Source organism: Sphingomonas sp. S2M10 (assembly GCF_012650175.1).
Taxonomy (GTDB): domain Bacteria; phylum Pseudomonadota; class Alphaproteobacteria; order Sphingomonadales; family Sphingomonadaceae; genus Sphingomonas.
Genome location: NZ_JAAILI010000055.1, coordinates 57,061 through 113,631 on the forward strand (window position 1 = coordinate 57,061; position 56,571 = coordinate 113,631).

54 protein-coding genes and 2 tRNA genes (2 of these 56 cut by a window edge) are annotated in these 56,571 nt (G+C 67.3%); 15 read left to right on the top strand and 41 right to left on the bottom strand.

Annotated elements, in window-relative coordinates:
• From metH to S2M10_RS13025, 4 genes are all read right to left on the bottom strand, one after another.
• Window positions 1–2,024 carry the 5' portion of a methionine synthase gene (gene metH, locus S2M10_RS13010; RefSeq protein WP_168846429.1) on the bottom strand. The gene continues 574 nt to the left of window position 1, outside the view, so 2,024 of the gene's 2,598 nt are visible here — the first part of the coding sequence; it begins with the start codon at window positions 2,022–2,024; its stop codon lies off the left edge, out of view.
• 159 nt (window positions 2,025–2,183) lie between these two features.
• Entirely contained in the window at window positions 2,184–3,230 is a 1,047-nt protein-coding gene (locus tag S2M10_RS13015) for a homocysteine S-methyltransferase family protein (protein ID WP_168846430.1), read from the bottom strand.
• Window positions 3,231–3,365: 135 nt separating this feature from the next.
• On the bottom strand, window positions 3,366–4,265 hold the full coding sequence (gene metF / locus S2M10_RS13020; RefSeq protein ID WP_168846555.1) for a methylenetetrahydrofolate reductase: 900 nt from the start codon (window positions 4,263–4,265) through the stop codon (window positions 3,366–3,368).
• Between the two features lie 14 nt (window positions 4,266–4,279).
• Complete coding sequence (locus S2M10_RS13025; RefSeq protein WP_168846431.1) at window positions 4,280–5,230, bottom strand: metalloregulator ArsR/SmtB family transcription factor; 951 nt, start codon at window positions 5,228–5,230, stop codon at window positions 4,280–4,282.
• Between the two features lie 114 nt (window positions 5,231–5,344).
• Between S2M10_RS13025 and S2M10_RS13030 the strand changes: the two genes are divergently transcribed.
• The 3 genes from S2M10_RS13030 to S2M10_RS13040 are packed head-to-tail and all read left to right on the top strand — an operon-like array spanning window position 5,345 to window position 6,794.
• Window positions 5,345–5,578 carry a hypothetical protein gene (locus S2M10_RS13030; protein ID WP_168846432.1) on the top strand — a complete coding sequence of 78 codons (234 nt, stop codon included), beginning with the start codon at window positions 5,345–5,347 and terminating at the stop codon, window positions 5,576–5,578.
• Between the two features lie 38 nt (window positions 5,579–5,616).
• Window positions 5,617–6,567 carry an aldo/keto reductase gene (locus S2M10_RS13035; RefSeq protein WP_168846433.1) on the top strand — a complete coding sequence of 317 codons (951 nt, stop codon included), beginning with the start codon at window positions 5,617–5,619 and terminating at the stop codon, window positions 6,565–6,567.
• Window positions 6,567–6,794, top strand: a complete 228-nt coding sequence (locus S2M10_RS13040; RefSeq protein WP_168846434.1) for a hypothetical protein — start codon at window positions 6,567–6,569, stop codon at window positions 6,792–6,794. Before S2M10_RS13035 ends, S2M10_RS13040 begins: the two co-directional genes overlap by 1 nt.
• An 81-nt stretch (window positions 6,795–6,875) precedes the next feature.
• Here the strand turns inward: S2M10_RS13040 and S2M10_RS13045 are convergent, their stop codons facing one another.
• Entirely contained in the window at window positions 6,876–9,224 is a 2,349-nt protein-coding gene (locus S2M10_RS13045; protein WP_168846435.1) for a TonB-dependent receptor, read from the bottom strand.
• Window positions 9,225–9,489: 265 nt separating this feature from the next.
• Between S2M10_RS13045 and clpB the strand changes: the two genes are divergently transcribed.
• On the top strand, window positions 9,490–12,069 hold the full coding sequence (gene clpB, locus S2M10_RS13050; RefSeq protein ID WP_168846436.1) for an ATP-dependent chaperone ClpB: 2,580 nt from the start codon (window positions 9,490–9,492) through the stop codon (window positions 12,067–12,069).
• A gap of 76 nt (window positions 12,070–12,145) precedes the next feature.
• Here the strand turns inward: clpB and S2M10_RS13055 are convergent, their stop codons facing one another.
• The 4 genes from S2M10_RS13055 to xseA all read right to left on the bottom strand — a co-directional run bounded on the left by S2M10_RS13055 (window position 12,146) and on the right by xseA (window position 18,025).
• Window positions 12,146–15,130: a TonB-dependent receptor gene (locus S2M10_RS13055; protein WP_247650799.1), complete on the bottom strand. Its 2,985-nt coding sequence runs from the start codon at window positions 15,128–15,130 to the stop codon at window positions 12,146–12,148.
• A 315-nt stretch (window positions 15,131–15,445) separates the two neighbouring features.
• Complete coding sequence (locus tag S2M10_RS13060) at window positions 15,446–16,279, bottom strand: M23 family metallopeptidase (RefSeq protein WP_168846438.1); 834 nt, start codon at window positions 16,277–16,279, stop codon at window positions 15,446–15,448.
• A complete protein-coding gene (locus S2M10_RS13065; protein ID WP_168846439.1) occupies window positions 16,276–16,476 on the bottom strand; it encodes a DUF2093 domain-containing protein in 201 nt (66 codons plus the stop codon). Before S2M10_RS13065 ends, S2M10_RS13060 begins: the two co-directional genes overlap by 4 nt.
• Window positions 16,477–16,516: 40 nt before the next feature.
• The gene (xseA, locus tag S2M10_RS13070; protein WP_168846440.1) at window positions 16,517–18,025 is read right to left on the bottom strand and encodes an exodeoxyribonuclease VII large subunit; all 1,509 of its coding nucleotides are present in this window, start codon (window positions 18,023–18,025) and stop codon (window positions 16,517–16,519) included.
• Between xseA and purD the strand changes: the two genes are divergently transcribed.
• Window positions 18,024–19,289: a phosphoribosylamine--glycine ligase gene (purD, locus tag S2M10_RS13075; RefSeq protein ID WP_168846441.1), complete on the top strand. Its 1,266-nt coding sequence runs from the start codon at window positions 18,024–18,026 to the stop codon at window positions 19,287–19,289. The genes xseA and purD overlap by 2 nt on opposite strands.
• A gap of 104 nt (window positions 19,290–19,393) precedes the next feature.
• On the opposite strand, the gene S2M10_RS13080 is transcribed toward purD, so the two are convergent.
• The 8 genes from S2M10_RS13080 to rpmI form a co-directional block, all read right to left on the bottom strand.
• A tRNA-Arg gene (locus S2M10_RS13080) sits at window positions 19,394–19,470 on the bottom strand.
• A 63-nt stretch (window positions 19,471–19,533) separates the two neighbouring features.
• Window positions 19,534–19,950 carry a hypothetical protein gene (locus S2M10_RS13085; RefSeq protein ID WP_168846442.1) on the bottom strand — a complete coding sequence of 139 codons (417 nt, stop codon included), beginning with the start codon at window positions 19,948–19,950 and terminating at the stop codon, window positions 19,534–19,536.
• Between the two features lie 4 nt (window positions 19,951–19,954).
• A complete protein-coding gene (pheT, locus tag S2M10_RS13090) occupies window positions 19,955–22,378 on the bottom strand; it encodes a phenylalanine--tRNA ligase subunit beta (RefSeq protein WP_168846443.1) in 2,424 nt (807 codons plus the stop codon).
• Window positions 22,375–23,460: a phenylalanine--tRNA ligase subunit alpha gene (gene pheS, locus S2M10_RS13095; RefSeq protein WP_168846444.1), complete on the bottom strand. Its 1,086-nt coding sequence runs from the start codon at window positions 23,458–23,460 to the stop codon at window positions 22,375–22,377. The genes pheT and pheS overlap by 4 nt, the downstream gene beginning before the upstream one ends.
• A gap of 3 nt (window positions 23,461–23,463) precedes the next feature.
• Window positions 23,464–23,811: a GIY-YIG nuclease family protein gene (locus tag S2M10_RS13100; RefSeq protein ID WP_168846445.1), complete on the bottom strand. Its 348-nt coding sequence runs from the start codon at window positions 23,809–23,811 to the stop codon at window positions 23,464–23,466.
• Between the two features lie 135 nt (window positions 23,812–23,946).
• Entirely contained in the window at window positions 23,947–24,570 is a 624-nt protein-coding gene (locus S2M10_RS13105; RefSeq protein WP_348770598.1) for a LysE family translocator, read from the bottom strand.
• 85 nt (window positions 24,571–24,655) lie between these two features.
• A complete protein-coding gene (gene rplT, locus S2M10_RS13110; RefSeq protein WP_010543146.1) occupies window positions 24,656–25,021 on the bottom strand; it encodes a 50S ribosomal protein L20 in 366 nt (121 codons plus the stop codon).
• Window positions 25,022–25,035: 14 nt separating this feature from the next.
• Window positions 25,036–25,239: a 50S ribosomal protein L35 gene (gene rpmI, locus S2M10_RS13115; RefSeq protein WP_010543145.1), complete on the bottom strand. Its 204-nt coding sequence runs from the start codon at window positions 25,237–25,239 to the stop codon at window positions 25,036–25,038.
• Between the two features lie 152 nt (window positions 25,240–25,391).
• Here rpmI and S2M10_RS13120 point away from each other — a divergent pair, with 152 nt between their 5' ends.
• On the top strand, window positions 25,392–27,527 hold the full coding sequence (locus tag S2M10_RS13120; RefSeq protein ID WP_168846446.1) for an AsmA family protein: 2,136 nt from the start codon (window positions 25,392–25,394) through the stop codon (window positions 27,525–27,527).
• A 44-nt stretch (window positions 27,528–27,571) separates the two neighbouring features.
• Window positions 27,572–28,687, top strand: coding sequence for an acetylxylan esterase (locus S2M10_RS13125; protein ID WP_168846447.1), 1,116 nt, complete (start codon window positions 27,572–27,574; stop codon window positions 28,685–28,687).
• Between the two features lie 7 nt (window positions 28,688–28,694).
• Here the strand turns inward: S2M10_RS13125 and hisN are convergent, their stop codons facing one another.
• Window positions 28,695–29,477, bottom strand: a complete 783-nt coding sequence (gene hisN, locus S2M10_RS13130) for a histidinol-phosphatase (RefSeq protein ID WP_168846448.1) — start codon at window positions 29,475–29,477, stop codon at window positions 28,695–28,697.
• A gap of 64 nt (window positions 29,478–29,541) precedes the next feature.
• On the opposite strand from hisN, the gene S2M10_RS13135 reads away from it, so the two are divergent.
• From S2M10_RS13135 to S2M10_RS13150, 5 genes are all read left to right on the top strand, one after another.
• Window positions 29,542–30,609: a phospholipase A gene (locus tag S2M10_RS13135; RefSeq protein ID WP_247650800.1), complete on the top strand. Its 1,068-nt coding sequence runs from the start codon at window positions 29,542–29,544 to the stop codon at window positions 30,607–30,609.
• Between the two features lie 54 nt (window positions 30,610–30,663).
• On the top strand, window positions 30,664–31,215 hold the full coding sequence (locus tag S2M10_RS13140; protein WP_168846449.1) for a redoxin domain-containing protein: 552 nt from the start codon (window positions 30,664–30,666) through the stop codon (window positions 31,213–31,215).
• A 254-nt stretch (window positions 31,216–31,469) separates the two neighbouring features.
• Window positions 31,470–32,540 (top strand): GGDEF domain-containing protein, encoded by a 1,071-nt coding sequence (locus S2M10_RS13145; RefSeq protein ID WP_168846450.1) that lies wholly within the window; start codon window positions 31,470–31,472, stop codon window positions 32,538–32,540.
• Window positions 32,541–32,800: 260 nt separating this feature from the next.
• A complete protein-coding gene (locus S2M10_RS22965) occupies window positions 32,801–32,929 on the top strand; it encodes a hypothetical protein (protein WP_282098047.1) in 129 nt (42 codons plus the stop codon).
• 95 nt (window positions 32,930–33,024) lie between these two features.
• Window positions 33,025–33,882: a glucose 1-dehydrogenase gene (locus tag S2M10_RS13150; RefSeq protein WP_168846451.1), complete on the top strand. Its 858-nt coding sequence runs from the start codon at window positions 33,025–33,027 to the stop codon at window positions 33,880–33,882.
• A gap of 18 nt (window positions 33,883–33,900) precedes the next feature.
• Here S2M10_RS13150 and S2M10_RS13155 read toward each other — a convergent pair whose 3' ends face one another.
• A complete protein-coding gene (locus S2M10_RS13155; protein ID WP_168846452.1) occupies window positions 33,901–34,515 on the bottom strand; it encodes a YbhB/YbcL family Raf kinase inhibitor-like protein in 615 nt (204 codons plus the stop codon).
• A 55-nt stretch (window positions 34,516–34,570) separates the two neighbouring features.
• A complete protein-coding gene (locus S2M10_RS13160; RefSeq protein WP_093298336.1) occupies window positions 34,571–35,242 on the bottom strand; it encodes a glutathione S-transferase family protein in 672 nt (223 codons plus the stop codon).
• A 99-nt stretch (window positions 35,243–35,341) separates the two neighbouring features.
• On the opposite strand from S2M10_RS13160, the gene S2M10_RS13165 reads away from it, so the two are divergent.
• Together S2M10_RS13165 and S2M10_RS13170 are read left to right on the top strand one after the other, a co-directional pair.
• Entirely contained in the window at window positions 35,342–35,614 is a 273-nt protein-coding gene (locus S2M10_RS13165; RefSeq protein ID WP_064310729.1) for a type II toxin-antitoxin system VapB family antitoxin, read from the top strand.
• A complete protein-coding gene (locus S2M10_RS13170) occupies window positions 35,611–36,000 on the top strand; it encodes a type II toxin-antitoxin system VapC family toxin (RefSeq protein WP_168846453.1) in 390 nt (129 codons plus the stop codon). The genes S2M10_RS13165 and S2M10_RS13170 overlap by 4 nt, the downstream gene beginning before the upstream one ends.
• Before the next feature lie 3 nt (window positions 36,001–36,003).
• Here the strand turns inward: S2M10_RS13170 and gltB are convergent, their stop codons facing one another.
• The 5 genes from gltB to S2M10_RS13195 form a co-directional block, all read right to left on the bottom strand.
• Entirely contained in the window at window positions 36,004–40,524 is a 4,521-nt protein-coding gene (gltB, locus tag S2M10_RS13175) for a glutamate synthase large subunit (RefSeq protein ID WP_168846454.1), read from the bottom strand.
• A gap of 45 nt (window positions 40,525–40,569) precedes the next feature.
• The gene (locus S2M10_RS13180; protein WP_168846455.1) at window positions 40,570–41,295 is read right to left on the bottom strand and encodes a DUF2059 domain-containing protein; all 726 of its coding nucleotides are present in this window, start codon (window positions 41,293–41,295) and stop codon (window positions 40,570–40,572) included.
• Window positions 41,292–42,758: an NAD(P)-dependent oxidoreductase gene (locus S2M10_RS13185; protein ID WP_168846456.1), complete on the bottom strand. Its 1,467-nt coding sequence runs from the start codon at window positions 42,756–42,758 to the stop codon at window positions 41,292–41,294. The genes S2M10_RS13180 and S2M10_RS13185 overlap by 4 nt, the downstream gene beginning before the upstream one ends.
• A gap of 122 nt (window positions 42,759–42,880) precedes the next feature.
• On the bottom strand, window positions 42,881–43,687 hold the full coding sequence (locus S2M10_RS13190; RefSeq protein ID WP_168846457.1) for an undecaprenyl-diphosphate phosphatase: 807 nt from the start codon (window positions 43,685–43,687) through the stop codon (window positions 42,881–42,883).
• A gap of 68 nt (window positions 43,688–43,755) precedes the next feature.
• A complete protein-coding gene (locus S2M10_RS13195) occupies window positions 43,756–44,691 on the bottom strand; it encodes a complex I NDUFA9 subunit family protein (RefSeq protein ID WP_168846458.1) in 936 nt (311 codons plus the stop codon).
• Window positions 44,692–44,834: 143 nt separating this feature from the next.
• Between S2M10_RS13195 and S2M10_RS13200 the strand changes: the two genes are divergently transcribed.
• A tRNA-Leu gene (locus S2M10_RS13200) sits at window positions 44,835–44,921 on the top strand.
• Between the two features lie 100 nt (window positions 44,922–45,021).
• Here the strand turns inward: S2M10_RS13200 and S2M10_RS13205 are convergent.
• The 16 genes from S2M10_RS13205 to S2M10_RS13265 form a co-directional block, all read right to left on the bottom strand.
• Complete coding sequence (locus S2M10_RS13205; protein ID WP_168846459.1) at window positions 45,022–45,180, bottom strand: hypothetical protein; 159 nt, start codon at window positions 45,178–45,180, stop codon at window positions 45,022–45,024.
• A 4-nt stretch (window positions 45,181–45,184) separates the two neighbouring features.
• Window positions 45,185–45,334: a hypothetical protein gene (locus tag S2M10_RS13210; protein ID WP_168846460.1), complete on the bottom strand. Its 150-nt coding sequence runs from the start codon at window positions 45,332–45,334 to the stop codon at window positions 45,185–45,187.
• Between the two features lie 68 nt (window positions 45,335–45,402).
• Complete coding sequence (locus tag S2M10_RS13215) at window positions 45,403–46,584, bottom strand: ABC transporter permease (RefSeq protein WP_168846461.1); 1,182 nt, start codon at window positions 46,582–46,584, stop codon at window positions 45,403–45,405.
• A gap of 1 nt (window position 46,585) precedes the next feature.
• Window positions 46,586–47,746 (bottom strand): FtsX-like permease family protein, encoded by a 1,161-nt coding sequence (locus S2M10_RS13220; protein WP_168846462.1) that lies wholly within the window; start codon window positions 47,744–47,746, stop codon window positions 46,586–46,588.
• Window positions 47,743–48,459, bottom strand: coding sequence for an ABC transporter ATP-binding protein (locus S2M10_RS13225; RefSeq protein ID WP_247650801.1), 717 nt, complete (start codon window positions 48,457–48,459; stop codon window positions 47,743–47,745). The genes S2M10_RS13220 and S2M10_RS13225 overlap by 4 nt, the downstream gene beginning before the upstream one ends.
• A complete protein-coding gene (locus tag S2M10_RS13230) occupies window positions 48,456–49,487 on the bottom strand; it encodes an efflux RND transporter periplasmic adaptor subunit (RefSeq protein WP_168846463.1) in 1,032 nt (343 codons plus the stop codon). The genes S2M10_RS13225 and S2M10_RS13230 overlap by 4 nt, the downstream gene beginning before the upstream one ends.
• Window positions 49,484–49,966, bottom strand: coding sequence for a hypothetical protein (locus S2M10_RS13235; protein ID WP_168846464.1), 483 nt, complete (start codon window positions 49,964–49,966; stop codon window positions 49,484–49,486). Before S2M10_RS13235 ends, S2M10_RS13230 begins: the two co-directional genes overlap by 4 nt.
• Window positions 49,963–51,735, bottom strand: coding sequence for an ABC transporter ATP-binding protein (locus S2M10_RS13240; RefSeq protein WP_168846465.1), 1,773 nt, complete (start codon window positions 51,733–51,735; stop codon window positions 49,963–49,965). Before S2M10_RS13240 ends, S2M10_RS13235 begins: the two co-directional genes overlap by 4 nt.
• Complete coding sequence (locus S2M10_RS13245) at window positions 51,732–52,649, bottom strand: transposase (protein WP_168846466.1); 918 nt, start codon at window positions 52,647–52,649, stop codon at window positions 51,732–51,734. The genes S2M10_RS13240 and S2M10_RS13245 overlap by 4 nt, the downstream gene beginning before the upstream one ends.
• Before the next feature lie 28 nt (window positions 52,650–52,677).
• Entirely contained in the window at window positions 52,678–53,661 is a 984-nt protein-coding gene (locus tag S2M10_RS13250; RefSeq protein WP_168846467.1) for a HEAT repeat domain-containing protein, read from the bottom strand.
• A gap of 14 nt (window positions 53,662–53,675) precedes the next feature.
• Window positions 53,676–53,810: a hypothetical protein gene (locus S2M10_RS22970; protein ID WP_282098048.1), complete on the bottom strand. Its 135-nt coding sequence runs from the start codon at window positions 53,808–53,810 to the stop codon at window positions 53,676–53,678.
• Between the two features lie 56 nt (window positions 53,811–53,866).
• A complete protein-coding gene (locus tag S2M10_RS22975; RefSeq protein ID WP_282098049.1) occupies window positions 53,867–54,001 on the bottom strand; it encodes a hypothetical protein in 135 nt (44 codons plus the stop codon).
• Window positions 54,002–54,024: 23 nt separating this feature from the next.
• A complete protein-coding gene (locus S2M10_RS22980; protein ID WP_282098050.1) occupies window positions 54,025–54,156 on the bottom strand; it encodes a hypothetical protein in 132 nt (43 codons plus the stop codon).
• Window positions 54,157–54,251: 95 nt separating this feature from the next.
• Window positions 54,252–54,743 (bottom strand): helix-turn-helix domain-containing protein, encoded by a 492-nt coding sequence (locus S2M10_RS13255; RefSeq protein WP_168846468.1) that lies wholly within the window; start codon window positions 54,741–54,743, stop codon window positions 54,252–54,254.
• A gap of 12 nt (window positions 54,744–54,755) precedes the next feature.
• Window positions 54,756–55,682 (bottom strand): transposase, encoded by a 927-nt coding sequence (locus tag S2M10_RS13260; protein WP_168846469.1) that lies wholly within the window; start codon window positions 55,680–55,682, stop codon window positions 54,756–54,758.
• Window positions 55,670–56,571 carry the 3' portion of a hypothetical protein gene (locus tag S2M10_RS13265; protein WP_168846470.1) on the bottom strand. 67 nt of this gene lie beyond the right edge of the window, so the window shows 902 of its 969 coding nt (coding positions 68–969); the start codon falls outside the window, past its right edge; it ends in the stop codon at window positions 55,670–55,672. The genes S2M10_RS13260 and S2M10_RS13265 overlap by 13 nt, the downstream gene beginning before the upstream one ends.

A 56,571-nucleotide genomic window follows, 5' to 3' on the forward strand; every position in this document is an offset into this window, starting at 1 on the left:
AGGAACGGCAGGCGGACATGCTCGCGCTCCAGATGCACGATCACGTCGTCGCCCTCGCGACGGCACGGCCATAGCCCGGCGACGCCGCGCGCGGTGAGCCAGCGCTCGGCGATGATCTTGTCGAGCATCTTCTGCGCATCGGCGAACAGCGAGGTCGCGCTTTCGCCGACCACTTCGTCGGTCAGGATCGCGGGGTAATTGCCGGCCAGCTCCCAGGCGCGGAAGAAGGGCGTCCAGTCGATATAGTCGCGCAGGTCCTTCAGGTCCCAGTCCTCGAACGTATGCACGCCCGGCATGCGCGGCTTGCCGGGCTTGAGGGTCATGTCCGCCTCGAAGGCGTTGGCGCGGGCGTCTTCCAGCGGCAGCAGCTCGCTCTGGCCCTTGCCCGCGCGGGTGACGCGGACATGCTCATATTCGTCCGCGACCTTCGTCACGTAGGGATCGCGCTGGGTGTCCGAGACCAGCGCCGTCGCCACGCCCACCGCGCGGCTGGCGTCGAGCACATGCACCACCGGACCGGTATAGGCCGGGTCGATGCGTAGCGCGGTGTGGACCCGGCTGGTGGTCGCGCCGCCGATCAGCAGCGGCATCGTCATGTTCGCGCGCTGCATTTCCTCGGCGACGGTCACCATCTCATCGAGGCTCGGCGTGATCAGGCCGGACAGGCCGATCATGTCGGCATCGTGCTCGACCGCCGCCTGCAGGATGTTCGACCAGGGCACCATGACGCCGAGATCGACCACGTCGAAGCCGTTGCACTGGAGCACCACGCCGACGATATTCTTCCCGATATCGTGCACGTCGCCCTTCACCGTGGCGAGCACGATCTTGCCCTTGCCCTTGGCGCCTTCCTCCTTCTCCGCCTCGATATAGGGGAGCAGGTGGGCCACGGCCTTCTTCATCACGCGGGCGGACTTCACCACCTGGGGCAGAAACATCTTGCCCGATCCGAACAGGTCGCCGACGACGTTCATGCCGTCCATCAGCGGTCCTTCGATCACCTCGATCGGGCGCGCGAAGATCTGGCGGCATTCCTCGGTATCCTCGACGACATGCGCGTCGATGCCCTTGACCAGCGCATGCTCGAGCCGCTTGGCGACCGGCCAGCTGCGCCATTCGGCCGCCTGCTTCTCCGCCACCGCATCGGTGCCGCGATACTTCTCCGCGAGTGCGACCAGCCGCTCGCCGGCGTCCGGATCGCGGTTGAGCACCACGTCCTCGCAGGCCACGCGCAGCTCGGGATCGATCGCGTCATACACGTCGAGCTGGCCGGCATTGACGATCGCCATGTCCATGCCCGCGGGGATCGCATGGTAGAGGAACACGCTGTGCATCGCCCGGCGCACCGGCTCGTTGCCGCGGAAGCTGAACGACAGGTTCGACAGGCCGCCCGAGATATGGACGTGCGGGCAGCGCTGCTTGATCTCGCGGCACGCCTCGATGAAGTCGACGCCGTAATTGTTGTGCTCCTCGATGCCCGTCGCCACCGCGAACACGTTGGGATCGAAGATGATGTCCTCAGGGGGAAAGCCGATGCCGGTGAGCAGCTTGTAGGCGCGCTCGCAGATCTCGACCTTGCGCTGCTGGGTGTCCGCCTGACCGACCTCGTCGAACGCCATCACCACCACGGCCGCGCCGTACGCCATGCACTTGCGGGCGTGGACGAGGAACGCCTCCTCGCCTTCCTTCATGCTGATCGAATTGACGATCGGCTTGCCCGAGACGCACTTCAGCCCCGCCTCGATCACGTCCCATTTGGAGCTGTCGATCATCACCGGCACGCGCGCGATGTCGGGCTCGGCGGCGATCAGCTTGAGGAAGGTGGTCATCGCCTCGACGGCGTCGAGCAGGCCCTCGTCCATGTTGACGTCGATCACCTGCGCGCCGTTCTCGACCTGCTGGCGCGCGACTTCGACGGCGGCGGGATAGTCGCCGGCCATCACCAGCTTCTTGAAGCGGGCCGAGCCGGTGACGTTGGTGCGCTCGCCGATATTGACGAAGTTGGTGGAGGAAGGCGTGGTCATGATCTGGGTTCTTCTTCGATCCTCCCCGGCACGGGGAGGGGGACCATGCGAAGCATGGTGGAGGGGGGTTGCCGCAGGGGACTCGCTCGCGGAGAGCCCCCTCCACCACGCGGCTGCGCCGCGCGGTCCCCCTCCCCGTTCCGGGGAGGATTTAGATGGTCACGCCGCCATAGTGAACGGTTCGAGCCCGGCAAGCCGCGTCCGCACTTCCGGGGTCGGAATGCTGCGCGGGGTGAGCCCCTGCACCGCCTTGGCGATGGCGCCGATATGCGCGGGGGTCGAGCCGCAGCAGCCGCCGAGGATGTTCACCTGCCCCGCATCTGCCCACTCCTTGACCAGGCCCGCGGTGGTCGCCGGCATCTCGTCATAGGCGCCGAGTTCGTTGGGCAGCCCGGCATTCGGATAGACCATGATCAGCGTGTCGCAGAGCGCCGACAGCGTCTTCACGTGCGGGCGGAGCTGCTCGGCACCGAACGAGCAGTTGAGCCCGATCGTCACCGGCCTGGCGTGGCGCACCGCGTGCCAGAACGCCTCGACCGTGTGGCCCGAAAGGTTGCGGCCGGACAGGTCGGTGAGCGTCATCGACAGCATGATCGGCAGGTCGCGGCCGAGCGCCTCGCCCGCCTCGATCGCCGCCATGATGCCGGCCTTGGCGTTGAGCGTGTCGAACACCGTCTCGATCAGCACGAAGTCGATCCCGCCTTCGACCAGCGCGTCGATCTGCTCGCGGTACACGTCCTTCAGATAGTCGAAGTCGATCTCGCGATAGCCTGGATCGTTCACGTCCGGGCTCAGCGACAGCGTCTTGTTCGTGGGCCCGAGCGCGCCGGCGACGAAGCGCGGGCGGCCATCCTTCGCTTCGAACTCGTCGGCGATGCTGCGGGCGAGCTTGGCGCTCTCGATGTTGATTGCGCGGACCAGATGCTCGGCGCCGTAATCGGCCTGGCTGATCCGGTTGGCGGAGAAGGTGTTGGTCTCGGCGATGTCGGCACCCGCCTCGAAATAGGCGCGGTGGATCGAGCCGGGCACCTCGGGCTTGGTCAGCGCGAGGATGTCGTTGTTGCCCTTCTGATCGTGGGAAAGGCCAAGGGTGCCGGCATAGGCGGCCTCGTCGAGCTTCCAGTTCTGGATCTCGGTGCCGAACGCGCCGTCGGTGATCAAGATGCGCTTGGCGGCTTCGGCCAGCAGTTTCTCGCGTGCAGTCATGTCAAATTCCTCTCCCCCTCCCGCGAGCGGGAGGGGGTTGGGGGGTGGGCCCCCGCCATCCACGAGCGATGCATCAGGAGGAGAGCGTGGGCCCACCCCCTGCCCCCTCCCGCTCGCGGGAGGGGGTTCAGAAGATCAGGCCGCCGCTACCGCCGCCTGCTGCCGCGGGCGCAGGCCCAGCAGATGGCAGATCGCGTAGCTCAGCTCGGCGCGGTTGAGCGTGTAGAAGTGGAACTGCCGCACGCCGCCCGCATAGAGCTTGCGGCACAGTTCCGCCGCCAGCGTCGCCGAGACCAGCTGCCGCGCCGAGGGATGCTCGTCGAGCCCCTCGAACAGCTTCTCCATCCAGGCCGGCACGGCGGTGCCGCACATCGCGGACATCTTCACCACGCTGGCATAGTTCATCACCGGCATGATACCCGGCACGATCTCGGCATCGATCCCCGCCGCCGCCGCGCGGTCGCGGAAGCGCAGGAAGGTCTCGGCCTCGAAGAAGAACTGGGTGATCGCGCGGTTGGCGCCCGCGTCGATCTTGCGCTTGAGATTGTCGAGATCGGCCTCGGGGCTCGGCGAATCCGGGTGGCATTCGGGATAGGCGCTCACCGAAATCTCGAACGGGTGGAGCCGGCGCAGGCCCGCGACCAGATCGGCCGCATTTTCATAGCCGCCGGGATGGGTGCGATACTTCTCGCCGGCGCGGGGCGGATCGCCGCGCAGCGCCACGATATGCCGCACGCCCGCCGCCCAATATTCCTCGGCGATCTGGTCGATCTCCTCGCGCGTCGCCTCGACGCAGGTGAGGTGCGCGGCGGCCGCCAGCGGCGTCTCGCGCGCGATCTTCGAGACGGTGGCATGGGTGCGCTCGCGGGTGGTGCCGCCGGCGCCATAGGTGACGCTCACGAAGCGGGGGCCGAGCGGCGACAGCGTCTCGATCGACTGCCACAGCGTTTCTTCCATCTTCTCGGTTTTGGGCGGGAAGAATTCGAAGCTCACCGCCACATCGCCCGCCACATCGGCGAACAGGGGCGGTGCCATGGGGTCTACGATACTCATGCCGCCTTCACCTTTTCCACGCTCTCGCCGGTCTTGCGACCGAGCCATAATTTCACCGTCAGCGCGCCGCCTTCCAGCGTCTGCACCTGCACCGGGACAAGCCCGGCACGATCGAACCAGCCGAGCATCTGCTCGTCCGAGAAGCCCAGTCGCGCATGCGCATCGCGGGTGCGCAGTTCCTCGCGCTCGTGCGGGGCGAAATCGACGATCAGCAGCCGCCCGCCGGGGCCGAGCACGCGTGCCGCCTCGCCGATCGCCGCTGCCGGTTGCTGCGCGAAATGGAGCACATGATGCAATATAGCAGTATCCGCTACGCCGTCCTGCAGCGGCAGTGCGTAGAGATCAGCCTGGCGCAATTCGGCATGGCCGAGATCGGCCAGCTTGGCGCGCGCCAGCCGCAGCATTTCGGAGGAGCGATCGATCCCCACCGCCTGATGGGAGCGCGGGCCGAACAATTCGAGCATCCGTCCCGTGCCGGTGCCGATGTCGACCAACGTGCCGAGCGGCCCGTCGCCCAGCGCCGCGCCCATCGCAGCCTCGACTTCGCTTTCGGCGACATGGAGCGAGCGGATCGCATCCCACTGGCCGGCATTGGCCTCGAACCAGCTCTCGGCCGCGCTCGCCCGGTCGGCGCGAACAGCCGCGAGCCGCGCCTGGTCGGCGATCACCCAGGGGTCGCCCGCCAGTTCCCAGGCATCGAGCGCAGCGAGCACCGGCGCGGTCACCGCCCGCCGGCCGAGTGCCACGAACACCCAGCTGCCTTCCTTGCGCCGCTCGGCAACCCCAGCATCGCACAGGATCTTCACATGGCGGGAAACCCGGGGCTGGCTCTGCCCCAGCACCTGCGCCAGTTCGCCGACGCTCAGCTCCATCGCCCGCAGCAGCGCGACGATCCGCAACCGGGTCGAATCCGCGAGCGCGCGGAAGATGGCGAGAGGCTCTGTCATGGGCGGCTTAGAGATATAAAGATATCTTTATATCAGGTCAACGCATCGCTGCGCGGTTGCGTGCGTTTGCGGCTCTGGCTAGCCCGAGCCAAACTCGTGAAGGAACCCAGTCCCATGCGCAAGCTTCTCCTCCTCCCCCTCGCCGCACTGGCGCTCACTGGCCTGTCGGCCTGCGGCAACCAGGCGCAAAACGAAGCCGCCGAAGCGAACGAGGCGATGGCCGGCGACAGCAACACGATGGGCGACGCCGTTGCCGATGTGAACGCCGCCGAGGACGCCGCCTTCGCAAACGCCGAAAGCGCCTATGGCAATGACACCGGACCCGCCGGCAACGAGATCACCGACTGACGCGTTCGTAGCGCTCCCTTTCCCATCGGAGACCATCCATGCCGCATCTTCGCCACCTCGGCGCCTCGGGCCTCGAGATTTCGCCGCTCGTGCTGGGCGGCAACGTGTTCGGCTGGACCGCGGACAAGGCCGCCAGCTTCCGTATCCTCGATCGCTTCGCCGAGCGCGGCGGGGTGATGATCGACACGGCCGACGTCTACTCGGCCTGGGTCTCGGGCCACTCGGGCGGCGAATCGGAGAGTGTGATCGGCGAATGGCTGCGCAGCTCCGGCAAGCGCGATCAGGTGCTGATCTCCACCAAGGTCGGCATGCTGCCGGGCGAGGGCGGCGAAAAGCTGGCACCGGCGCGGATCGCGGCGGCGGCCGAGGCGTCGCTCCAGCGGCTCGGCATCGAGACGATCGACCTCTATTTCGCCCATCAGGACGATGAGGAGGTGCCGCAGGAAGAGGTTCTCGCGGCGTTCGGCACGCTGATCGATGCGGGCAAGATCCGCGCGCTGGGCGCCTCCAACTTCCACGCGATGCGGCTCAAGGCGGCGCTCGACCTCGCCGCGAAGGAAGGGCTGCCGCACTTCCACGTGCTCCAGCCCGAATATAATCTGGTCAGCCGCCGCAAGTTCGAGGGCGAGCTGCAGGACCTGTGCATCACCCATAATCTGGGCGTGATCCCCTATTACGGCCTCGCCTCGGGCTTCCTCACCGGCAAATATCGCAGCGAAGCCGATCTTGCGAAGAGCGTGCGCGGCGGCGGCATGGCCAAGCTGCTCGCCGGCAAGGGCGGCGCGGTGCTGGCGGCGATGGACGAGGTCGCGGCCGAGACCGGCGCCACCCTCGCCCAGATCGCGCTCGCCTGGCTGGCGGCGCAGGACGGCGTCACCGCGCCGATCGCCAGCGCGACCAGCGTGGAGCAGCTCGACGAACTGATCGGCGCCTGGGATGTCGAGCTCAGCCGCGACCAGCGCGACCGCCTGACCGCCGCCGGGGCCTGATGACCGCAGCCGACCTGATCGACCGCATCGTCGCCCAGCTCGTTCGCCGTCATGGCGGCACCGTGCGGCGGTGGAAGACGGTGCTGGGCAAGGTGCGCGTCTATGACGCGAAGACGCACCCGCACTGCAACTGGTCGCTCGCCCCCAGCGGCGCGGCGGGCGACGTGGCGGCGGTGGAGAAGCTGCTCGACGAGCTGCGGATCACCTACCCGATCGTGTCGGGCTGATCCCTTTCGCCGGGAGGACGAAAAGCACAAAGGGGCGGAGCACCGCAGTGCCCCGCCCCCTTTTTCCTCTACCGGCAGTCCTTAGATTCCGACCTTCAGCGTCAGGAAGAACTGCTGCGGCGCGCCGATCATCAGCGTCTGGTTGTCGCCGCTGTTGCCGAAGCCGTTAGTGCCGATCGTCGACACATAGCTCTTGTCGAACAGGTTGGTGACGTTGCCCTGCAGCTCCAGCTTCCGGCCACCCAGGTCGAACTTGTAGCCGAGGGTGGCATCCACCACCACGCGACCATCGACGAACTGGTCGTTGGTGTAGGTGAAGTAGCGCTTGCTCATGTAATTGGCGCCGACGCGGGCGTTGAAGCCCTGGCCGGTCCAGGTCACTTCACCCTTCACCATGTGCTTGGGCGAATCGACCACGGTCTTGCCCTTGGTGGCGATCACCGCCGTCGCGGTGCGGACGTCGTCGCGATAGGTCGAGTCGTTGTAGCTGTACGAGGCGAACAGCCCGAATCCCATCGGCAGGCGCACGTCGCCGGTCGCCTCGACACCGATCGAGCGCGCGTCGCCGACATTCTGCAGGATCGCCGGATTGCCCACGATGCCGGCGCTGGTCGTCACCGCGAGCAGGCGGTTGCGGAAGTTGACATAATAGCCCGCCAGCGAGCCGGTGAAGATGCCCGCATGATAGCGGCCGCCCACCTCATAGGTATCCGAAGCCTCGGGCTTCAGCTGGGTCGAGCCGCTGTTGAGCGCGTTGAAGCCCGCCTGGGTCGTCGCGAACGGACCGCTGGTCGCAGCCGAGACGAAGGCGCGGGTCACCTGGGTGAAGCCGGCGAACAGCTCGGCATCGTTGGTCACGCGGTAGTTCAGGCCGGCATGCGGCTGGAACCAGTCGGTCACCTTGATCTTGCCGCCGGCGAGACCGCCCGAGACGATCGGCGTCGCGCGATTGGTGACGGCGAAGCCCTTCCAGCCGAGATTGGCGGTCAGCTGGCCCAGCTCGATCTTGTCCTGAACATAATATTGCACCGTATCGGTCTGGTAGCGCCAGTACCACTGGGTGAAGAACGGGTTGCTCTGGAAGTCCAGGCTGTCCCGACCGGGCGCCGTGCGGCTGTCCAGTGCGTAGAACCGCCGCGCCTGGCGGAAGTTGTTGCGCTCGTACCAGCCGCCGACCGTGACGTCGTTGCTGCCGATCTTGGTACCGATATTGCCGAACACGCCGCCGCGACGAATGTCATATTCGGTGGTGCGCAGCGACATCGGCACGCCGTTCGGCGAATTGACATAGGGCGTGTACCACAGGCCCTGGCCGTGATTGTTGTGGAAATAGCCCTTGAGCAGGCCATGTACGTCGCCGCCCGTCGTTTCGATCCCGGCCGAGGCGAGATAGTCGCGGCGCAGGCCGGCGGCGTTGTAATAGGCATCGTCCAGCGAGGCGATCGGTGCGGGGAAGGTGGTGCCCGCCGCGGCGTTGCTGGGCGCGTTGCCGGTGATGTCCGACAGGCCGTCGGCCCCCGGCGCGCCGGTGGTGTTGTTCAGCGTGTCGATGTTGTTCGCGATGTCGGCGAGGCGGATCGCCTTGGCGTAATCGTTCGAGATGTTGTCCCAGTTATAGCCCAGGCGCCGGATCATCCCCAGCGACATGTCCTGATAGTCGTTCTCGCGACGATCCGAAAAGTCAAACGTCCCGACGGCGCGCAGATCCGAGCCGAGCGGCGTCACGATCTTGCCGTTGACCTGGTTGATGCGCTGCGATCCCCAGCCCTTCCACTTGTCGGTATCCGAATGGAGGTAGGAGAGATAGGCGCGGGTGCCGCCCGGGGTCAGCTCGCCGAAGTCGAGCCGGCCGAACACGCGCCAGAACTCGTTGCTGCCGCCGGTGCCGTTCAGCTCGATGCCCAGCGTGTCCTTGGGTTCGCTCGACCGGAAGTCGAGCGTGCCGCCCAGATTGTTGGTCGCCTGGGTGTCGATCGAGCCCGAGCCCTGCGAGACGCGCGTCTGGGCGATATTCTCGCTGATGATCGCGCGGCTGATGTGCAGCCCGTTGACGTTGCCATAGCTCGCGTCGCCGAGCGGGATGCCGTCCAGCGTGAAGCCCAGCTGGTTCTGGTTGAAACCGCGGATCGACACGCGCTGCGCCCATTCATAGGCGCCGAACGGATCGGCACCCTGGAAGTTGACGCCCGGCAGCTTCTCGATCGCCTTGAGCGGGCTGGTGCCCGGCGCCAGCAGGGCGATATCGGCCTGGGTCAGCGCCTGCACCTGGCGGGTTTCGCCCTGGCCGATCACGACAATCTCGTCGGCGCCGCTCTGCGACTGGGTATCGTCGACGATCGTGGCGGTGGGCGCCGTCTGCGCGAAGGCCGCGCCGGCAGTGAACAGCGACGTACCGGCGAGCAGGCCGGCAGCAAGCGTACGAATGCGCATGCGCATGATCCCCTTGGGAAAGCACCAGGCCCCTCGCCCGGCTCCGCGGCCGCTACGCTTGCCGCGTTGCAACATTCGATAGCTAACGCTTCACTATCGAGACTGGCTCGTGACAGCTGCGTGACAATCGAATGTACACTGCGGAAAAGTCCCGATTTCCCGTTGTCCCCCGCTACCGCAGTACAGTAGCCATGAAGCAACTCGCCCCTCTTGTGTTGCTCATTTGCAACACTATCTGCTGGTCAACTTCGCACAGGGATCAGGCATGAACCTCGAAAAATTCACCGACCGCGCCAAGGGCTTCCTGCAATCGGCGCAAACCGTGGCGATCCGCATGAACCACCAGCGGATCAGCCCCGAACATCTTCTCAAGGCGCTGCTCGAGGACGAGCAGGGCATGGCCAGCGGCCTGATCCAGGCGGCGGGCGGCGACGCCAAGCGGGCGCTGGGCGAGACCGATCTCGCGCTCTCGAAGATTCCCGCCGTCAGCGGCTCCGGCGCGCAGCACACGCCGGGGCTCGACAATGATCTCGTCCGCGTGCTCGACCAGGCCGAGACGATCGCGCAGAAGTCCGGCGACAGCTATGTCACGGTCGAACGGCTGCTCGTCGCACTGGCGCTAAGCCTGAACACCGCCGCCGGCAAGGCGCTGCAGGCCGCGAACGCCAAGCCGGAGGCGCTGAACACCGCGATCAACAGCATGCGCGGCGGCCGCACCGCCGACACGTCCTCGGCCGAGGACCGCTACGACGCGCTCAAGAAGTTCGCCCGCGACCTGACCGAGGCTGCGCGCGCTGGCAAGCTCGATCCGGTGATCGGCCGGGACGAGGAAATTCGCCGCACCATCCAGATCCTCGCCCGCCGCACCAAGAACAATCCGGTGCTGATCGGCGAGCCGGGGGTCGGCAAGACCGCGATCGCCGAGGGCCTGGCGCTGCGCATCGCCAATGGCGACGTGCCCGATACGCTCAAGGACCGCACGCTGATGGCGCTCGACATGGGCAGCTTGATCGCGGGTGCCAAATATCGCGGCGAGTTCGAGGAGCGCCTCAAGGGCGTGCTCGACGAGGTGAAGGGCGCGGAAGGCCAGATCGTGCTGTTCATCGACGAGATGCACACGCTGATCGGCGCCGGCAAGGCTGAGGGCGCGATGGACGCCGGCAACCTGCTCAAGCCCGCGCTCGCCCGCGGCGAGCTGCATTGCATCGGCGCGACCACGCTCGACGAATATCAGAAGCATGTCGAGAAGGACCCCGCGCTCCAGCGGCGGTTCCAGCCGGTGTTCGTCGGCGAGCCGACGGTGGAGGACACGATCTCGATCCTGCGCGGGCTCAAGGAGAAATATGAGCTGCACCACGGCGTGCGGATCACCGACGCGGCGATCGTCGCCGCGGCGACGCTCTCCAACCGCTACATCGCCGACCGCTTCCTGCCCGACAAGGCGATCGACCTGATGGACGAGGCCGCCAGCCGCATCCGCATGGAAGTGGAGTCCAAGCCCGAGGAAATCGAGACGCTCGACCGGCGGATCATCCAGCTCAAGATCGAACGCGAGGCGCTGAAGCGCGAGACCGACGACGCCTCGCGCGACCGTCTGGCCACGCTGGAGGCGGACCTTGCCAATTTCGAGCAGCAATCGGCCGAGCTGACCACCCGCTGGCAGGCGGAGAAGGACAAGATCAACGCCGAGGCGGTGCTCAAGGCGCAGCTCGACCAGGCCCGGATCGAGCTTGAGCAGGCGCAGCGCGCGGGCGACCTGGCGCGTGCCGGCGAGCTCTCCTACGGCGTGATCCCGCAACTCACCCGCCAGCTCGACGAGGCGCAGAGCGCCGCCAAGGGCGCGATGCTGCGCGAGGAAGTGACCGCCGACGACATCGCCGGGGTGGTCGCGCGATGGACCGGCATCCCGATGGAGCGGATGCTCGAAGGCGAGCGCGAGAAGCTGCTGCATATGGAGGAGCAGCTAGGCAAGCGGGTGATCGGCCAGGCCGATGCGGTGAAGGCCGTCTCCACCGCCGTACGCCGCAGTCGCGCGGGGCTGCAGGACCCGAACCGCCCCTTGGGCTCGTTCCTGTTCCTCGGGCCCACCGGCGTCGGCAAGACCGAACTGACCAAGGCGCTCGCCGAATTCCTGTTCGACGATCCCAATGCGATGGTGCGCATCGACATGAGCGAGTTCATGGAGAAGCACGCGGTCGCGCGGCTGATCGGCGCCCCGCCGGGCTATGTCGGCTATGAGGAAGGCGGCGTGCTGACCGAGGCTGTGCGGCGGCGCCCCTATCAGGTGGTGCTGTTCGACGAGGTGGAGAAGGCCCACAACGACGTGTTCAACATCCTCCTCCAGGTGCTCGACGACGGTCGCCTGACCGACGGCCAGGGCCGCACGGTGGATTTCTCGAACACGATCGTGATCCTCACCTCGAACCTGGGCAGCCAGTATCTCACCAACCTGGCCGACGGGCACCCGGTGGAAGAAGTCGAGCCGCAGGTGATGGAGGTGGTGCGCGCGCATTTCCGCCCCGAGTTCCTCAACCGGCTGGACGAGATCATCCTGTTCCACCGGCTGGGCGCGGACCATATGGCGCCGATCGTCGACATCCAGGTCGGCCGCGTGGCCAAGCTGCTCAAGGACCGCAAGGTGGGCATCGACCTGTCGCCCGCGGCGCGCGAGTGGCTGGGCCGGGTGGGCTATGATCCGGTGTACGGTGCGCGCCCGCTGAAGCGCGCGGTGCAGCGCTATCTGCAGGATCCGCTCGCCGACCTGATCCTGCGCGGCGCGGTGAAGGACGGATCCACCGTGCATGTCGACGAGGGCGACGGCGCGCTGACGCTGCAAGTGGCCTAGCCCGCGGGCGGACATGGCATGAAAAAAGGGGCGGCTCCGTTGGGAGCCGCCCCTCTGGCTAGAATGGTCGTGCGGCTTAGAAGTTGAACTTCGCGCCAGCACGGAACATGCGGCCGTAGATGCCTTCGCCGGCCTGGACCGGGTTGTAGAGATAGGCACCGTAGGTCACCGGATCTACGCCCGGCAGGCGGTCGAACAGGTTGATCGTGTTCACGTAGAAGGTGAGCTGGTCATTCGCCTTGATCGACGCGTTCAGGTCGAAGGTGATGTAGCTCTTCACGCGGCAGCCGGTGAAACCGGGGGAGAGGCCGCAATCGCGATAGTCGTTGCCCTGATCCTGGGCCGACAGGTCGTAGCCCGACGTGTAGTTGACCGTGCCCGAGAGCGCGAACTGCTTGAACTCGAACGTGTTCTGCCAGTTGCCCTTCCAGCGGAAGGTGCCCGAGCCGGCCGTCAGGTTGAAGTTGCCGAGCGTGTCGACATAGGTCTCCTTGGTGCCGTCCGGGAAGGTCGTGCTCAACTCCAGCGTCAGGCTGGCGTCGAGATTGCTCGTCCAGCGTACGCCGCCGAAGTCGAAGCGCGCATTGGCACCGAAGTCGATGCCTTCCGACTTGAGCGTATTGGCGTTGATCAGCTGCGATTCAACGAACGCGATACGCGGAAGCAGCGTCGGGTTGTTGACGTCCGGCGCGTCGGCGATGACGTTGTAGCCGGCAGGGATCGCCTGACCAGCATAGTAGGCGGCGATGGCCGGCGCCGTCGAAGGCGAGGTGATCGCCCCGGTCTTCTTGATATTGTAATAGTCGACCGTGAACGAGACGTTGCGGATCGGCTCGAACATGATGCCGGCGGTCCAGCTGCGCGACTTCTCGGGCTGCAGGTTCGGCGATGCCAGGGTGGTCGAGCCGATCGAGTAGCTGGTGAGATAGGTCGGGCAGGCGGTGGGTGCCGTGTCGTCGTTCGCGCAGGCGGCGCCACCGTACAGCCGGCGATAGGCTGCCGGGATGTTGGTGATCGACTGCGAGACATAGCCGGTCGTCGGCAGCGCGTTGGCTTCCGCGAACGAAGGAATGCGGAACCCCTTCGACCAGGTGGCGCGCAGCGCGATCTGACGGATCGGCGTGAACTTCACGCCCACCTTCGGCGAGAAATAGCTCTGGCCGGACGAGTAGTTGTCATAGCGGCCGGAGACGTTGACCAGCAGCGGATCGACGATCGGCGCGTTCAGCTCGAAGAAGCCTGCGGTCACCGTGCGATTGCCCTGGGTGCCGAACGCGTTGATCGTGAAATAGCGCTGCGTCGGACCATTGATGTCGGAATTGGCGCTGGGCGAATCCACGGATTCGTAGAACACCGTTCCGCCGACACCCAGCTGAAGCGGGCCGCCGGGAAGCTGGAACAGGTCCTTCGACACGCTCAGCTGCGCCTGGAACAGTTCCGACGACGCGTCGGCCTTGCGCTCCGGCGTGAGGCTTTCCATTGCGGTCTGGCTGTTCGCCGCGGGATTGACGAAGTTGAAGCTGCCGGTGTTCACCGCGTTCAGCAGGTTCTGGATATAGACATATCCGTTGAACGTGCGGCGCAGATCATTGTGCATCGCCGTCAGGTCGAGGTGATAGTCCCAGTCGCCGAAGATCGTGCCGTTGATGCCGGCAGCCGCACGATAGACGCGGCTGCGCACCTCGTTGCTGGTGACGGTGTTCGGCAGCGAGCCGAGGATCAGCGCGCGCTGGGGCGTGGTCGCACTCGCGAACGGGTTGTTCGGGTTGAGCCGGCGGTCGGTCGCCGTGTCGCAGTTCACGCCCGCGGCGCAGACCCAGTTCGGCAGCGACAGGACGAGCGAACCCGGCGCGTTGGGCAGCGCTGCCGACGACGTCGAGAAGCGCGGATAGTAGATGCCGGTCGGCGCGTTGCCACGCAGCGTCGGCGGGCCGCCGGTGTAGGAGCTGGTCGCCTGTTGGAAGTTCGCCTGGAAATAGGCCTCGCTCGAATTCCCGATGGACGCCGTCACGCGGGCCGACAGGCCGAAGCGCTCGATCTGCGGGGCGACGATGCCGTAGCGGTTGGTGCTGTCTTCCTGGCACACCGTGGTCGGCACCGCGGCGTTGCTGGCGATGACCTCACCCTCGTCGTTCCGAACGACCTGGCCGAGCTGCGCGGCCGTGGGGTTGTACGGGGTGCCGTTGAGACAGCCGCCGCTCAGCAGCTGATAGCGCGACCCCGGGACGGCCGTGCCGGTTTCGCTTGCCGGGCGCACATAGAAGTTCCCGAAATTGTAATCGCCCGCGGTCTGCAAGCCGGTCGGGAAAGCACCGTTGCCATCCAGACCATAGGTGACGTGGTTCGGCCCGCCGATGCCGCGCTGGTCCGACGAGTTGTACGGGTAGGGCAGGTCGCTGACGCGCACCATTTCCGACCGATAGAAGAAACCGCTCAGATACGTGTTGAAGCCCTGCTCGGCGAGGTCGCCGGTTCCCACGGTCAGCGTCAGTCGCTGGTTGGCGGCGACGCCATCCTGCGAGATGCCGGCTTCCGCTCGGCCGCCGATACCCTTGAACTCACGCTTGGTGATGATGTTCACCACGCCCGCGATCGCATCCGCGCCGTAGCTCGATGAAGCGCCGTCCCGCAGCACTTCGATGCGCTCGACGATGTCGTCGGGAATGGTGTTCAGGTCGACGAAGTTGCGTGTCGCGTCGTCCGCAAGCGGATAGTACGCCGCGCGAAGACCGTCGAAAAGCACCAGGGTCGAGCTGGTAGAAAGGCCACGCAGCGACACGGACGACGCGCCCCCTGCGAACGCGCCGTTGGCCGTGAAGGAATTGGTCAGCGCGGCGCCGTTGTTCGACGACAGTCTCTGGAGTGCGTCCTGAACGGTCGCGATGCCGCGCTGGTCGAGATTTTCGGCGGTGAGCGTGGTCACCGGCGAGGGCGTGGCACCCTGGGTGCGCAGGATCGAGCCGGTCACGACGATCTCCTGGCCTGCGGCCGGTTCGTCCTGTGCCGGCGTGCTGGATTGCGCCATTGCAGGCGATGCGACCAGTGCGCCCGCGAGAACCATTGCCGATACGGCAATCCCCCCACGCAGCTTCAGTTGCGTCTTTGTCATGCGTTTCCCTCGCTTGTCCCGGTCACGCCGTCAGCAACATTGTAACCAGGGTGTCTCCCCGCTCGTCCGTATGATCGCTTTGGCGTCACAGGATAAGCTTGTGTGAAGGGAAGCAGCTAACCCCTCGCACTGTAAAGCGGACATTCAGCTTTCATACGAGGCTTTCAAATTTGTGTAGCGAAAAAGCCACATGACGACAGCAAAGTTACGCAACAAGCGACACTCTTGATCGATTGTTTTCCTGCACCGGCCAACGCTGCCCTAAATTCAGGCAGCCATCGTTCCCGCCACGAGAAGCGGATCGATCCGCGCGCCGCGCCACATCAGTCCCCAGTGCAGATGCGGGCCCGTGGCGCGGCCGGTGGCGCCCACCGCACCCAGCAGCTGTTCCTGGCGAACCACCGCCCCTTCCGCGACATCGATCCGCGACAGATGCAGGAAGGCACTGGACAACCCCATGCCATGATCGAGCATCAGCAGATTGCCCTCCAGCGTGAACGGCGCCTCGGCGGCAAGGATCACCACCCCGTCGGCGGGCGCACGGACCGGCGAGCCGGTGGGCAGTGCGATGTCGATGCCCGAATGATAGGCACCGGGCTCGCCGGCATAGATCCGCTGCGAGCCGAACAAGGTGGAGATGCGCCCCGTCGCCGGCCAGGCAAAGCGCTGGCGCCAGCCTTGTGCCGCCGTCTGCAGGGCACGCGCCGCCTTGATCCGGGCAAGTTCGGCCGGGCGGCGCGCCTCGAATTCGGCGCTGGGCACTGGATATTTGGGGAGTTGGTCCAGCCGCGAGATGTTCCAGCCGCGTGGTGCGATCTGCAGATCCTCGCGCACCGTGCGGCCATCGTCGCCCATGGCCTCCAGCAGCGCCGTCGGCGCGGCATCGCGATCGAATGCGATCAGGAAGCGGCGATCGGCGGCAAAGGGGATCGGCTGCCCGTTGAACTGGAGCGCGGCGGTGCCGGGGGGAACCTGCCCGCGGGCGATGCCGCCCTGCTCGAAGCTGCCGTCGAGCGCGAAGGCATCCCCACCCGCCCGGGCGGTCCGCACCACCAGCGTCGTCGCCAGCATCGCCGCGGCGAAGCGCCGCCGGTCGATCATGCCTCGAGCAGCGCCTTGGTGGCCGCCTCGGGGGTGGCATAGGCCTCCTGCCGCGCGACGCTCCAGTAGCGGAGCGAATCGACGGGCACGCGCTCGCCGGTGACCGCGCACAGCACATGGTCGCCGGGCGAGAGGACGCGGAAGCCATTGGCCATATAGTGCAGCTTGGCGACGCGGGCGGTGTTGGACATCAGCATGGGCGGCGCCATTCCTGCTCTTGAAGGTGGTGGGTGCGCCCTAGAGCAGCGTGGGCTGTTCGGGCTTGGGCGGAACATAGGCCTTGCCCGCGCCGCGCTCAACCCGCGCGTCCACCGACCCGTCGGCGAAATGCAGCGTCACGGCCTGGGCCATGCGCGCATCCTCGGCCGAGGCGACTACCTTGCCGGTGCCGCGCCCCTCCACCCAGGCATAGCCCTTCTTGAGCGGCAGTTCGGGATCGAGCAGTTCGAGGTGGCGGCCCATCGCCGCCAGCCGTTCCGAGGCGGTGGCGAAGCGGCGCTCCAGTGTGGCGAGCTTGAGCGCTTCGGCCGGGCGGGCGAAGCGCTGGCGAAGCGCTGCCAGTTCGCGATCGGCGGCGCGGTCGAGCGCGATACCGCCCAACCGCTGCCGCGCGGTCGCCAGCCGTTGCTCCAGCGTCGCCGGGCGCAGCGCGGCGCCGGCGCGATCGAGCTGGCCGCGCGCCACGGTCACACGGCGCTCAAGTGCCAGCCCGAGCCGGGCGCCAACATCGTCGAGCCGCTGGCGCTGCGGCCCGAGCAGCGCATCGCGGCGGGGCAGCACGCGGACGAGCGCCGCCAGCCGCTCCCCGGCGCGCTCGTGATAGCGGCGGACGCAGCGTTCGGTGCGGTGCGCCAGCGTGGCGATGCCGTGACGGACTTCGGAGAGTACCGGCACCGCGATCTCGGCTGCCGCAGTGGGCGTGGGCGCGCGGAGATCGGCGGCGAAATCACACAAGGTCGTGTCCGTCTCGTGCCCCACCGCCGAAATGATCGGGATCGAACATTCCGCCACCGCGCGGACCACGACTTCCTCGTTGAAAGCCCAGAGATCCTCGATCGAGCCGCCGCCACGCGCGACGATCAGCAGGTCCGGGCGCGGCACCGCGCCGCCCGGCTGGATCGCATCGAAGCCGCGCACCGCCCGCGCGACCTCCTGCGCCGATCCCTCGCCCTGCACCTTTACCGGCCAGACCAGCACGTGGCTGGGGAAACGATCCTCCAGTCGGTGGAGGATGTCGCGGATCACCGCGCCGGTGGGCGAGGTCACCACGCCAATCACCTTGGGCATATAGGGCAGCGGCTTCTTCCGCTGCGCGTCGAACAGCCCCTCGCCTGCCAGCTTGGCCTTGAGCTTCTCCAGCAGCGCCATCAGCGCGCCCTCGCCGGCCAGCTCCATGCGCTCGATCACGATCTGGTATTTGGAGCGGCCCGGATAGATGGTCAGCTTGCCGGTGGCGATCACCTCCAGCCCGTCCTGCGGCTGGAAGGGCAGCGCGGACGCTGCGCCGCGCCAGATCACCCCGTCGATCACCGCGTCCATGTCCTTGAGCGCGAGATAGGCATGGCCCGAAGCGGCGCGCTTCCAGCCCGAAATCTCGCCGCGCAGGCGGACATGGCCGAACTCGCCCTCGACCATCCGCTTCAGCCGGCCGGAGAGTTCGCTGACGCTCATCGGCGCCGCGTTGTCCCCGGGCACCGCCTCGGCTACGAGCCGCGTCGATGAAGTCTCGAAAAGGGGGTCGGCCATGAACGTCCTGCTACTGGGGTCGGGGGGGCGCGAACATGCGCTCGCCTGGAAGCTCGCGCAATCGCCGCTGCTGACGCAGCTTTTCGCCGCACCGGGCAATCCGGGCATAGCGGCGCATGCCACGCTCGTCGACCTCGTGCCGACCGATCCTGCGGCGGTGCTTGCGTTTGCCCAGGCGAACGGCATCGGGCTGGTCGTGGTAGGGCCGGAGGCACCGCTGGTCGCAGGCGTCGGCGACCTACTGCGCGAGGCTGGTATCCCGGTATTCGGGCCCAACCGGCTGCCGGCGCAGCTGGAAGGATCGAAGGGCTTTACCAAGGATCTGTGCGCGCGTGCGGGCATCCCCACGGCGGGCTATGTCCGCGTGCATGGGCTGGACGCGGCGCTGGCGGCGCTGGAGCCGTTCGGGCTGCCGGTGGTGGTGAAGGCCGACGGCCTTGCCGCGGGCAAGGGCGTCACCGTCGCGATGAGCCGCGACGAGGCGGTGGCCGCGCTCACCGCGATTTTCGCCGATACGGGCGCCAGCGCGGTGATCGAGGAATTCCTCGACGGTGAGGAAGCCAGTCTGTTCGTCATTACCGATGGCACGACCGCAGTGCCGTTCGGATCGGCGCAGGATCACAAGCGTGTCGGCGAAGGCGATGTCGGCCCCAATACCGGTGGCATGGGCGCCTATAGCCCCGCCCCGGTGCTCACGCCCGCGCTGGAACGGGAAGCGATCGAGCGGATCGTCGAGCCGACCATCGCGGCGCTGGCGGCCGACGGCATCCCCTATTCGGGCGTGCTCTATGCCGGGCTGATGCTCACCAGGCACGGCCCGAAGCTGATCGAGTACAACGCGCGCTTCGGCGATCCCGAATGCCAGGTGCTGATGCTGCGGCTGGAGGACGATCTGCTCGACCTACTGCTGGCGACCGCCCGCGGCGAGCTGGCAGGACGCCCCGCCCCGCGCTTTAGCCCGAACACCGCGCTCACGGTGGTGATGGCGGCGCGCGGCTATCCCGGCACCCCGGAAACCGGCGGCATGATCGAAGGGATCGATGCGGCAGAGGCCGGCGGCGTGCAGGTGTTCCATGCGGGCACCAAGCGTCAGGGCGACACGCTGGTGGCGAGCGGCGGCCGGGTGCTCAACGTGACCGCGATCGGACCGGATATCGCGACGGCGCAGACCGCGGCCTATCGCGGCGTCGATGCGATCGACTTCCCCACGGGCTTCTGCCGGCGCGACATCGGCTGGCGCGAACTCGCCCGCACGCGCGGCTGACCGGGGCAGGTCGCGGCTGCACCCGCAGCCGCGACCTGCCGAATGCGCGCACGAACCATCCTCGCCCGAGGCGATGCGGATGGTATGACGATGTCGGAAGAAATTGGCGCGCCCGGAACGATTCGAACGTCCGACCCTCAGATTCGTAGTCTGATGCTCTATCCAGCTGAGCTACGGGCGCGCGGTGAGGTGCGGCGCCTAAACGAGGATCGGGGGTAGCGCAACCCCTTTTTGCATGCCCCCCTCAATTATCGCGATAGGGCAGCATGTCCTCGTCGAACGAGCGCGGCTCGCTGCAATGCCAGGTCGCGCCGTCCCAGCGGTCTTCGCGGTCGTCATACTGGATCAGCGTGCCCACCGGACAGCCCAGCGACGCCAACTCGTCACGGCAGAAGGCGCGGCCACGCTCGAGATCGGTTAGGTCGACGTCCAGGATCGCGCAAGCCGGCCGCCACTGGCCCGCATCGTCGAGCGTCTCGATCAGCGTGCCGCCGCCGCAGGTGCCGAGCCCGGCAATGCGCAGCTCGGCATCGAGGAACACGCCGTAGCGCCCCTCGCGCTCGTGCGGGTCCATGTCGCCGGGGAAGGCGACCGACACCGAATGCGTGTCGAGCGGCTCTGCCAGAAGGGCGTCGAGCCCGGGTAGGAACCGCTCGATCATCGCATCATCCTCGCAGGGTTGCCCCAAGCTTCGTCGCCGCCGCGACGACCTTGTCGGCCACCGCCTTCAGGTCCGCGTCGGTGAAGCTCTTTTCGCCCGGTTGGAGCGTGACTTCAATGGCCAACGACTTCTGCCCCTCGGGTACGCCCTGCCCCGTGAAGACATCGAACAGCCGCGCGTCGACGATGGTGGCCTTGTCCGCGCCCTTCACGGTGCGGACGAGGTCGCCGGCGGCAAGGGTGGTCGGCACCAGGAAGGCGAAGTCGCGGGTCACCGCCTGCAGCGCCGGGGGCGTGAAGGCGGGGCGGGTGAAGCCGGTCGCCTTCTTCGCGGGCAGCGCGTCGAGATGGAGTTCCACCGCCGCCACCGCGCCGTCGAGGTCGAACGCCTTGAGCACGCTCGGGTGGACCATGCCGAAGCTGGCGAGGACGTTCTTCGGCCCCAGCCGCAGCGTCGCCGACTGCCCGGGATGATAGGCGGCACCCGCCTCGCCCATCACCTGCAGGTTGGCGAGCGGCGCGCCGGCGGCTTCCAGCAGCGCCAGCGCCTCGGCCTTGGCATCGAAGGCGGTAAAGGGCTGCGCCTTGCCGGTCTGCCAGCCGCGCGAGGCCTTGGAGCCCGCCAGCACGACACCCAGCGTCAGCCGCTCCTTGTCCGCCAGATAGCGGCGGCCGACCTCGAACAGGCGGACGCTGGTCGCGCCGCGCTTGAGGTTGCGCTCCGCCGCCGCCAGCAGGCCGGGCAACAGCGAGGGGCGCATGACCTTCATGTCCTCGCTGATCGGGTTGGCGAGCGTCCAGGCCCCGCCGCCGAACACCGCAGCTTGCGACTCGGGTAGGAAGCTCCAGGTGATCGCCTCGTTGAGCCCGCGCGCGGCAGCGGTGCGGCGCATCCGGCGCTCGAGCTTCTGCTCGGGCGTGGCGGTGGGCACAGCCACGCCGGGGGTGCGCGGCAGCGGCACCGAGGGGACGTTGTCGATACCGGCGATGCGGATCACTTCCTCGACGATGTCGGCCGGGCCGTCGATGTCGCGGCGCCAGCTCGGCGCGGTGACGCGGAAGGCCTCGAAGCCCTCGCCGAGGTCGACCGGATCGCCATTGCCGTCGAGCGGCTGGACGATGAAACCGAGACTTTCGAGGATCTCCACCTGCTGTTCCGCGGGAACGGCGAGGCCGCCGAGCGTCTCGGCCAGATTGGGATCATAGCCGACGACCGCGCCCACCTTGGGCGGCGTGCCGCTGCGGGTGACGTCGCTCGGGGTGCCGCCGCACAGCGCCAGCACCAGCCGGGTGGCGATCGCCAGCCCCTCGTCGAGGAACGCGGGATCGACGCCGCGCTCGAAGCGAGTGCGCGCATCGCTGGTCAGCAGCAGCTTCTGGCCGGTGCGGGCAATGTGCTCGGGATCGAAATAGGCGCATTCGATCAGCACGTCGGTGGTGTCGTCCGAACAACCCGAATGCTCGCCGCCCATGATGCCGCCGATGTCATGCACGCCCGCATCGTCGGCGATCACGGTCATGCTCTCGGTCAGCGTGTAGGTCTTGCCGTTCAGCGCCAGCACGGTCTCGCCGTCCTGCGCCTTGCGCGCGGCGAGCCCGCCGACAAGCTTCGCCATGTCATAGACGTGGAGCGGGCGGCCGAGCCCGAACATCACGAAGTTGGTGATGTCGACCAGCGCCGAGATGGGCTTCTGCCCCACCGCCTTGAGGCGCTGCTGGAGCCAGTCGGGCGACGGCCCGTTCTGCACACCGCGCACGATCTGGCCGTAGAAGGCCGGGCAGCCCGCTGCATCGTCGGTGCGCACGTCGGGCCCCGCGCCCTGCGGCACGATCGCCGGCAGGCCCGCCACCACCGCATCGAGCGGCTTGAGCGTGCCGAGGCCCGCTGCGGCAAGATCGCGGGCGATGCCCCGCACGCCCATGCAATCCTGGCGGTTGGGCGTGATCGACACGTCGATGACGGGATCGTCGAGGCCCGCATAGTCAGCGAAGGCCGTGCCCACCGGCGCGTCCTCGGGCAGCTCTATGATGCCGTCATGGTCCTCGCCGAGCTCCAGCTCGCGGGTCGAGCACATCATGCCGTTCGATTCGATGCCGCGCACCGCCGCGACCTTGAGCGTCATGCCGTTGGCCGGCACCACCGCGCCGGGCAAGCCCAGTACGCCGACGAGCCCTGCACGCGCATTGGGCGCGCCGCACACCACCTGCAGCGGGCCCTTGCCGAAATCGACGCTGAGCACCTGCAGCTTGTCCGCCTGCGGGTGGCGCTCGGCGGTCAGCACGCGGGCGACGTGGAAGCCGGTCAGCCGCTCGGCGGGGTTCTCGACGCCTTCGACTTCGAGGCCAACACGGGTCAGCGCCTCGAGGATCTCGGTCAGCGAGGCCTCGGTCTCCAGATGCTCCTTGAGCCAAGAGAGAGTGAACTTCACGCGCCGACTCCCCCGCTCAGCGTGGGCACGTCGAGCGCGGAGAAGCCGTAATGCTTGAGCCAGCGCAGATCGCCGTCGAAGAAGGGGCGCAAGTCGTCCATCCCATATTTGAGCATCGCAAGCCGGTCGACGCCGGTGCCGAAGGCGAAGCCCTGCCATTCTTCGGGATCGAGCCCGCAGGCCTCGATCACCCGCCGGTGCACCATGCCGCTGCCCAGCACTTCCATCCAGCCGCCGCCGGGCGCGTCGCCGCTGCCGCCGATCACGCGCTTGCCGTCCTTCCAGGTGAAGCCGACATCGACTTCGGCCGAAGGCTCGGTGAAGGGGAAATAGCTGGGGCGCAGGCGCAGCACGATATCGTCGCGCTCGAAGAAGGCCTTGAGGAAGGTCTCCAGCGTCCACTTCAGATGACCGAGCGTGATGCCCTTGTCGATCACCAGGCCTTCGATCTGGTGGAACATCGGCGTGTGGGTCGCATCCGAATCCGAACGATAGACGCGGCCCGGCGCGATGATGCGGATCGGCGGCTTGCTGCTCGTCATCGTGCGGATCTGCACGGGGCTGGTGTGCGTGCGCAGCACCATCGGCCGCTCATGCTCGCCGGCGAGGTAGAAGGTATCGTGCATCGCGCGCGCCGGATGCGTTTCCGGAATGTTGAGCGCGGTGAAATTGTGCCAGTCGTCCTCGACCTCGGGGCCGGTGGCGACCGCGAAGCCCAGATCGGCGAAGATCTCGGCGAGTTCGTCCATCACCTGGCTGACCGGGTGGACCGAACCGGGGGCGACGCCGTCGACCGGCAGCGTCATGTCCACCGTCTCGCTGGCGAGGCGCGCATCAAGCGCGGCCTGTTCCATGGCGGTCTTGGCGGTCGCAATTGCTTCGGTGACGGCTTCGCGACGGGCATGGATTGCCGGGGCGACCGTCTGCCGCTCCTCGGGGCTCAGCTTGCCCAGCGTCTTCAACTCGGCGGTGATGACACCCGCCTTGCCGAGCATCTCGACACGGATTTCCTCCAGCGCGGCAAGCGTGTCGCATTGCCGGATACGGTCCAGGATCGCTTCTTGCAGGTCCAGCTCTGCCACAATTTACTCCGTCATCCCCGCGGAGGCGGGGATCCATGTTCCAGTCGGTTGCCAGGGCTCGAACCCTAGTCCGATCGCTAGGTCAACCCATTGCGGGTTGCTGCGCTCGATCAGGTTGAGCTTCCAGTCCCGATTCCACGTCTTGATCCGCTTTTCCCGCAGGATGGCGGCGGCCATGTCTTCATGCACTTCGAACCAGACGAGGCGGGCGATGTCGTGTTTCGAGGTGAAGCCTGGCGTCAGCTTCTCACGATGCTGGTAAAGGCGGCCCAGCAGGTTCGAGGTCACGCCGGTGTAGAGGGTCCCGTGCCGGCGGCTGGCGAGGATGTACACGCACGGTTGCTTCTCCACGCCCTATCCCCCGCCCCTTCGTCATCCCCGCGGAGGCGGGGATCCATTTTCCGTGCCGATTCAGCAGGAGCCGCGACCGACGAGTCAATGGATTCCCGCCTTCGCGGGAATGACGACTTAGGGCGTGGGGCTTGGCTACACCCGGCTGCCGAGCAGCGCGGCGCCGAACGCCACGAAGACGCCGCCGGTGACGCGGTTGAACATCCGCTGCCGCGCCGCTGGCGCAAGCCATGCGGCCAGCGAACGACCGCCCAGCGCATAGACCGAGAACCAGAAGGCCTCGATCACCGCGAAAGTCGCGATCAGGATCGCCAGCTGCGGCAGGAACGGGCGGCCCACGTCGAGGAACTGCGGGAACAGCGCCGCGGCGAAGACGATCAGCTTCGGGTTGGACAGCCCCGTGCCGAGCCCGGTCAGGTAGCGCGCGCGCACCGACTGGCGCACCGGCATGGCAGCATCGGCATGCGCCTCCGCCACCGGCGCGCACCACGCCTTGATGCCCAGCCACACCAGATAGGCGACACCCGCATAGCGCAGCACGTCGTACAGCCCCGGCGACGCCTTGAGCAGCGCCCCCAGCCCCGCCGCCGAGGCGACCAGGCAGAACAGGTTCGCGCTCATCAGCCCCGCGGTGGTCGGCAGCACGCGGGCGGCGCCCTCGCGGATGCTCTGCACCATCACGTGGAGCATGTTCGGCCCCGGCGTCATCGACACGAAAAACACGGCAGTGACGTAGAGCCACCAGGTCTTCATCGCCACGGGATCGTCTCCCCCCGGTTGAAATGAAAAAGGGCGCCGAAGCCGCAGCTTCGACGCCCCTATATCAGCTTGCGCGCAGGTCCGCTCAGGCGGCCTGGGGCAGCGCCGCCTTCGCCTGCGCGATGATGGCCGTAAAGGCTTCACCCTCGTGCATCGCGATGTCGGCCAGGACCTTCCGGTCCAGTTCGATACCGGCCAGCTTGAGGCCGTGCATGAACTGCGAATAGGTCAGGCCTTCGGCGCGGACGCCGGCGTTGATGCGTTGGATCCACAGGGCGCGGAAGCTGCGCTTCTTTACCTTGCGGTCGCGATAGGCGTACTGGCCGGCCTTTTCGACGGCCTGACGCGCGATGCGGATGGTGTTCTTGCGACGGCCATAATAGCCCTTCGCCTGATCCAAAATCCGCTTATGCTTCGCCTTGGTGGTCGTACCACGCTTCACTCGTGCCATTTTTCAGGACTCCCTTACTTCAGGCCGTACGGCGCCCACGCCTTGACGTGTGCCACGTCGGCGTCGGCCAGCACGCTGGTGCCGCGGTTGGTACGGATATACTTCGAATTGTGCGAAATCAGGCGGTGGCGCTTGCCGGCGACGCCGTGCTTCACCTTGCCCGTGGCGGTGAACTTGAAGCGCTTCTTCACACCGCTCTTGGTCTTGAGCTTGGGCATTTTCGTCTCCTTATGGTTCGACGATTGCAGACAGCCGCGGCAGCCCTATTAGCCGGACGGTCCCTCGATCGCGGAAAGGCGGCCCCTTAGCGGATGGTTCCACGTTATGCAACCACCGGGGAACCGCGCGGGCACAAAGGATTTTGAAGACCATGGCCGATCTGGACACCCCCGTGCTCGCCGCCGAGCAGGCACCCCCGCCACCCCGGCCGGCGCGCGCGATCGGCACGCCGCTCGCCGCGACGATCGCGGTCGTCACCAGCCTGGTGGGGCTGGTGGTGCTCGCCTGGGCGATCCTGTTCGTCACCAAGGGGCGGTTCCTCAAGGGCACGTTCGAATCGATCGCGAGCAGCAGCGCGCAACGCAAGGTGCGGGTGGCGGGCGACTTCCAGCTCTATTTCGCGCCGTTCAACCTGAAGTTCGTCGCCGAGGGACTCAGCGTGGAGAACCCGGACTGGGCCGGCACCAGCCCGTTTTTCAGCGCAGCGCGGATCGACGCGCGAATCGCAAGCCTGTCGCTGCTCGCCGATCAGAAGCGCTTCCAGTGGCTGGGCCTCACCGACGGCCGAATCGACCTGCAATGGGATCGCGACGGCAAGCAGAATACATGGACCTTCGGCAGCGGCGGCGGGAAGCCGCTGACCATGCCGCTGATCCAGCGCGCGCGCATCGCCGGCACCCAGATCCGCTACCTCGATCCGCGCCACCAGCTGGATGCCGCGATTCGCGTCGACACGGTGGCCGCCGAGGACAATCGCTTCGCCGACACGATCCGCTTCGATGGCAACGGCACCGCGCGCGGCGCGCGCTTCACACTGGCCGGTGCACTGCTCTCCTCGAACAAGACGTTGGCCGGCGGTGAGAATCGGCTGCAGCTCCACGCAGAGGGGGTGCGGTCTCGCGTGGACGTGACCGGCACCCTGCCCGGCGCCACGGTGCTGGAGGGCGCCAGGCTGCACATGGACCTGCGCGGGCAGAACCTCGCCGATGTGTTCATGGTCGCCGGGATCGCGGTGCCCGATACGCGCGGTTATCGGCTGACCTCGGCCGTCACGAAGGCCGGCGACGAATGGCGTTTCACCGGCATGAAAGGGCGCTTCGGCGACAGTGATCTGTCGGGCAAGTTCACGGTGAAGCTGCGCGAGCCGCGGATGCTGGTGACCGCCGACCTGTTCACCCATGTGCTCGACATCGTCGATGCCGGGCCGTTCATCGGCTACAACCCCAATGCGCTTGCCGCGGAGGGCGCACAGGCAGCGGTGACCCAGGTTGCCGGCACGCCGCGGCTGCTGCCGGACGCGCCGCTGCGCACGGATGCGCTCAAGAATTTTGACGCGAAGGTGCACTGGCAGGTCCGCACCGTCCGCGCGCCCGCCCTGCCGGTGTCCAACATCGAACTGGGCCTCGATCTCGACGACCGGCTGCTCAAGCTGAGCCCGCTCAACTTCAGCCTCGCGCGCGGCACGGTGACCTCGGACATCAGCATCGACGCGCGCAAGGCGCCGGTGTTCACCACCTATGACATCCGCCTGTCGCCCACCCCGATGGGCGTGCTGCTAGCCGGCTTCGGTGCCGAGCAGGCGGGCACCACCGGCATGCTCAAGGCGCGCATCCAGATGAACGGCCGCGGCAACAGCGTGCGCGATTCGCTGGCCAGTGCGAATGGCCGGATCGCGGTGATCCTGCCCAAGGGCGATTTCTGGACGCGCAATACCGAGCTCGCCGAGTTCGACATCGGCACCTTCGTCCAGAAGATGTTCGAGAAGAAGCTGAAGGAGCCGGTGCAGATCAATTGCGGGCTGATCGGCTTCACCGTGCGTGACGGCATCGCCGCGGCCGACCCGATCCTGATCGACACGCAGAAGAACGTGATGCTCGGCCGCGGCGGGTTCAGCTTCAAGAACGAGACGATCGACCTCGCCTTCCGCGCCGATTCGAAGCGGTTCAGCCTGTTCTCGGGCCAGTCGCCGGTGGGGATCGGCGGCTATTTCGCCAAGCCGGGGATCAGCGTGATCAGCCCCGAGCTGGTCGGCCGCGCGGGAGTCGGGCTGGGCCTGGGCGTCGCCGCCTCGCCGTTGGCCGCGGTGCTGGCGTTCGTCGACTTCGGCGATGCCAAGGCGGCGGATTGCGGCCCGGTACTGTCCGGTGCCACTGCCGCCAGCCAGCGCGACGCAAAGGGCCGGCCGCGCGAGGATGTCGGCCGCGGCACCACCGCCAAGTCCGAAAGCGGCAGGGCGAGCGCCGGCGAGGCGAAGCAGCAGCGCAAGAAGTTCCTCGGCATCTTCTGATCCGCTTGCGCGGAGCGGCAATCCAAGCGCAGGATCGATCCGCGATGCTGCGCTTCCTCATCCTTGCCGCTGCGCTGGCCACGGCAGGTGACGCGCGGCCGCCGCAACGGGTGACGATTGCCCCCGCCGAGGCGGCGTTGCTGGAACGCGTGCCAGTCCATGTCGGTGGGCGAGTCGAATCGATCGGGACCGGGTATCGCCATCAATGGCCGGGCATCTATTTCGAAGCAGCCTTTCGCGGCCCTCGACTCGTGTTGCGGTTCGACGACGCGGTGAACGAATGGCGGGCGAGCATCGATGGCGCACCGCCGATCACGATCGACCGCCCGGGCAAGGCCGACGTCGTGATCGACGGCCTTACGGCCGGTGCCCATCGCGTCCGCCTGGACAAGGTCACCGAGAGCGCTGCGCCCGCGCGCTTCGCGGGCTTCTTCGTCGCGCGCGGAAATGGTCTAGCCGCACCCCCGCCGCGTCGGCGGCAGATCGAATTCATCGGCGATTCGTCGATGGCGGGCTATGGTGCGCGCGCCGCTCAAGTGGAGTGTACCCAGGAACAGGTCCGCGCCACCACCGACACGCCGGACGCCTTTGCAGCGCTTGCTGCGCAGCATTTCGCAGCAGACTATCAGGTGAACGCCATTTCCGGCCGCGGGCTGATCCGCAATGCTGGCGGCACCGTGCCACAGGGGACGATGGAGCAGCTATGGCCGCGGCGCCTGCCGGCCGAGCCTGCCCCCTATGCGGATCCGCGCTGGCAGCCACAGATCGTGATGCTCAAACTGCAGGCGGATTTCGTCGGCTTCCGACCCGATGCCACCTGGCCGACGCTGACGGCGCTCGTCGCCGATTATGCCACCCGGTACGGCCAATTCCTCACCCGTCTTCATGACCGCTATCCGCGCGCGGTGTTCATCCTCTGGTGGTTCGACACGCGTGGCGCCCCGCCCGACCAGGCCATGATGATACGCGCCGCAGAAACCCGTATCGGCGCCGCAGCCCGGGCGGCCGGTGCGCGCGACCTGCTGTTCCTGCCCTTTCCGGCCCGGGAGTTCCGCGCAACCGCCTGCCATGGCCATTACGGCGTCGCCGAACAGCGGCGCATCGCCGACTGGCTGACCCGGACCATCGACGCCCATCCGGAGTTCTGGGACGGCCGCTAGACCGGGCTCAGTGCCCGCGGCAGTCCATCGCTTCGAGGATGTCGTCGATTCGCGCGGGATCGCCCGCGGCGATCACCTCGCCATTGCTGCCGGCATGGAGCGGATCGCCCTGCCAGTCGCACATCCGGCCGCCCGCGCCCTCGATCACCGGCACCAGCGCGGCGAAGTCGTGCAGCTTGAGTCCCGCCTCGACGACGATGTCCAGCCAGCCGCTCGCCACGCAGCCATAATTATAGCAGTCGCCGCCCAGCACCGTGCTCATCACCTTGGCGTCGAGATGCTCGAAGGCGTGGAGCTGGCCATCGTCGAACAGCGCGGGCGAGGTGGTGCCCAGGATCGCCTGACCCAGCTCGCGGCAGATGCGGGTGCTTGCGGGCTTGCCGTTGAACAGCGTCTTGCGACCGGTCACGCCCAGCCAGCGTTCGCCGATGATCGGCTGGTCGATCACGCCCAGCACCGGCCAGCCATTGTCGACCAGCGCGATCAGCGTGCCGAACACCGGCCGCCCGGCGATGAAGGCGCGGGTGCCGTCGATCGGATCGAGCACCCATTGCCGGCCGCTGGTGCCCTCGCGCACCCCGAATTCCTCGCCGATGATGCCGTCCATCGGTCGCTCGGCGATCAGCAGCTTGCGCATCGCCTCCTCGCCGGCGCGATCGGCGAGGGTGACCGGTGACTGGTCCTCCTTCGCCTCGACGCCGTGATCGGCACGGAAATAGGGTCGGATCGCAGCACCCGCGGCATCGGCGAGGCGTGCGGCAAGTGCGATGTCGGTTTCGGAAACGGCCATGCCCCTGCCCTACCGGGCCGAATTTGACTCGCCAAGGTCACAAACGCCTGCCACTTCGCGGATTATGCGTGGTATCGCCGCCCTGCCCCTGCTTGGCCTGTCCTTCGTTGCCTCCCCCGCGCTGGCGCAGGTGCGCGCCGTGCCGGCGCAACCCGCGTCGGAGCAGGCAGCGCTGCGCGGGGTCGAGGTGTTCCTGGTCAACGAGACCGACGCGCCGATCGCCGATGCGGGCCCGCGCCAGATCGAAGTGACCGCCACCGACGGCACGCGGCTGATGCTGGAGCGCACGCCGGGGCCGACTCCGACCATCGCGCCGCACGGCTTCGCCAAGGCGCGCTATGTACCGGTCCGTGTAGCCGGGATCGCGGTGCCCCCCGCCGCCCAGCATCGCCCCGCCGAGATCCCCGAGCAGGAAACGGTCGTGCAGAGCGCGACCGGCAGTTCCAGCGGCGTGCTCGCCCGATTCGAGCCGCACGAGCCGACCTACGGCGCCTTCGGCTTGGGCGATGCGGGCGGCAAGCTGCAGCTCAGCTTCGCCGTCCGCCCCTTCGCCGAGGACGCGCCGCTCCAGCTCGGCAATCTGCGCTTCGCCTACACCCAAACGATGTTCTGGGCGCTGAACGAACCCTCCGGCCCGTTCCGCTCGACCAACTATAGCCCCGAACTCTATGCCGATGTCCCGGTGGACGCGACGACGCGGGTAGCACTCGGCTGGCGGCACGATTCGAACGGGCGCGGCGTCACCGACTCGGTCGACATCAACCGCATCTTCGTGCGCGGCGAAAAGACCTTCGATCTGGGTAGCAACTGGCGGCTTGATGTCGCGCCCCAGGCGTGGGTCTATGTCGGCAATAGCGGCACCTTCCACGACATGAAGGACTATTTCGGCTATACGGGCATCGCCGCCGCAATCGCACAGAAGGACGGCATCAAGCTTGCGCTCAGCGCCCGCGGCAACGTGAAGACCGGACGTGGCGCGGCTGAGGCGTTTGTCTCCTATCCGCTGCGCCGGCTGGGCGGCGGCTTGAGCATCTACCTCTTCGGACAGGCATTCACCGGCTATGGCGAAGCGCTAGACCGGTATCGGGTCAACGACACGCATGCGCGGATCGGCATTGCCTTCACCCGCTAGGCGCCGCGCCCGCGCTGGTCTAGACACAAGCCCCATCAGATCAGGGAGATCGATATGCGCCTGAAGCTCGCCCTTGCGGCCCTTGCCTTGCCCTTCGCCATGATGCCGGCGGACGCGGCACTCACTCCCGGCGCCAAGGTGCCGCTGTTCACCGCCAAGGGCGCGGTGGCCGGCAAGCCGATCACCGTCGATCTGAAGACCGCCCTGAAGAAGGGCCCGGTGGTCCTTTATTTCTTTCCGGCCGCTTTCACCTCGGGCTGCAATGCCGAGGCGCATGCCTTCGCCGAAGCCCTGCCCGATTTCACCAAGGCCGGTGCGACCGTGATCGGCATGACCGCCGGCAATGTCGATCAGCTGGAACAGTTCAGCAGCCAATATTGCGCCGGCAAGTTCGCCGTTGCCGCCGCCACGCCCGAGGTGGCAGCGGGCTATGACGTGGCAGCCAAGAAGCCGGACGGCAGCGTCGCGAAATTCACCAGCCGCACCAGCTATGTGATCGCGCCCGACGGCAAGGTGCTGTTCGTCCATTCGGATTCAAACCCCGCCGATCACATCCGACTCACCCTCGCCGCGGTACAGAAGTACCGCGCGACTCACCGCAACTGACCCGTATCGGGCTGGGATCGGGCCGGAGCATGCTACCGATCCGGAGGCATTAATGCTCCGGATCGGATTTCATCCGCTGAAGCGCGCGCGCAACGCCCTGAGTTTCAGCCCGAATGGCCGCGGGCATTTTCCGTCCGTGGCGGGGCGCCGTTCAGGATGAACCGACCGGCAACCAGATATTAGCACTCTAGGCTTATTTCTTCTGCGCAATATAGCGGCCGTCATGCCGTGATTTGCACGGGGGTTAGGAGCGTATGCGCATCGCGCGTGCCGTTCGTTCAGATGCAGAGGGAGAGGAAGGCCGCGCGCTCTTCGAGCGGATCGGCGCGTTCCTCGTCGATCAACGGCTGGCGCCGACACCGACCAACTATGCCTTCGCCCATCGGCTGTTCACCGAACCCGACGATGCGCTCGCCCGTGCGGTTGAACTGATCACCGAGCGCGGCGTGCGGATCACGCCGCGCGACATCCAGACACTGACCGACGATCACGCCGCCGATAGCGATCAGCCCTCTCCCGCCCAGCTCAAGGCGCAGACCGAGGGGCTCGTGGCCCGCACCCAGATGCAGGTTGAGGGCTTCGCCGACATGGTGACCGCAATGCGAGCGGAAACCGCCGATTTCGGCCGTGATCTGGTGGCGAGCGCGGAGGCGATCTCGACCGGCGAAGACGCGCCCCATGCGGTCGACGATGTGGTGCGCATCACCGCGGCGATGCTCGATCGCATCCGCGTTGCCGAAGACAAGCTGGAATCCACGACACGCGAAGCCAACGAGCTTCGCGAGAAACTGGAGGAAGCCCGCGACAATGCTCGCCGCGATCCGCTGACCCAGTTGCCCAATCGCCGCGCGTTCGAGGAGGCCTTTGCGGCGCAGGAAGCGGCGGGCGGCCAGATGTGCATCGCGGTGTGCGACATCGATCATTTCAAATCGGTCAATGATCGCTTCGGCCATGCCGTCGGCGATCGGGTGCTGCGCGTAATCGCCGATGCGCTGAGCCAGTGCTGCCGCGGCCATCTCGTCACCCGCTATGGCGGCGAGGAGTTCGCCATCCTGTTCACCAACGTGCCGCTCGACAAGGCCCGCGCGGTACTCGAATTTGCCCGGGGTACGGTGCAGGCGAAACGCTACAAGCTGCGCGACAATGACGCGCCACTCGGTGAAATCACCTTCTCTGCAGGCCTGACGCCGGTGGAGCCGGGCGAAATGCACCAGACCGCCTTCCATCGTGCCGACCGCCTGCTGTATTTGGCCAAACACGAAGGTCGCAACCAGGTAAAGACCGGCAGCGCGAGCTATAGTGAATTCAGCCGAGGAATGGCGTAATTCGCTACCCCTTCTGGTAATTCCCACCGCTTCATGGCGGCCGCCGCGTACAAACCCATCTAATTATAGTAACTTACTCACTTGGCACGCTCTCTGCAATGATACCAATATCAACCGCCGGATGGTCCGCCGGCCGATATTTCAGGGAGTATCACCATGATCGTTCGTCTCGCCTCGCTGCACCAGACCGTTGCCGTCAGTGCCGCTGTCCTGCTCACCACCGCACTCGTCCTGTTCTCGACCCCGGTAGTCCCGGTCGCGTGAACCCACTCGCAGAGCAGGAGAAGATCAGCATGTTCCGCAGCGTACTTATCGGCTTCGCGTCGTTCGCCATCACCGGCGTGCTCATTCTCGGCAGCGGCCTGCAGGGCTCCAGCGTTTTCGGCTGACCCTGCCGGCCGCTCCGGCGGCCCCGAATTTCAGGAACTTACCGCGGGCACGCCCGCTTGTTCGGCACCCCTCCCCCATTTTTGGAGCCGTGCCGATGTCCGACCCCCACACCATTGACCGCGTTCACGAGGATGCGCTCCCCGGCGAGGAGCGCGCCCTCGATCCCAAGCCCGAGTGGCAGCCGCGCTACCGTGGATCGGATCGGCTGAAGGACAAGGTGGCCATCGTCACCGGCGCCGACAGTGGCATCGGTCGCGCGGTCGCCGCGCTCTATGCGCGCGAGGGGGCCGATGTCGCCATCCTCTATCTGAACGAGCACCAGGATGCCGAGGATACCGCAGAGGCGGTGCGCGCCGAAGGCCGCCGCGCGATCACGATTGCCGGCGATGTCGGCGACAAGGCGTTCTGCGAAGAGGCCGTCCGAAAGGTCATCGCCGAGTTCGGCCGACTCGACATCCTCGTCAACAATGCCGGCGAGCAGCATCCCGACAAGGATATCGTCGACATTACCGAGCAGCAGCTCCGCCGAACCTTCCAGACCAACATCTTCGGAATGTTCTTCCTGGTCCAGGCCGCGTCCCCGCACCTCAAACAGGGTGCCGCGATCGTCAACTGCACCTCGGTGACGATGTATCAGGGCGAGCCCGAGCTGCTCGACTATAGCGCCACCAAGGGCGCGATCACCGCCTTCACCCGCAGCCTGTCGATGAACCTGATCGAGAAGGGCATTCGCGTGAACGCGGTGGCCCCGGGTCCGATCTGGACGCCACTGAACCCCAGCGGCGGCGCGTCGCCGGAGAAGCTCGAACATTTCGGCGAGAGCGTGCCGATGGGTCGTCCGGGCCAGCCCAATGAAGTCGCCCCGGCCTTCCTGTTCCTCGCCTGTGAGGATTCGAGCTACATGTCCGGCCAGGTGCTGCACCCGAACGGCGGCACCGTCGTCAACGGCTGAATCCGAGCTGCGCCGGTCTCAGACCGGCGCGGTCTCGCCGACCAGCCCGGTCGGCGCTTCCTCGCCGCGCGAATAGACCCCGGTAAGCAGGCCGGCGGCAAGCACATGCCCGGCCATCGCCTTTAGCAGCGCGCTGCGCCCGGGATTGTCGCCGATCTCGCAGCCGCCGCCGAGCGCGAACAGCTGGAAGGCATAGTTGTGGGGCCCGTGGCCGGTCGGCGGATCGGGCGGCAGCCAGCCTTCGCCGAGATAGCTGTTGCGGCCGACATCCGTGCCCTCCGCGTCACCCGCGCCATCGGCCCGGATCGCGCCTTCCTTGAGGTCGCCGTCGACCGGAAGGCCCCAGATCACCGCGTGTACCAGCGGCTGCGGCGCCGGCGCGTCGGGATCCTCGACGATCAGTGCGAGGCACTCGGTGCCCTCCGGCACGCCCGTCCAGAAGAGCGGCGGCGAGACGCCCTCGCCGTCCGCGGTGAAGCGCTCCGGCAGGCGACCGCCATTGGCGAACGCGGGGCTGGCGAGGTGGAGCACCTCGAAGCTGCCGAGTTCGGGCTGGACGATGGCCAGCTTGTTGGCGCCCGCGCGCAGGCCCTTCAGCGCGCTTCCCAGCCAGTGCGGTACATGTTCGAGCATCGCGGTCTCTCCCGTTTGGCAGCCAAACGCGCCGGGCCCCGCGATTATCCCGCGATCAGAGGTCCAGCTTCTCGTAATCGGCCGGCGGCGTGATTCCCTCCATCCGCTCGGCGAGCAGCTGGCGGAAGCTCGGGCGGCTCTTCATCCCGATATACCAGCGCTTGGCGAGCTCGTGGCTCTTCCAGTCGATCCCGCCCAGATAATCGGCGACCGAGATCTGTGCCGCCGCGGTGATGTCGGCAAGGCTCATCGTCGCGCCGGCCAGCCAGGTGCGGTGGTCGAGCAGGTAATCGATATAGTCGAGATGGCCGACCGCGGCCTTCATCGCGTCGCGCAGTACCTTGGCGTCGGGCGGCTGGCGATAGACGATACGCTTGATCATCCGCTCGTGGAGCAGCGGCGCGGTGATGTCGCTGTAGAAATTATTGTCGAACCACACCACCAGCCGGCGGATCTCGGCACGATCGACCGCCGATCCGTTGAGCAGCGCGTTCTTGCCCACCGTCTCCTCGAAGAACTCGCAGATCACGGTGGAGTCGATGAGGGTAACGTGGCGCTCGGCGTCGATCATCACCGGGGTCTGGCCGGTGGGATTGAGGTCGAGAAATTCGTCGCGGCGCAGCCAGGGCGATTCGCGCACAGGCTCATAGGCGATCCCCTTCTCGCCCAGCAGAAGTCGGACCTTGCGCGAAAAGGGACAGAGCGGGAATTGAAGGAGCTGCCACATGGGGAAAGCCATAAGCAGCGGAAATGGGCCGGGGAAGACTCGTTGTAGTGCTGTCCGCAATTCTATATTTTAGGCAGCATTCTAGAACGGAGCCACACCATGGCGCTCAGCATCAAGGACGAAGAGACCGACCGTCTGGTCCGCCGCTACGCGCGTGCCAAGGGGGTGAGCTACACCACCGCGATCAAGCTGGCGGTGAGCGATGCCTTGCGCCGCAGCGGCGAGCCGGTCGCCGACCCGGATGTGGAGCAGCGCTTCGCCGACTATCGCGCCGTGGCCCGAGAGGTGCGCCAGGCCTATGCGGCGATGCCGACACTCGATCCGCGTGATCCGGACGCGATGCTGTACGACAAGGACGGCCTGCCGAAGTGATCGCGGTCGATACCTCGGCGCTGATGGCGATCCTGCAGGACGAAGCCGAAGCCGAGACATTGCTCCGCGCGATTGCTACACCCGACCGGGTACTGCTCGGAGCACCCACCGCGTTCGAATTCCGGCTGGTAGTTCTGCGACAGAAAGGACCGAGCTTCCTGCCGGCCGCAGAAAGGCTGTTGCGCTTGCCGACGATCGAGATCGTGCCCTGGACCGAAGAGCATGGACGGATCGCGATCGAGGCGCTGGTCCGCTTCGGCGGGCGCCCCGCCCGCCTGAACTATGGCGACTGCATGGCCTATGCGGTCGCGGCGCTGACGGACTGCCCGCTGCTCTTCAAGGGCGACGACTTCCGCCACACCGACGTGGCCGCCGCCCTCGATTGAGCCCTACTCCGCCGCCACCGCCTCGACGGTGTCGTTCAGCGGATGCGGTAGCCGGGTTAGCATTTCCTTCGGCACCACCTGCCAGAACTTGCCCAGCTCGCGGTCCCAGTCCTCCAGCAGGCCCTTGGACCATTTGCTGTCGGTCTCCTCAGCATGCGCCTCGACCAGCGACCGGAGCCTGGCCTCCCAGTGGCTGGAGGCCAGCCGGTTCCAGGTGATGTTCTCCGGGTTCGCATGCCGCTCGAAGCTGCCGTCCACGTCATACACAAATGCCATGCCGCCGGTCATGCCCGCGCCGAAGTTCATGCCGACGCTGCCGAGCACCACCGCGGTGCCCCCGGTCATATACTCGCAGCCGTTCGCGCCGCAGCCTTCGACCACCACGTCCGCGCCCGAGTTGCGCACCGCGAAGCGTTCGCCCGCCTGGCCGGCAGCGAACAGCCGGCCTGAGGTCGCACCATAGAGCACGGTGTTGCCGATGATCGTGTTGTTCCACGATTCGATCGGCGAGCTGACCATCGGCCGCACCACGATGATGCCGCCCGACAGCCCCTTGCCGACATAGTCGTTGGCGTCGCCGAACACCTCGAGCGTGATGCCCTTGCACAGGAATGCGCCGAGCGACTGGCCGGCCGAGCCGCGCAGCCGGACATGGACGTGCCCGTCGGCGAGCGTCGACATGCCGAAGGTGTTGGTCACCTCGGACGAGAGCCGCGTCCCCACCGCGCGGTGGGTGTTGCGCACCGAATAGGTGAGCTGCATCTTCTCGCCGCGCGCGAACACCGGGGCGGCATCCTTGATCATCTGCGCGTCGAGGCTGTCCGGCACGTCGTTGCGGAAGGTGCTGAGGCTGAACCGGCGCTCGGCATCGTCCGCATCCACCTTGGCGAGGATCGGGTTGAGATCGAGATCGTCGAGATGCTCGGCGCCGCGGCTGACCTGGCGGAGCAGCTCGGTGCGCCCGATCACTTCGTCCAGGCTCTTGAAGCCTAGCTTGGCGAGGATCTCGCGCACTTCCTCGGCGATGAAGGTCATCAGGTTGATGACCTTCTCCGGCGTACCGACGAACTTGGCGCGCAGCGTCTCGTCCTGGGTGCAGACGCCCACCGGGCAGGTGTTCGAATGGCACTGGCGGACCATGATGCAGCCCATCGCGACGAGGCTCAGCGTGCCGATGCCATATTCCTCGGCGCCGAGGATCGCGGCGATGACGATGTCGCGCCCGGTCTTGAGCCCGCCATCGGTGCGCAGCTTGATGCGGCCGCGCAGGCCGTTGAGCGTCAGCGTCTGGTTGACCTCGGACAGGCCCATTTCCCAGGGCGTGCCGGCGTATTTGATCGAGGTGAACGGCGAGGCGCCGGTGCCGCCATTATGGCCGGCGACCAGGATGACGTCCGCATGCGCCTTGGCCACGCCCGCCGCGACGGTGCCGATGCCGGCCGAGCTGACCAGCTTGACGCACACCCGCGCACGCGGATTGATCTGCTTCAGATCGTAGATCAGCTGCGCCAGATCCTCGATCGAATAGATGTCGTGGTGCGGCGGCGGCGAGATCAGCGTCACGCCCGGCGTCGCATGGCGCAGCTTGGCGATGAACTCGGTGACCTTAAAGCCGGGCAGCTGGCCGCCTTCGCCGGGCTTGGCGCCCTGGGCCACCTTGATCTCGATCTCGTCGCAGGCGTTGAGATATTCCGCCGTCACGCCGAACCGGCCCGAGGCGACCTGCTTGATGCTCGAATTGGCGTTGTCGCCATTCTCATAGGGCTTGTAGCGCGCCGAATCCTCGCCGCCCTCGCCCGAGACGGCGCGCGCGCCGATCCGGTTCATCGCGATCGCCAGCGTCTCGTGCGCCTCGGGGCTGAGCGCGCCGAGCGACATGCCCGGCGTCACGAAGCGCTTGCGGATCTCGGTGATCGCCTCGACTTGGTCGATCGGCACGCCGCTTTCGGGGAAGTTGAACTCGAGCAGATCGCGTAAGTAGACCGGCGGCAGATCGCGCACCCCGCGCGAGAAGGCGAGATAGCTTGAATAGCTGTCGTTTGAGACCGCGGTTTGCAGCTGGTGCATCAGCTGCGCCGAATAGGCATGCGCCTCGCCGCCCGCGCGTTGGCGGTAGAAACCGCCAACCGGCAGCGTCGCGACGCCCGCGTCATAGGCCGCCTCGTGGCGCATCATCGCCGAGAGGTGGAGCGAGGCATAGCCCTCGCCCGAGATCTTGGCCGGCATTCCCGGGAACAGATCGTTCACCAGCGCGCGGCTGAGACCCACGGCTTCAAAATTGTAGCCGCCGCGATACGAACTGATCACCGCGATGCCCATCTTCGACAGGATCTTAAGCAGCCCCTCGTCCACTGCCTTGCGGTGGCGCTTCAGGCACTCGGCCAGGCTGATCTCGCCGAACAGGCCGCGCGCGTGGCGATCGGCAATCGCCGCTTCGGCCAGATAGGCGTTCACCGTGGTCGCGCCGACGCCGATCAGCACCGCATAATAGTGCGTGTCGAGGCACTCGGCGGTGCGGACGTTCACGCTCGCATAGGAGCGCAGGCCACGCCGGACGAGGTGCGTGTGCACCGCCGCCGCCGCCAGCACGCCGGCGATCGCGGCCTTGTCCGGCCCGCTATGCTCGTCGGTGAGGAAGAGTTCGGTGCAGCCGGCGCGAACCGCCTGCTCGGCCTCATGGCGGATGCGCTTGATCGCCAGCTTGAGCGATTCGGGATCGCCGTCCGCCGCGAAGGTGCAGTCGATCTCGGCCGCGCTCGATCCGAAATGCGCCCGCAGCCGGTGCCAGTCGGCATTGGTGAGTACCGGGCTCTCCAGCACCAGCACCGGGCTGCCCGCCCCCTCGGTATCGAGGATGTTGGCGAGGTTGCCGAACCGCGTCTTGAGCGACATCACATAGCGCTCGCGCAACGGATCGATCGGCGGGTTGGTCACCTGGCTGAAGTTCTGGCGAAAGAACTGGCTGATCAGCCGCGACTTGTACGAGATCACCGCGAGCGGCGTGTCGTCGCCCATCGAGCCGATCGCTTCCTTGGCGGTCTCGACCATCGGCGCGAGAATCAGCTCCATGTCCTCCAGCGACTGCCCGGCGGCGACCTGGCGCCGCGACAGTTCGGCGCGCTCGTAATAGGTCTCGGCGGGCGCTGCGGGCAGGTCGTCGATCGACAGGAAGCCCTGCACCATCGAGGCATAGTCGGCCTCGCCGGCGATCTGGTCCTTGATCGCGCGGTCGTGGAGCAGCTTGCCCTCGTCCAGGTCGACCGCGATCATCTCGCCCGGCCCGAGCCGGCCCTTGGCGACGACGTTCGCCTCCGGCACCGGCACCATACCTGTTTCCGAGCCGACGATCAGCAGCCCGTCCGAGGTCTGGGTGTAGCGCAAGGGCCGCAGCGCATTGCGATCCATGCCCGCCACCGCCCAGCGGCCGTCGGTCATCGCCAGCGCCGCCGGGCCGTCCCACGGCTCCATCACGCTCGCGAGATACTGGTACATCGCGGCGTGCGCCGGCGGGGTATCCTCGTCCTGCTGCCACGCCTCGGGCACCAGCATCAGCTTGGCGGTGGGCGCGTCGCGGCCCGAGCGGCAGATCGCCTCGAACACCGCGTCGAGCGCGGCCGTGTCCGATGCGCCGGCCGGGATCACGGGCTTGATGTCCTCGCTCTGCTCGCCGAACGCGATGCTCGCCATCTTGATCTCGTGGCTGCGCATCCAGTTCTGGTTGCCGCGGATCGTGTTGATCTCGCCGTTATGCGCCAGGCAGCGGAACGGCTGCGCCAGCCACCATTGCGGGAAAGTGTTGGTGGAATAGCGCTGGTGGAAGATCGCGACGCGGCTCTCGAAGCGCGAATCCTTGAGGTCCGGATAGAAGTCGGACAGCGATTCGGCGAGGAACAGCCCCTTGTAGATGATCGAGCGGCACGACAGCGAGCAGATGTAGAAGCCGCCGACCTGCGCCGCGATCACCCGCTTTTCGATACGGCGGCGGATCAGGTAGAGCTGGCGCTCGAACTCGGCGGCGTCCATCGTCTCGGGCATCGGGCCCGCGATCATGATCTGCTCGATCTCGGGGCGCGTGGCCTGCGCCTTCATGCCGATCACCGAGACGTCGACCGGCACCTGGCGCCAGCCATAGATGGTGTAGCCCGCCTCGATGATCTCGCTCTCGACGATGGTGCGGCAGGTCTCCTGCGCCCCCAGATCGGTGCGCGGCAGGAAGATCATGCCGACGGCGAGGCGGTTCGGCAGCACGCGGTGGCCGCTGCCGACGATCTGCTCGTCGAAGAAGCGCAAGGGGAGATCGACATGGAGGCCGGCGCCGTCACCGGTCTTGCCGTCGGCATCCACCGCGCCGCGGTGCCACACCGCCTTCAGCGCATCGATCGCCGACTGGACGACGCGGCGCGACGACTGGCCATCGGTCGCCGCGACGAGCCCCACGCCACAGGCATCGCCTTCAAATTCGGGGCGGTACATGCCCTCGCGGGCAAGGCGTTCGCGCTCGGCGGCCAGCTTGATGTCGTCCATGGTCTTCCTCGATCGTCGTTCGCGCAGCCCCGGGGGCCGCGGTGCTTACTTCTTGGCGGGCTGCCCGGCCTTGCTGCCCAGCAGCTTCAGGATCTTCTCGCGCTGCGCGGGCGTGAGATCCTCGGGCTTGCGCGGCGGCGGCAGATCCTTGGTGCCGGCTTGTGCTGCCTGCACCAGCGCGGGCATTTGCTGCATGATCTCGGGCATGGATTCCGCCATCGCCTGCGCCATGTCCGGCCCCATCATCAGTTCCATCGAACTGCGCGCATAATGGCTTCCCGCCGGCGTCGCGAAGAAGCGCTGGAGCTCCTGTAGCTCGGGCAACGTATATTCGCGCGCATAGGCCCGGGCGAGCGCGACGCGCACCTTGGGCTCGAGCGTGGACATCAGCTTGCCCATCTCGCCCATCATTGACCGCATCATCCGCTGCTGGCGTTCCTGCCAGTAGGGATCGTAGATCTCCATCACCTCGCGAAGCGTCGTCTTGCCCAGCTGGGCCACCTCCGCTTCGGTGAGGCCGCCGATCTTCGCGAAATCGCGCAACGGCAGCTCACCGGCGGAGCCGAGCATCGACTCCATCATGCGGTTGAAATTCTCGCCCAGCATGCGCTGGTACATGCCCTGCGGGATCAGCTTGTCGGCCAGCTCGCGGGCAATGGCGAGGCGCGCGGGATCGGGCGCGGCGGCGCCAGACGCCGGCGACGCAGCCTGCGTCTGCGCCAGCGCCGGGCTGGCGACGGCGAGCAACAGCCCGGTGACGAGCGCCTTCATGCCAGGCTCTCCGCGCGCGCTGCAGCGTTGGCGGTCGGTGCCTTGGCATGCGCCTTCATCCACGCGTGCATATGTGCCGCCACGTCGCGACCGTCGCGGATCGCCCAGACGACCAGGCTGGCGCCGCGGACGATGTCGCCGGCGGCGAACACGCCGTCCATGCTGGTCATCATCGTCTTGCCGTCGGTGCGCAGCGTGCCCCAGCGGGTGACGCCCAGTTCCTCGGCGCCGAACAGCCTGGGCAGGTCCTCGGGCTCGAAGCCGAGCGCCTTGATGACGAGATCGGCCGGCATCTGCAGCGCTCCGCCCGGATCGACTTCCGGCGCGCGGCGGCCCGAGGCGTCCGGCGCACCGAGCCGCATCTTGGAGGCGCGGACGCCGGTCACCTGCTCGCTGCCTTCGAAGGCTTCCGGCGCGGAGAGCCAGACGAACTCGACGCCTTCCTCCTCGGCATTGGCGACTTCGCGCTGCGAACCCGGCATGTTCGCCCGGTCGCGGCGGTAGAGGCACTTCACCGAGGCCGCGCCCTGGCGGATCGCGGTGCGCACGCAGTCCATCGCGGTGTCGCCGCCGCCGACGACCACGACATGCTTGCCGAGCGCGTTGAGGCTGCCATCGTCATAGGCGGGCACGGCATCGCCGAAATTCTTGCGGTTCGATGCGGTAAGGAAGTCCAGCGCGTCGACCACGCCCCGGGCGCCGACCCCCGGCGCCTTGATCGCGCGCGCCTTGTAGACGCCGGTGGCGACCAGGATCGAATCATGGCGCTGGCGGAGTTCGCCGAGCGTCGCGTCGCGGCCGACCTCGAAATTGCGGTGGAAGACGATCCCCGCCTGCTCGAGCCGGTCGACGCGGCGCATCACCACGTCCTTTTCCAGCTTGAAGCCGGGGATGCCGTACGTGAGCAGGCCGCCCGAACGATCATAGCGGTCATAGACGTGCACGGCATAGCCATAGCCGCGCAGATATTCGGCGGCGGCAAGGCCCGCCGGCCCCGCGCCGATGATGCCGACCGACTGTCCGCGCTCGCGCCCGACCTGCACCGGCTCCACCCAGCCTTCGGCCCAAGCCGTGTCGGTGATGAACTTCTCGACCGAGCCGATCGTCACCGCGCCGTGCCCGGAGAACTCGATCACGCAATTACCTTCGCACAGCCGGTCCTGCGGGCAGATGCGGCCGCAGATCTCGGGCATGGTCGAGGTGCTGTTGGAGAGCTGGTACGCCTCGCGCAACCGCCCCTCGGCGGTCAGGCGCAGCCAGTCCGGAATATGGTTGTGCAGCGGACAGTGCACCGAGCAATAGGGCACGCCGCACTGGCTGCAGCGGCCGGCCTGCGATTCCGCATCGGGCACCGCATAGCGTTCCGCGATCTCGCGGAAGTCCTCGGCCCGCAGCGGGGCGGGACGCTTGGCCGGGTACGCCTGCGGGCGTCCGACAAATTTGAGCATGGGATCGTCAGCCATGCCGCCCCCGTACAGGAGGACAGCAAAACTAAAAAGACAGCATTACTGACCTATAAGGCTTGGAAGTTAGAAAATGCACGATCCGCGCCCACGACGTTTGCTATTCTAGGTCCGAAACGGCCCTAACGCATGGAAAGCCAAATGAGCGCCGCCGCGCCTGCAACAATACGATAGTAGGCAAAGGGCGCAAAGCCATGTTTGCTCACGATGCCGACGAACCACTTGATGACCGCAAGGGCCACGACGAAGGCGACGACAAAGCCGATGCCGATTTCCCCCCATCCAACGCCGCTCGTCGTCAGCATCTCGCGGTTTTTGAGCAGCTCGAGAACGGTTGCGCCCAGCATCGTCGGAATGGCGAGGAAGAAGCTGAACTCTGCGGCAGTCCGGCGCTCGACGCCCAGGGCCAGCGCGCCCATGATGGTGGCGCCGGAGCGGCTCACGCCCGGCACCATGGCGAGGCACTGGATGAAGCCAATGCCGATCACGCGGATCAGCGGGACTTCGGCGATGCCGTGAATCGTCGCCGACTTCACCGCCCGCTCGATTAGCAGGATCGCCACGCCACCGACGATCAGCGCCCAGGCGACCACCTTGGGCGCGCCTAGCAGCGCCTCGATCTGCTTGTGGAGCGCCAGTCCGATGACGGCGGCGGGGATGAAGGCGATCAGCAGGTTGCGCACAAAGCGCAGCGACACGGGATTGAGTTTCAGCAACCCGTCCGCCACCGCCCAGAAGGTGCGCCAATAGAGCACCACCACCGCCAGGATCGCACCGAGCTGGATGACGACGTTGAACATCGCCCAGCGCGCCGAATCATAGCCCATCAGCTCGCTGGCGAGGATCAGGTGCCCGGTCGAGGAGACCGGCAGGAACTCGGTGACGCCTTCGACGATGCCGAGCAGGATCGCCACCAGCAGCGTGGTCATGGAAAGGCTCCTTCAGGGGTCGCGCCGGGCGACCCCCTGCAAGGCGCCGCCCGGCAGGGGGAATGGGTTCAGGCGGTCGCGCGAAAGCGGCTGAAGCGGCCGGCCTGGCGGAAGCGCACCAGCCAGCTCGGCGCCACCGTCGCCATCGGCGTGGGCTGCACGCCCAGTGCGGCGAGACCCTCGGCGCCCGCAGGCACGACATTGTCGGCCTGCAGCATCGCGAACTGGTCGCTGGTGATCGGCGTGCCCGGCAGCGCGGCGATCAGGCCCGCGACCGAGTCCGGCAGTTCGACAAAGTGCGGCTTGCGGCCGATCGCGCTGGCGATCCAGCGGAGCAGTTCGGTCATGCTCAGCACGTCCGGGCCGCCCAGCATATAGGTCTTGCCGCCATGCGCCGCCGGATCTGCCAGCGCGGCGGTGATCGCTTGCGCGACGTCCGACACGAACACCGGCTGGAACCTGGTCTCGCCGCGCACGACCGGCACGATGTTGAGCGGCGCGCCCGCGATCATGCCGGCGAAGCGGTTCACGAACGCATCCTCGCGCCCGAACACGATCGAGGGGCGCAGGATCGTCGCGCCCGGGAAGGCCGCGAGCACGGCCTGCTCGCCGGCCGCCTTGCTGCGGCCATAGGCGGAGGGCGACGCGGCATCGGCACCGAGCGCCGAGATATGCACCATCGCGTCGGCACCGGCAGCCTTGGCGGCTTCGGCGACATTGCGTGCGCCTTGAACATGGACCTTGTCGAAATCGCCGGACAGGATACCGACGAAGTTCACCACGGCGTGGCTGCCCTGCAGCGCGCGGGCAAGCGTTTCGGGCCTGGTGATGTCGCCAGCGACGAGCTGGGTCTGGCCCAGATTGCCCTGGGTCTTGAGGAACCAGGCATCGCGGGGCTTGCGCTCGACGACGCGGACGCGCGCGCCGGCGGCGAGCAGCTCCTGCGCCACGTAGCGGCCGAGAAAGCCACCACCGCCGATCAGGGTTACCAGCCGATCCTTCATCTTGCCCTCTTTGCCTCGCGAACCTTCGGCCCCAATGCCGTGCGAAGGGCTAAACGGCAAGCGCGACGCGAAGTCCAACATTTTTCGCAGAAAGTGTTTGACACCTCCCGCAAACCTCCACTAGAGGCGCCGGCCTACCCCGTGCCCAGATGGCGGAATTGGTAGACGCACCAGCTTCAGGTGCTGGCGATCGCAAGGTCGTGGAGGTTCGAGTCCTCTTCTGGGCACCATTTTTCCCCAAGCGATTGGGGTGCTGAGAATGGCGCGATATCCGGCGCCCTCGCGCGAAATCCTGCACTTGGACCGACACGCCGTAACGCAGGTTGCCCGTCACCCTCCGGTGGCGCGGATCGGCATGGCCGATGCAGGTGCGGAGCGGGCAAGCCCCACGATGACCATGGCCGTTGATCCGTCGATGCGCACCAGCGGATCGGCCACCGCCACCTGCGGGGCGGCCCAGCGATTTGCCGGGTCGTAGAAGCGCAGCACCGCGTCACGCCAGTCGACCCTCGCCCACCGGGGGCACCTCGACATACTCCTCGGCGATCAGCGCGCCGAGCGCTGCGGGATCGAACCGCGCCTCGGCTGCACCGCCGCCTTGATCACGCCGACCAAGGCGCGCGCGCCGGCAGGCGAGCCGCAAGCGCGGTGGCCGGGAAACGGTTCTGCATATGGCGATACTCCTCGTGTCGCGATTCCAAGCGAAGGGCATTATACCGCGGGACCGGCGCTCAGCGGGCGGCGCGCGGCGCGCCAGGCCGGCACCGCGCCGCCCAGCACCGCCACCACCAACGCCACCACCAGCGACTGGAGGATGTCGGCGACGCTCAGATCAAAGCGGAACATCACCTGCGCCAGATTGCCCCCGATGGTGCTCGCGCTACGGCCATGGAGGAACACCAGCGCGAACAGGATCGCCACCGCGCAGCCGAGCAAAACCAGCAGGATCGCCTCCGCCATGGTGCTGACGAACACCGGCAGCCCGCGATAGCCCAGGATGCGCAGCGTGCGGATTTCCTCCGCGCGCGCGGAGACCGAGGTGAACATGGTATTCAATGCCCCCGCCAGCGCACCCACCGCCATCGCGATGCCGAGCGGCCAGCCGATGAACAGGATCAGCTTGCCCATGTTGCGCGCCTGGACCGCGAAATACGCCTTTTCGGAGCGCGCCGTCAGCTTCAGCACCGGATCGGCCGCAAGATAGCGTTGCAGCGGCCCGATCGCCGCCGCATCGGTGAGGCGCACCCGCACCGACTGCACCGCCCCGCTTGATCCGAAGAACTGCGCGACGAGATTGCGGTCCGCCCAGACTTCCGATTCCGCCGCCGATCCGCCTGCATCGAAGATGCCGACGACCTTCCAGACGACGCCCGCGAGCCGGATGCTGCGCCCCAGCTTCAGATCGCGATAGCGCGCCGCAAGCGTCGCGCCGACGACCAGTTCGCTGCTGCCGGGCGCGAACATGCGGCCGGCGGCCAGCTTCGCGAGCGGCCGCACCGCCAGACCCTGCGTGCCCATGCCGCGCAGCGACAGATTGGCCTCCGCGCCGTGATCGTCGACCGCGCTGATCGTCGCGAAATTCTCGGGCGAGATCAGCGGCCCGTCGGCGCCGCGCGCGATGCCGGGGGCATTCTGCAGCTGGGCGAGCCGGCCGACATCGATCGCGCTGGCGAATTCCGAGGGCGATCCCTCGGCGAGGATGACCGCGCTGCGATCCGATCCGGCGCCGGCCACGGTCGACCGGAAGCCCGACGCCATCGCCAGGAACCCGAGCAGGACCAGCGTGGCCAGCGCGATGCCGAACACGGCCGCGAGCGACATGCGGGCGCGCGACGGCAACCCGAGCAGGGCGATTCGGGCAACCGCCCCGATCTGACGGACTTGGCTGAACATCTCAGACCCTCCCCAATGCGGTTACGATATCGAGGCGGGCGGCCTTGGCCACCGGCAGCAGCCCGGTCAGCACGATCAGCCCGCCCGCCAGCAGCGCCGCGATCCCCAGCGTGCCGGGCCCGATCGCCAGCCCCGGCAGCATGTCCTTCGTCGCCTGCGCGATCGCGGTGACGATCAGCGCCGCCACCCCCATCCCCAGCGCCGCGCCCGCCAGCGTGATCAGCGCGACCTCGCCGACAACGATGCGCGCCACGCGGCCGCCGGAGAAGCCCAGCGTCTTCAGCACGCCGATCTCGCGCGTGCGCTCCCCCACCATGAAGATCAGCGTGTTGCCGACGATGCACAGGATGACGAGGAACGCCGCCCCGACGACGAGGCGGATGATCATCACCACGTCGCCGATCTGCGACAGGAACGCCCTGCCCAGCGCCGCTTCGCTCTGGGTGCGGGTCGCCGCGGCGGAATTGGCATAGGCCGCGTCGATCGTGCGGGCCATCGCGTCATTGGCCGCCACGTCGCGGCCCTGCACCATGATCCAGTTGGCGCGATCGCGGCCGGTCAGCAGCGCGTCGTTGAAATAGTCGTAATGGCCGGCGACCGCGAGTTCGGGCCCCCCGGGCTTGGCGGCGCGGTAGATGCCGGCGATGGTGAAGGTCCAGCTGCGCGTACCGTCGGTCCGCAGGTCGTTCATGCTCTGCAGCGCGACCTGGTCGCCGCGCTTCCAGCCGTTGCGCGTGGCGAGCGCCTGCCCGACGAGAAGGCCATCGCGCGTCGCGACGAAGCGCGCGCGATCCTCGGGGGAGACCACCGCGCTGTCCGCCGACAAGGCGAGATAGACCGCGGGATCCACCATCACCGCCGACAGGACGTCTTTCGGCTCGCGCCAATAGGTGATCGCCAGCCGCACCGGCGTCGCCGCGGCGACGTTGGGCTGCTGCCGGATATCGGCAAGATAGGCGATCGGTAGCATCTGCTGGAGGCCGTTGCGGTTGACGATCATCATCCGCTCCTGCGCGCCGGGCTGGTCTTCCATGCGGAACGCCGCGCCCACCGCGCTCAGCACGCCGAAGATCAGGAAGGCGATGGCGATGCACGCCACCATAAGCACCAGCCGGACCGGGTTGCGCAGCGCGTTGCGCGCGACGAAGGTCGACATCCTCATGCGGCGATCGCTTCGTCGACGAAGCGCCCCTTCTCGAGGTGGAGCGTCAGATCGGCGGCGCGCGCGGCGACCGGGTCATGGGTGACCATCACGATCGTCTTGCCCAGCTCGCTCGACAGCAGCCGCAGGATTTCGAGCACGCCGTCCGCGCTTGGCCGGTCGAGATCGCCGGTGGGCTCGTCGGCGAGGATCAGCTTCGGATCCGCAACCAGCGCACGGGCGATCGCCACCCGCTGCTGCTGCCCGCCGGAAAGTTCGCGGGGACGATGCTTCATCCGGTCGGACAGGCCGACCACCTCCAGGGCGGTTTCCACCCGCCGGCGCCGCTCGCCCGCGTGCATGCGCTGCAGCAGCAACGGCAGCTCGACATTCTGCGCCGCGGTCAGCATCGGCATCAGATTGTAGAACTGGAAGATGAAGCCCAGCGTCCGGGCCCGCCATTCGGCCAGCGCCGCCTCGCCATAGCGATCGATCCGCGCGCCATCGATCGACAGCGCGCCGCTGCTGGGCCGGTCGATGCCGGCCAGCATGTTGAGCAGCGTCGTCTTGCCCGATCCGGAGGGCCCCATCAGCGCGACGAAGCGGCCGCGCGGGATCGACAGCGACAAATTGTCGAAGATCGGCACCACGGTATCGCCGCGGCTGTAGCGCTTCGACAGGGCGACGATATCGATCAGCGGGGCGGATGCCGGGATGGTCTGCATCATGTTCATGGCCTCGATCCTGTGCTGGACGGGGAGGAAAGGAACGCGGCCTTAGCCGCCATCTGCGGAAGGATGCGCGGATCACGCCGCACCAGGGCGATGTTGACGCGCACCGTGGCGCGGTTGCGATCGGCGGCGGGAACGATTGCCGAGACCGTCGCCGCGAAGCGCTCACCGGGCAGCGCGTCGAAGGTCAGCGCGACCGGCTGGCCGGGGCGGATCTTGCCGATATAGGCCTCGTTGACGTCGGCCTCGACGTGCAGGCTGTCCATGTCCACTAGGGTGACGATGCCGGTCCGCGTGAACCCGCCGCCGGCCGAGATCGGCGACACCAGCTCGCCGACTTCGGCGTTCTTGTCGATCACCACGCCGGCAAAGGGCGCGCGGATGGCGAAGCGGCCCAGCGTCACCTCGGCCGCGCGCACCGCCGCGCCTGCGCCGGCCAGCGCAGCCTCGGCAGCGGCGACGCGCGCGCCCAGCATGCCGCTTTCCGCGGCGCTCGCCTCCAGCGACGCCCTGGTCGCGAAACCGCGGTCGCTCAGCGCCTGTTGCCGGGCGAGCGTCGCCGCCGCCTGCACGCGCTGGAACCGGAGGCCGGCGACTTGCTGGCGTGCCTCCGCCTGGGCGGCGCGGGCGCGTCCCAGCGCGGCGCGCGCATCGGCATCGTCGACATGCGCGATCACCTGCCCCGCGCGCACCCGGTCGCCCTCGCGCACCAGAATCTCGCGGATCTGGCCGGTAACCTGCGAGCCGATCGTGCCGCTGCGCTGGGGCACGACGAAGCCGGCGGCGACCAGCGCGGCTGCGGGGGCGGCGACCGGCGCCGCCTGCGCCGTTCCCGCCGCGATCACCGGCGCGGGCGCCACCGCGGTCTCGCGCGTCGCCACCACGATCGCGGCGGCGGCCGCGACCAGGCCGATCCCGGCGCCGATCATGGCCCGACGCCGCGGGCGGACGGGATCGCCGGCCGGGGCCGCGCGCGGCGGCGCGGAATCGAGCTGCAGCGCGCGCAGCCGATCGATCACGGCGGCGGTCACTTGCCCTGCCCCTTGCGCGCGTAATGCGCGGAGACGCCCGCCCAGCACAGCCCGGCCAGCGCCGCCGGCAGCAGATGGAGCGCCGCCGTGCCGAGCCCGGCATGCGCGGCGAAGCTGCCCAGGGTGCCGTCGAAATAGTCCAGCGGCGCGATCATCAGCACCGCCAGCGCCGACAGCAGGCTGGCCGCGGTCCCCCGCACGACCCGCCCGTCGGCGAGCCGCGGCAGGGCGAACAGCGCCAGCAGGAACAGCGCGCCGAACGCGATCTTGGCATAGGGCGGGATCAGGTCCGCGATGTGGAAGATCGCATTGGCGGCCGTGCGCAGATCCCCGCCCCCATCGGTCTGGTGCCAGCGCAGCGCTGCGCCCGAATAGGTAAAGGCGGACCAGCCGGCCACCCAGCCGATCAGCGTCGCCTTGTGCTGCGCCAGCACCGCCAGCGGGCCGGCCGCGCGGCGCGGCAAGAAGGATGGAGTCATGCGATCTTCTCCTGCGTGAACTGACGATGGGCAAAACGACGGTAGAGGCCGACGCCGGAAAGCAGGGCATCGGGCGTACCGCATTCGACGATCCGTCCGGCCTCCAGCGAGACGATCTGGTCCATCGTCTCCAGACCACTCATTCGGTGGGTGACGAGGATGCAGGTCCGCCCGCGCATCAGCATGTCGAGCCCCTGCAGGACGAGATGCGCATTCTCCTCATCGAGGCTCGAGGTGGCCTCGTCCAGCAGCAGGATCTCGGGGTCGCGCAGGAACATGCGGGCGATCGCGATGCGCTGGCGCTCGCCCCCGGAAAGCAGCACGCCGCGCTCGCCGACCGGGGTGTTCAGCCCCTCCGGCAGTGCCGCGACGAAGCCCGCCGAGCGCGACAGGGCCAGCGCATCGGCGATCTGCTGCTCGCCCACCGGGCGATCGATGCCGTAGAGCAGATTGTCGCGGATGCTGCCCGACACCATCGGCGTCGACTGGGCGACATAGCCGATCCGCGCGCGCCATTGGGCGAGCGGCAGCGCCGCGATGTCCTGCGCGCCGTAGCGGATGACGCCCCCGTCCGGCGCGTAGAAGCGCTCGATCAGCGCGAGCAGCGTCGACTTGCCCGACCCGCTCGGGCCGATCAGCGCGGTTCGGGTGCCGGGCGCGAAGGCGATCCGGTCGATCGCGAGCGTCGTGCCCGTGCCCTCCGCACCCGCGGCATAGGCGAAGCGGATGTCCTCGAGCGTCAGCGCCTGGGGCAGCCCCGGCACCGCCGCCATGCCGGCGCGATCGGCACCCTCGGCTTCCGCCGGCAGGTCCAGGACGTCGAGCAGCCGCGCCGATGCACCCCGCGCGGCCGACAGCCGCGAAACGAAGGCGGTCAGCTGCGCCAGCGGCCCGACCACCGTGAAGATGTAGAGCAGAAATGCTGTGAGCGTGCCCGACGACAGCGATCCCGCCGCCACCCGCATGCCGCCATAGGCGAGGATCGTCACCATCGCGAGGGTGACCGACAGGGTGACGATCGGGCTGAGCGCCGCTTCGATTCGGGCGGAGCGGCAGCCGAGCGCGAACAGCGACGCGACGTCGGCGGCGATCGTGCGCTGCTCGCGCGCCTCCGCGCCGAACGTCTTCACCATGCGGATCTCCGCGAAAATCTGGGTCAGCCGCCCGCTCAGCCGCGCGGTCTCGTCCTGGGTGCGCGTGGTGATCCTCGCGGTGGTCAGCACCACCGGCAGCATGGCCAGGAACGCAAGCGCCACCGCGCCGAACAAGATGCCGGCAAGCCGCGCGTCCGTCGCGAACAGTACGACGGCCGCGCCGACCAGCAGCAGCGCGGCCGATGCCGCCGCCAGCCCCTCGCGCGAGACGATCTGGGCCACCGCCTTGGTGTCGTTGACGACACGGCTGGTCACCGACCCGCTCGATGCGTCCTCGAAATAGCCGATCCGCGCGCGCACCAGCCGGTCCACCGTCGCCGCCTTGAGCGCCGCGTCCAGCGCGAGGCCCGCACGCGCCGTGAGGAAGCGCGCGACGGCCGAAGCGATCGCGGAAGCCAGGAGCACCAGCGCCAGCACCAGCGCAGGGCCCTGCCACGAAGCGTCACCGCTACCCGCGCGATCGACAATCGACCGCGTCAGCAGCGGAAAGCCCAGGCTGCCGGCGACCTCGACCAGGCTCAGCACGCCCGCCGCCGCCAGCGCGAGCCGGTCGAGCGGCACATGGCGCAGCACAGCCCGCAGGCCGGCGGGGGAAGCAGGCGCGGCCCCGCTCACGCGCGCAGGCTTTCGAGCCGGTCGATCTTGTGCTTCGCCCAGCCGGCGACCAGCGCGCTGTCGCTGCGGGTGCCGCGTTCGAACACCGCGATGGTCGAATCGAGATCGGGCTGGGTGCCCGCCATTGCCTTCAGCGCCGAGAAGCGCACGCGCTCCGACAGATGCGAGCGCGCGGTTTCCTCGAGATAATCCGCCGCATCGCCATCGCCCAGCTGCGCGATCATCGGCATCAGGCAGGCCATCGACATGCGGTTGATCATCGTGCCGACCAGATTGCGTTCGACGTCGAAGCTGTACTGGTCGAGCACGCCGCCGCGCACCGTCAGCTCCATGATGTTGAGGCTGATCGACATGCTTTCCGGCGGCAGCTGGTCGTGAATGTCGACACAGGCGCGGTACAGCATCACCTTGCCTTCGTGCAGCGCGCTCTTCTCGACGAACTTCAGCGCGACCGGCTCGCCGGGATAACCCGCGGTCTGCTCGTAATCATAAGTGTAATAGTTGCTGCTGTAGCCAGGCCCGAAATAGCCCGAGGTCAGGAAGTTGAACGAATGATCGTGCGGGTGGTGGTAGAAGAACTGCTCCGGCCCGCTCGCCTTGAGAATGTGATCCTGGGTCGCCGGCCAGAAATTGGCGCGCAGGAAGAAGGTCTGGAAGCGCCGGGTGGGCGCATAGAGCATGATGACCTGCGGGCCGTAGTTGTTGGTGCCGTTGCCGATCGAGGTCCGCTTCTTCAGCTCCTCGAGCGCCAAGTCGGACAGGAAGGTGCGGTTGTTGTTCAGCCGCTTGAGCATCGGCGCGACCGACACCATCGCGTCATGATCGGACGTGTCGATATCGGCGTCGTGCAGATACTCGACCAGCTCGTCGAGTTCGATTGCGTCGCCCTGCGGGGCATCGATTACCAGGGGCATGATGGTTCTCCTCGTGGTGGCCGCGCGCTCACTCCGCCGCCAGGGCGGGAGCGACGTCGCTCAGATGATCGATGGTCTTCCGCGCCGCGCGGCGCACCGCAGGATGCGGATCCTCGTCGCACATCCGCTCCAGGAGCGGCCAAGCGCGGTCCAGGTTGAGGCCAAGATATTCGCGCATCGCGTGCCAGCGGACATAGTGCGAGGAGTGCGCGACGAGACGCTCCAGCTGCTCCCACGCGTCCTGCCGGCCGAACAGCCGCATCGCCGTCGCGAGCATCTGCAATCGGGTGGGCTCCTGCGCGGACGACGCAGCGCCCACGAGACGGCGGGTGTCGACATCGAATTCCAGCGCCATCGGCAGTCCGTGGCGATACATCTGGATCTGCAGCACCAGCGCATGGGCGCCGACCTTCGAGGTATATTCGAACGCTTCGTCGGCGCCGAAATGGAAGGTGTCGCCTGGCCTGCAATCGAGGGACGTGCCCTCGCGATAGGTCTTGCCGCTCATCGCCAGATCGTCCTCGTCGACGAACGAATCCATCTTCCAGGTCTGCAGCGTGAAGTCGCGGGCGCGATAGACCTTGAGGAAGGTGTGCTGCCCGCCGAAGGTCAGCGTCCGTCGATCGCCGGGCGTTCGCCGCTTCGCCATGTCGATCTCGAAGCCGTCCAGTCCCAGCAGCATCGCGCTGAACTGGTCGGTCGACACCAGCACCATCCCGCCGAAGAACTCGCCGCTGATCGGCTGGAACGACGATCCGTAGAAGGGATTGCGCGCGGCGCAGGCCTGTTCCTCGGCGACGATCTTGCGGATGCGGTCTTCGGTGAAAAAGTCGCTGCACAGCGCGAACACCTCCTCGGGTGTCCTGTCGCGCTTGTCCTGCAGCGATCGCTTGAGATCGCCGAAGCCGAGCTCACGATTATAGTAGAGAACGCTGCGCTCATTGTCGTCGAGCAGCGCCTGGCGGAAGTCGGGGTGCTGCACCACCGACATGATATCCTGAAGATTCTTCATGATCGCCGCCTGACCTAGATGGGGAGGGGGATGAGGATGACGAGGAACAGGCTGGTGCCCGGATCCACGAGGGTCGGCCGGATGCGGGGGCCGCTGGGGCCGGCGACGTCGAGATCGAGCGCCGGCAAGCTTTCAACCGAAAGGTTCATGGCGTGATACTCCCCTGTCGGTGACGGGTGCGGCACCGGCCGCACCCGCACCTGGTTCAGTTGGTGACGGCGATGACGATGCCGATCGCGATGCCCGCGATGATCTGCCCGGCGACGACCGGGGTGTGCTTCGACGAGTTCGGTGCGCCGACTTCGAGTTCGAGCGTCGGCAGGTTGTGCGTGCGTACCATGGTCTTTCCCCTTTTCCTGGATGTCAGAAGATCGCGCCGATGACCGAAGCGATGCCGGCGGTCAGGCTGCACAGCACTGCCTCGCCACGCTGCTCGACGAGCATCCCGGCTTCGAGTTCGAGCGAAGGAAGGGCACTGACGTGATTGATGGTCATGTCGTTCTCCATTAGGTAAGAGATAACTGCTTACATTTTGTCGATTTGCTTTCGACACTGGCAGTATTCTACGAGTATCTATTGGCGGTCAACTATCAGTAGGGGCAGTTATTCTCAAATTGAGAGAACATGATTGCTTTCATTTTCGCCGAGCTGTCTGCCGAAACGGCGTCCACGCCAGAGATTTGAAGAAAATACACTTCAAGAGCCGCTTTCATGTTCCTGCTGAGCGATATCCAGGTGCGGCGTCCGTCCTGCTCGTCCGCGACGCCTTCGAGGGCACCGGACGCAATCAGATTGGCGACGCAGCGCGCGCCCGTGCTGCGCGATACACCGGCGATGAACGCAACGTCGCAGATCGACACGCGAACGCCCTTGCGTTCCGACAGGTAGAGATCGAGCAGGATGTCCCAGTTCGGCTCGGCGAGGCGGATGCCGGTGAGCAGCCGGTGGCGAAGCGTTCGAGAGCGCACAATGTCGCCGGCAACCCGCCTGCAGACGTCCGCCCGCGCGGCCGCGTCAAGGCCGCCCTGCGGGATCGGCACGCTGATCGAAACATTGGTGGGTAGGGACAAGTCGACATGCATGGGGACGCCCTCCTAATGCGCGGTCCGGGTGATCCAGTGTCTGCTGGCTTCGATGGCGGCGCACTGCCGGGCGGCCATGCGCGCCACGAACGGCGCGGTGCGGCGGGCGGCGCGGGCGAACAGCTCGATCCGCGCGTCGATCGAAGGGCAGGTGGAGGCGAGCGCGGTCAGCGCGGCGAACTGGATCCGTTCGCTGGGGTGATAGCCGGCATAGGCCTCGACCAGATCGCGGGCCTCCTCCCCGCCGATCTGGCTGCAGATCGCCAGCAGCGGCTCGATTGCGGTCTCGGTCAGATTGCCGGAGATGACACCGTTCGAAACGTCGAAGCCATATTGGTCGCGATAGCCGATATGCGGTGCTCGCTCCATGATGTTGAGCGACACGGACAGCGCGTCGGCGGGCAGTTGCGCGTGAATGTCGCGGTGCGCGCGGTACAGCAGCACCTTCCCCGGCGACAGCCGCGACCGTTCGACAAAGCGCAGGTCAACCGCATCGCCGACCGCGCCGACACAGGTGTCATAGTCGTACTCGTAATAGTCGCTCCAATAGCCCGGCCCCATGTAACCGACGGTCAGGAACGAGAAGTTATGGTCGTGCGGCTTGTGGTAGAAGAAGGCCTCCGGACCATTCTCCTGCAGAATGGGATCGCTCTCCGCGGGCCAGAAATTGGCGCGGAGAAGGAAATTGCCGCCGCCGTGCAGCATCACCACCTGCGGTCCATAGGCGTTATGCACGCTCTGGCCGCGGCAACGGTGCTTCAGCTCGCTCACGATGATGTCCGCCAGGAAATCCTGATTGGCCGCCAGATTGGCAAGCGCCGGTCCGAACGACGCGAAGCAGGCCTCATCGCGCGCATCGAATCGTTCCGTTTCCAGGATCTCGACCAGATCACCGAGCCCGATCGCTTCGGGATTCGCGGCTTCGACTACGCGTGGCATGGCGCTGCCCCCGCCGCTTGGCCGACCAGCATGGAAAGCGCGCTGCGTGCAGCACCGCGAATGTCCGGATGGGGGTCCACGAGCTCCATCGCGCGCAGCCGGTCCATCGCGCGATCGACATCCATGCCCAGCAACTCCCTGGCCGCATGCCAGCGCAGGTAGAAGGCGTCGTCATGGGTATAGCGCTCGAGAATGTCGGCGTCGCCGGCTCGGCCGCGCATGGAGAGGAAGGACAGCAGCATCTGGCTGCGCGACGCGCCGTCATTGGTGCTGCTCGCGCCCACTGCCAGCAAGGTCTGCGCGTCATATTCGACGAGCAGCGGCGCGCGGTCGACGCGAAGGTCTGCCTGCAACACCATGATGTCGGACACCGCATGGTCGATCACATAGCTTTGCGTCCGTCCGTCGATCGTCAGGATCTCGCCGTCCTCGATCGCGTGATAGCCAGCGGGCGCACAGCGATGCGCCTCCGCCAAGCTGAACGCAGCATCCGACGGCGGCGCGGACCAGAGCTGGAGCAGCGCCCCGCCCCCCTTCAGGAATTTCTGCACCGATCGTCCGCCGGTGAAGACGATTACGCCCGGGCCGCGCCGATGCGCCTTCTTCGCGGCCAGCGCATCAATGGCGAGCACGTTGAGGGTGAGCGCAAGGCAATCGTGGCTGAAGACGACCAGCCCGCGCTGATGCTTGTTGCCGTTCACCACCAGCGGCGGATCGAAAAAGGGGTCGGCGGCAGCGGCCTGCGCCAATCGGGCAACCCAGTGCTCCAGCCACGCCGTGTCGGCGAAGAGACGTTCTACCAGTGCGCCGATGGCCGCAGAGCTCCGCTCTGGCAGCGCCTCCAATGCGTCATGCAGGCGGGCCAGCACCGGCTGTTCGCGCCAGTGCA

Excerpts from the sequence above, each read along its gene's own strand:
- S2M10_RS13135 (WP_247650800.1), top strand. The coding sequence starts at position 29,542 with ATGCGTGGTATCGCCGCCCTGCCCCTGCTTGGCCTGTCCTTCGTTGCC.
- S2M10_RS22970 (WP_282098048.1), bottom strand. The coding sequence starts at position 53,810 with ATGAACCTTTCGGTTGAAAGCTTGCCGGCGCTCGATCTCGACGTCGCC.
- clpB (WP_168846436.1), top strand. The coding sequence starts at position 9,490 with ATGAACCTCGAAAAATTCACCGACCGCGCCAAGGGCTTCCTGCAATCG.
- S2M10_RS13015 (WP_168846430.1), bottom strand. The coding sequence starts at position 3,230 with ATGACTGCACGCGAGAAACTGCTGGCCGAAGCCGCCAAGCGCATCTTG.
- S2M10_RS13260 (WP_168846469.1), bottom strand. The coding sequence starts at position 55,682 with ATGCCACGCGTAGTCGAAGCCGCGAATCCCGAAGCGATCGGGCTCGGT.
- S2M10_RS13160 (WP_093298336.1), bottom strand. The coding sequence starts at position 35,242 with ATGTGGCAGCTCCTTCAATTCCCGCTCTGTCCCTTTTCGCGCAAGGTC.
- S2M10_RS13190 (WP_168846457.1), bottom strand. The coding sequence starts at position 43,687 with ATGACCACGCTGCTGGTGGCGATCCTGCTCGGCATCGTCGAAGGCGTC.
- S2M10_RS13220 (WP_168846462.1), bottom strand. The coding sequence starts at position 47,746 with ATGAGGATGTCGACCTTCGTCGCGCGCAACGCGCTGCGCAACCCGGTC.
- S2M10_RS13085 (WP_168846442.1), bottom strand. The coding sequence starts at position 19,950 with ATGATCGAGCGGTTCCTACCCGGGCTCGACGCCCTTCTGGCAGAGCCG.
- S2M10_RS13065 (WP_168846439.1), bottom strand. The coding sequence starts at position 16,476 with ATGCTGATGTCCAACACCGCCCGCGTCGCCAAGCTGCACTATATGGCC.
- rplT (WP_010543146.1), bottom strand. The coding sequence starts at position 25,021 with ATGGCACGAGTGAAGCGTGGTACGACCACCAAGGCGAAGCATAAGCGG.
- S2M10_RS22980 (WP_282098050.1), bottom strand. The coding sequence starts at position 54,156 with ATGACCATCAATCACGTCAGTGCCCTTCCTTCGCTCGAACTCGAAGCC.
- S2M10_RS13165 (WP_064310729.1), top strand. The coding sequence starts at position 35,342 with ATGGCGCTCAGCATCAAGGACGAAGAGACCGACCGTCTGGTCCGCCGC.
- S2M10_RS13125 (WP_168846447.1), top strand. The coding sequence starts at position 27,572 with ATGCTGCGCTTCCTCATCCTTGCCGCTGCGCTGGCCACGGCAGGTGAC.
- S2M10_RS22975 (WP_282098049.1), bottom strand. The coding sequence starts at position 54,001 with ATGGTACGCACGCACAACCTGCCGACGCTCGAACTCGAAGTCGGCGCA.
- S2M10_RS13155 (WP_168846452.1), bottom strand. The coding sequence starts at position 34,515 with ATGCTCGAACATGTACCGCACTGGCTGGGAAGCGCGCTGAAGGGCCTG.
- S2M10_RS13060 (WP_168846438.1), bottom strand. The coding sequence starts at position 16,279 with ATGATCGACCGGCGGCGCTTCGCCGCGGCGATGCTGGCGACGACGCTG.
- metF (WP_168846555.1), bottom strand. The coding sequence starts at position 4,265 with ATGGCACCGCCCCTGTTCGCCGATGTGGCGGGCGATGTGGCGGTGAGC.
- S2M10_RS13185 (WP_168846456.1), bottom strand. The coding sequence starts at position 42,758 with ATGGCTGACGATCCCATGCTCAAATTTGTCGGACGCCCGCAGGCGTAC.
- S2M10_RS13045 (WP_168846435.1), bottom strand. The coding sequence starts at position 9,224 with ATGCGCATTCGTACGCTTGCTGCCGGCCTGCTCGCCGGTACGTCGCTG.
- S2M10_RS13055 (WP_247650799.1), bottom strand. The coding sequence starts at position 15,130 with ATGGTTCTCGCGGGCGCACTGGTCGCATCGCCTGCAATGGCGCAATCC.
- hisN (WP_168846448.1), bottom strand. The coding sequence starts at position 29,477 with ATGGCCGTTTCCGAAACCGACATCGCACTTGCCGCACGCCTCGCCGAT.
- S2M10_RS13225 (WP_247650801.1), bottom strand. The coding sequence starts at position 48,459 with ATGAACATGATGCAGACCATCCCGGCATCCGCCCCGCTGATCGATATC.
- gltB (WP_168846454.1), bottom strand. The coding sequence starts at position 40,524 with ATGGACGACATCAAGCTGGCCGCCGAGCGCGAACGCCTTGCCCGCGAG.
- S2M10_RS13245 (WP_168846466.1), bottom strand. The coding sequence starts at position 52,649 with ATGCCCCTGGTAATCGATGCCCCGCAGGGCGACGCAATCGAACTCGAC.
- S2M10_RS13150 (WP_168846451.1), top strand. The coding sequence starts at position 33,025 with ATGTCCGACCCCCACACCATTGACCGCGTTCACGAGGATGCGCTCCCC.
- rpmI (WP_010543145.1), bottom strand. The coding sequence starts at position 25,239 with ATGCCCAAGCTCAAGACCAAGAGCGGTGTGAAGAAGCGCTTCAAGTTC.
- S2M10_RS13235 (WP_168846464.1), bottom strand. The coding sequence starts at position 49,966 with ATGACTCCATCCTTCTTGCCGCGCCGCGCGGCCGGCCCGCTGGCGGTG.
- S2M10_RS13215 (WP_168846461.1), bottom strand. The coding sequence starts at position 46,584 with ATGTTCAGCCAAGTCCGTCAGATCGGGGCGGTTGCCCGAATCGCCCTG.
- S2M10_RS13255 (WP_168846468.1), bottom strand. The coding sequence starts at position 54,743 with ATGCATGTCGACTTGTCCCTACCCACCAATGTTTCGATCAGCGTGCCG.
- S2M10_RS13180 (WP_168846455.1), bottom strand. The coding sequence starts at position 41,295 with ATGAAGGCGCTCGTCACCGGGCTGTTGCTCGCCGTCGCCAGCCCGGCG.
- S2M10_RS13195 (WP_168846458.1), bottom strand. The coding sequence starts at position 44,691 with ATGAAGGATCGGCTGGTAACCCTGATCGGCGGTGGTGGCTTTCTCGGC.
- S2M10_RS13140 (WP_168846449.1), top strand. The coding sequence starts at position 30,664 with ATGCGCCTGAAGCTCGCCCTTGCGGCCCTTGCCTTGCCCTTCGCCATG.
- S2M10_RS13250 (WP_168846467.1), bottom strand. The coding sequence starts at position 53,661 with ATGAAGAATCTTCAGGATATCATGTCGGTGGTGCAGCACCCCGACTTC.
- xseA (WP_168846440.1), bottom strand. The coding sequence starts at position 18,025 with ATGGCCGACCCCCTTTTCGAGACTTCATCGACGCGGCTCGTAGCCGAG.
- purD (WP_168846441.1), top strand. The coding sequence starts at position 18,024 with ATGAACGTCCTGCTACTGGGGTCGGGGGGGCGCGAACATGCGCTCGCC.
- S2M10_RS13030 (WP_168846432.1), top strand. The coding sequence starts at position 5,345 with ATGCGCAAGCTTCTCCTCCTCCCCCTCGCCGCACTGGCGCTCACTGGC.
- S2M10_RS13145 (WP_168846450.1), top strand. The coding sequence starts at position 31,470 with ATGCGCATCGCGCGTGCCGTTCGTTCAGATGCAGAGGGAGAGGAAGGC.
- S2M10_RS13040 (WP_168846434.1), top strand. The coding sequence starts at position 6,567 with ATGACCGCAGCCGACCTGATCGACCGCATCGTCGCCCAGCTCGTTCGC.
- S2M10_RS13035 (WP_168846433.1), top strand. The coding sequence starts at position 5,617 with ATGCCGCATCTTCGCCACCTCGGCGCCTCGGGCCTCGAGATTTCGCCG.
- S2M10_RS13025 (WP_168846431.1), bottom strand. The coding sequence starts at position 5,230 with ATGACAGAGCCTCTCGCCATCTTCCGCGCGCTCGCGGATTCGACCCGG.
- S2M10_RS13120 (WP_168846446.1), top strand. The coding sequence starts at position 25,392 with ATGGCCGATCTGGACACCCCCGTGCTCGCCGCCGAGCAGGCACCCCCG.